This is a genomic window from Tunturibacter gelidoferens, assembly GCF_040358255.1.
Taxonomy (GTDB): domain Bacteria; phylum Acidobacteriota; class Terriglobia; order Terriglobales; family Acidobacteriaceae; genus Edaphobacter; species Edaphobacter gelidiferens.
The window spans coordinates 3,862,337-3,920,007 of record NZ_CP132938.1 but is presented as its reverse complement, the minus strand read 5'-3'; the positions used below and the strand labels follow the sequence as shown (position 1 = coordinate 3,920,007).

The 57,671-nt window shown below is 57.3% G+C and carries 47 protein-coding genes (2 of these 47 running past the window's edge); 28 read left to right on the top strand and 19 right to left on the bottom strand.

What is annotated here, in order from left to right; translation table 11 throughout:
• The 4 genes from RBB81_RS17130 to RBB81_RS17115 form a co-directional block, all read right to left on the bottom strand.
• Positions 1-113 carry the start of a Fur family transcriptional regulator gene (locus RBB81_RS17130; RefSeq protein ID WP_179584066.1) on the bottom strand. The gene continues 334 nt to the left of window position 1, outside the view, so the window shows 113 of its 447 coding nt (coding positions 1-113); it begins with the start codon at positions 111-113; the stop codon falls past the left edge of the window.
• Positions 114-374: 261 nt separating this feature from the next.
• Positions 375-2,648 (bottom strand): TonB-dependent receptor, encoded by a 2,274-nt coding sequence (locus RBB81_RS17125; RefSeq protein ID WP_353071476.1) that lies wholly within the window; start codon positions 2,646-2,648, stop codon positions 375-377.
• Positions 2,649-3,000: 352 nt separating this feature from the next.
• Entirely contained in the window at positions 3,001-3,651 is a 651-nt protein-coding gene (locus RBB81_RS17120) for a VOC family protein (protein ID WP_353071475.1), read from the bottom strand.
• Between the two features lie 335 nt (positions 3,652-3,986).
• Positions 3,987-4,427: a MarR family winged helix-turn-helix transcriptional regulator gene (locus RBB81_RS17115; RefSeq protein WP_353071474.1), complete on the bottom strand. Its 441-nt coding sequence runs from the start codon at positions 4,425-4,427 to the stop codon at positions 3,987-3,989.
• A gap of 86 nt (positions 4,428-4,513) precedes the next feature.
• On the opposite strand from RBB81_RS17115, the gene RBB81_RS17110 reads away from it, so the two are divergent.
• Positions 4,514-5,668 (top strand): FAD-dependent oxidoreductase, encoded by a 1,155-nt coding sequence (locus tag RBB81_RS17110; protein ID WP_353071473.1) that lies wholly within the window; start codon positions 4,514-4,516, stop codon positions 5,666-5,668.
• 124 nt (positions 5,669-5,792) lie between these two features.
• Here RBB81_RS17110 and RBB81_RS17105 read toward each other — a convergent pair whose 3' ends face one another.
• The 3 genes from RBB81_RS17105 to mutS form a co-directional block, all read right to left on the bottom strand.
• Positions 5,793-7,322, bottom strand: a complete 1,530-nt coding sequence (locus tag RBB81_RS17105; RefSeq protein WP_353071472.1) for an ABC transporter substrate-binding protein — start codon at positions 7,320-7,322, stop codon at positions 5,793-5,795.
• A gap of 122 nt (positions 7,323-7,444) precedes the next feature.
• Positions 7,445-8,641 carry an anhydro-N-acetylmuramic acid kinase gene (locus tag RBB81_RS17100; protein ID WP_353071471.1) on the bottom strand — a complete coding sequence of 399 codons (1,197 nt, stop codon included), beginning with the start codon at positions 8,639-8,641 and terminating at the stop codon, positions 7,445-7,447.
• 115 nt (positions 8,642-8,756) lie between these two features.
• Complete coding sequence (mutS, locus tag RBB81_RS17095; RefSeq protein ID WP_353071470.1) at positions 8,757-11,435, bottom strand: DNA mismatch repair protein MutS; 2,679 nt, start codon at positions 11,433-11,435, stop codon at positions 8,757-8,759.
• A gap of 171 nt (positions 11,436-11,606) precedes the next feature.
• On the opposite strand from mutS, the gene pqqA reads away from it, so the two are divergent.
• From pqqA to hemA, 8 genes are all read left to right on the top strand, one after another.
• Complete coding sequence (gene pqqA, locus RBB81_RS17090) at positions 11,607-11,693, top strand: pyrroloquinoline quinone precursor peptide PqqA (RefSeq protein ID WP_183792039.1); 87 nt, start codon at positions 11,607-11,609, stop codon at positions 11,691-11,693.
• Between the two features lie 11 nt (positions 11,694-11,704).
• Positions 11,705-12,619: a pyrroloquinoline quinone biosynthesis protein PqqB gene (gene pqqB / locus RBB81_RS17085; protein ID WP_353071469.1), complete on the top strand. Its 915-nt coding sequence runs from the start codon at positions 11,705-11,707 to the stop codon at positions 12,617-12,619.
• Entirely contained in the window at positions 12,592-13,362 is a 771-nt protein-coding gene (gene pqqC / locus RBB81_RS17080) for a pyrroloquinoline-quinone synthase PqqC (protein WP_353071468.1), read from the top strand. Before pqqB ends, pqqC begins: the two co-directional genes overlap by 28 nt.
• Entirely contained in the window at positions 13,359-13,646 is a 288-nt protein-coding gene (pqqD, locus tag RBB81_RS17075) for a pyrroloquinoline quinone biosynthesis peptide chaperone PqqD (protein ID WP_179584059.1), read from the top strand. The genes pqqC and pqqD overlap by 4 nt, the downstream gene beginning before the upstream one ends.
• 170 nt (positions 13,647-13,816) lie before the next feature.
• Positions 13,817-14,902: a pyrroloquinoline quinone biosynthesis protein PqqE gene (gene pqqE, locus RBB81_RS17070; protein ID WP_353071467.1), complete on the top strand. Its 1,086-nt coding sequence runs from the start codon at positions 13,817-13,819 to the stop codon at positions 14,900-14,902.
• Between the two features lie 141 nt (positions 14,903-15,043).
• Positions 15,044-15,253, top strand: coding sequence for a hypothetical protein (locus tag RBB81_RS17065; RefSeq protein ID WP_179584056.1), 210 nt, complete (start codon positions 15,044-15,046; stop codon positions 15,251-15,253).
• Between the two features lie 233 nt (positions 15,254-15,486).
• Entirely contained in the window at positions 15,487-16,296 is an 810-nt protein-coding gene (gene ccsA, locus RBB81_RS17060) for a cytochrome c biogenesis protein CcsA (RefSeq protein WP_353071466.1), read from the top strand.
• Positions 16,293-17,573 (top strand): glutamyl-tRNA reductase, encoded by a 1,281-nt coding sequence (gene hemA / locus RBB81_RS17055; protein ID WP_353071465.1) that lies wholly within the window; start codon positions 16,293-16,295, stop codon positions 17,571-17,573. Before ccsA ends, hemA begins: the two co-directional genes overlap by 4 nt.
• A gap of 70 nt (positions 17,574-17,643) precedes the next feature.
• On the opposite strand, the gene RBB81_RS17050 is transcribed toward hemA, so the two are convergent.
• Positions 17,644-19,095, bottom strand: coding sequence for a sugar transferase (locus RBB81_RS17050; protein ID WP_353071464.1), 1,452 nt, complete (start codon positions 19,093-19,095; stop codon positions 17,644-17,646).
• A 563-nt stretch (positions 19,096-19,658) separates the two neighbouring features.
• Between RBB81_RS17050 and RBB81_RS17045 the strand changes: the two genes are divergently transcribed.
• The 6 genes from RBB81_RS17045 to RBB81_RS17020 all read left to right on the top strand — a co-directional run bounded on the left by RBB81_RS17045 (position 19,659) and on the right by RBB81_RS17020 (position 28,547).
• Positions 19,659-20,474 (top strand): 2OG-Fe(II) oxygenase, encoded by an 816-nt coding sequence (locus RBB81_RS17045; RefSeq protein WP_179584048.1) that lies wholly within the window; start codon positions 19,659-19,661, stop codon positions 20,472-20,474.
• Positions 20,475-20,806: 332 nt separating this feature from the next.
• On the top strand, positions 20,807-21,910 hold the full coding sequence (locus tag RBB81_RS17040) for a glycosyltransferase (RefSeq protein WP_353071463.1): 1,104 nt from the start codon (positions 20,807-20,809) through the stop codon (positions 21,908-21,910).
• Between the two features lie 341 nt (positions 21,911-22,251).
• Positions 22,252-24,549 carry a GumC family protein gene (locus RBB81_RS17035; protein WP_179584044.1) on the top strand — a complete coding sequence of 766 codons (2,298 nt, stop codon included), beginning with the start codon at positions 22,252-22,254 and terminating at the stop codon, positions 24,547-24,549.
• Positions 24,536-25,555, top strand: a complete 1,020-nt coding sequence (locus RBB81_RS17030; RefSeq protein ID WP_179584042.1) for a polysaccharide biosynthesis/export family protein — start codon at positions 24,536-24,538, stop codon at positions 25,553-25,555. Before RBB81_RS17035 ends, RBB81_RS17030 begins: the two co-directional genes overlap by 14 nt.
• Before the next feature lie 164 nt (positions 25,556-25,719).
• Positions 25,720-27,072 carry an O-antigen ligase family protein gene (locus tag RBB81_RS17025; RefSeq protein WP_183788039.1) on the top strand — a complete coding sequence of 451 codons (1,353 nt, stop codon included), beginning with the start codon at positions 25,720-25,722 and terminating at the stop codon, positions 27,070-27,072.
• A gap of 176 nt (positions 27,073-27,248) precedes the next feature.
• Positions 27,249-28,547: a lipopolysaccharide biosynthesis protein gene (locus RBB81_RS17020; RefSeq protein WP_179584038.1), complete on the top strand. Its 1,299-nt coding sequence runs from the start codon at positions 27,249-27,251 to the stop codon at positions 28,545-28,547.
• A 16-nt stretch (positions 28,548-28,563) separates the two neighbouring features.
• Here the strand turns inward: RBB81_RS17020 and RBB81_RS17015 are convergent, their stop codons facing one another.
• Both RBB81_RS17015 and RBB81_RS17010 read right to left on the bottom strand, forming a co-directional pair.
• The gene (locus RBB81_RS17015) at positions 28,564-29,475 is read right to left on the bottom strand and encodes a hypothetical protein (RefSeq protein WP_353071462.1); all 912 of its coding nucleotides are present in this window, start codon (positions 29,473-29,475) and stop codon (positions 28,564-28,566) included.
• 114 nt (positions 29,476-29,589) lie between these two features.
• The gene (locus tag RBB81_RS17010; RefSeq protein ID WP_353071461.1) at positions 29,590-30,807 is read right to left on the bottom strand and encodes a glycosyltransferase family 4 protein; all 1,218 of its coding nucleotides are present in this window, start codon (positions 30,805-30,807) and stop codon (positions 29,590-29,592) included.
• Between the two features lie 189 nt (positions 30,808-30,996).
• On the opposite strand from RBB81_RS17010, the gene RBB81_RS17005 reads away from it, so the two are divergent.
• The 4 genes from RBB81_RS17005 to RBB81_RS16990 all read left to right on the top strand — a co-directional run bounded on the left by RBB81_RS17005 (position 30,997) and on the right by RBB81_RS16990 (position 38,007).
• Positions 30,997-33,600 carry a glycosyl hydrolase family 28-related protein gene (locus RBB81_RS17005; protein WP_353071460.1) on the top strand — a complete coding sequence of 868 codons (2,604 nt, stop codon included), beginning with the start codon at positions 30,997-30,999 and terminating at the stop codon, positions 33,598-33,600.
• 148 nt (positions 33,601-33,748) lie between these two features.
• Positions 33,749-34,903: a glycosyltransferase family 4 protein gene (locus tag RBB81_RS17000; RefSeq protein WP_353071459.1), complete on the top strand. Its 1,155-nt coding sequence runs from the start codon at positions 33,749-33,751 to the stop codon at positions 34,901-34,903.
• A gap of 294 nt (positions 34,904-35,197) precedes the next feature.
• Positions 35,198-37,030 (top strand): glycoside hydrolase family 55 protein, encoded by a 1,833-nt coding sequence (locus tag RBB81_RS16995; protein WP_353071458.1) that lies wholly within the window; start codon positions 35,198-35,200, stop codon positions 37,028-37,030.
• A 203-nt stretch (positions 37,031-37,233) separates the two neighbouring features.
• Positions 37,234-38,007, top strand: coding sequence for a WecB/TagA/CpsF family glycosyltransferase (locus RBB81_RS16990; protein WP_353071457.1), 774 nt, complete (start codon positions 37,234-37,236; stop codon positions 38,005-38,007).
• Positions 38,008-38,081: 74 nt separating this feature from the next.
• On the opposite strand, the gene RBB81_RS16985 is transcribed toward RBB81_RS16990, so the two are convergent.
• Positions 38,082-39,971, bottom strand: a complete 1,890-nt coding sequence (locus tag RBB81_RS16985; protein ID WP_183788046.1) for a hypothetical protein — start codon at positions 39,969-39,971, stop codon at positions 38,082-38,084.
• Positions 39,972-40,149: 178 nt separating this feature from the next.
• Complete coding sequence (locus RBB81_RS16980) at positions 40,150-42,687, bottom strand: ABC transporter permease (RefSeq protein WP_353071456.1); 2,538 nt, start codon at positions 42,685-42,687, stop codon at positions 40,150-40,152.
• 284 nt (positions 42,688-42,971) lie between these two features.
• On the opposite strand from RBB81_RS16980, the gene hemC reads away from it, so the two are divergent.
• The 4 genes from hemC to RBB81_RS16960 all read left to right on the top strand — a co-directional run bounded on the left by hemC (position 42,972) and on the right by RBB81_RS16960 (position 46,109).
• A complete protein-coding gene (gene hemC / locus RBB81_RS16975; protein ID WP_179584019.1) occupies positions 42,972-43,952 on the top strand; it encodes a hydroxymethylbilane synthase in 981 nt (326 codons plus the stop codon).
• 131 nt (positions 43,953-44,083) lie between these two features.
• Positions 44,084-44,701, top strand: a complete 618-nt coding sequence (locus RBB81_RS16970) for a hypothetical protein (protein WP_179584017.1) — start codon at positions 44,084-44,086, stop codon at positions 44,699-44,701.
• 85 nt (positions 44,702-44,786) lie between these two features.
• Positions 44,787-45,284 (top strand): hypothetical protein, encoded by a 498-nt coding sequence (locus RBB81_RS16965; RefSeq protein WP_353071455.1) that lies wholly within the window; start codon positions 44,787-44,789, stop codon positions 45,282-45,284.
• 69 nt (positions 45,285-45,353) lie between these two features.
• Positions 45,354-46,109, top strand: coding sequence for a hypothetical protein (locus RBB81_RS16960; protein WP_353071454.1), 756 nt, complete (start codon positions 45,354-45,356; stop codon positions 46,107-46,109).
• 619 nt (positions 46,110-46,728) lie between these two features.
• On the opposite strand, the gene RBB81_RS16955 is transcribed toward RBB81_RS16960, so the two are convergent.
• Entirely contained in the window at positions 46,729-48,786 is a 2,058-nt protein-coding gene (locus RBB81_RS16955) for an RICIN domain-containing protein (RefSeq protein WP_353071453.1), read from the bottom strand.
• A gap of 557 nt (positions 48,787-49,343) precedes the next feature.
• The gene (locus RBB81_RS16950; protein WP_246373891.1) at positions 49,344-49,583 is read right to left on the bottom strand and encodes a GYD domain-containing protein; all 240 of its coding nucleotides are present in this window, start codon (positions 49,581-49,583) and stop codon (positions 49,344-49,346) included.
• Between the two features lie 193 nt (positions 49,584-49,776).
• Between RBB81_RS16950 and RBB81_RS16945 the strand changes: the two genes are divergently transcribed.
• The gene (locus RBB81_RS16945; protein ID WP_353071452.1) at positions 49,777-50,547 is read left to right on the top strand and encodes a uroporphyrinogen-III synthase; all 771 of its coding nucleotides are present in this window, start codon (positions 49,777-49,779) and stop codon (positions 50,545-50,547) included.
• On the opposite strand, the gene RBB81_RS16940 is transcribed toward RBB81_RS16945, so the two are convergent.
• From RBB81_RS16940 to RBB81_RS16930, 3 genes are all read right to left on the bottom strand, one after another.
• Positions 50,544-51,467: a class I SAM-dependent methyltransferase gene (locus RBB81_RS16940; protein WP_179584005.1), complete on the bottom strand. Its 924-nt coding sequence runs from the start codon at positions 51,465-51,467 to the stop codon at positions 50,544-50,546. The genes RBB81_RS16945 and RBB81_RS16940 overlap by 4 nt on opposite strands.
• Positions 51,468-51,548: 81 nt before the next feature.
• Complete coding sequence (gene nth, locus RBB81_RS16935; RefSeq protein WP_183788055.1) at positions 51,549-52,355, bottom strand: endonuclease III; 807 nt, start codon at positions 52,353-52,355, stop codon at positions 51,549-51,551.
• A 5-nt stretch (positions 52,356-52,360) separates the two neighbouring features.
• Positions 52,361-53,176, bottom strand: coding sequence for a chlorite dismutase family protein (locus RBB81_RS16930; protein WP_353071451.1), 816 nt, complete (start codon positions 53,174-53,176; stop codon positions 52,361-52,363).
• A gap of 70 nt (positions 53,177-53,246) precedes the next feature.
• On the opposite strand from RBB81_RS16930, the gene RBB81_RS16925 reads away from it, so the two are divergent.
• Positions 53,247-53,873 carry a DedA family protein gene (locus RBB81_RS16925; protein WP_353071450.1) on the top strand — a complete coding sequence of 209 codons (627 nt, stop codon included), beginning with the start codon at positions 53,247-53,249 and terminating at the stop codon, positions 53,871-53,873.
• A gap of 14 nt (positions 53,874-53,887) precedes the next feature.
• On the opposite strand, the gene RBB81_RS16920 is transcribed toward RBB81_RS16925, so the two are convergent.
• A complete protein-coding gene (locus RBB81_RS16920) occupies positions 53,888-54,523 on the bottom strand; it encodes a hypothetical protein (RefSeq protein WP_353071449.1) in 636 nt (211 codons plus the stop codon).
• Between the two features lie 304 nt (positions 54,524-54,827).
• Between RBB81_RS16920 and RBB81_RS16915 the strand changes: the two genes are divergently transcribed.
• Positions 54,828-55,673 carry an ATP-binding response regulator gene (locus tag RBB81_RS16915; protein WP_353071448.1) on the top strand — a complete coding sequence of 282 codons (846 nt, stop codon included), beginning with the start codon at positions 54,828-54,830 and terminating at the stop codon, positions 55,671-55,673.
• A 70-nt stretch (positions 55,674-55,743) separates the two neighbouring features.
• Positions 55,744-56,571, top strand: coding sequence for a protein-L-isoaspartate O-methyltransferase family protein (locus RBB81_RS16910; RefSeq protein ID WP_353071447.1), 828 nt, complete (start codon positions 55,744-55,746; stop codon positions 56,569-56,571).
• Between the two features lie 65 nt (positions 56,572-56,636).
• Here RBB81_RS16910 and RBB81_RS16905 read toward each other — a convergent pair whose 3' ends face one another.
• Positions 56,637-57,218: a KdsC family phosphatase gene (locus tag RBB81_RS16905; protein ID WP_179583991.1), complete on the bottom strand. Its 582-nt coding sequence runs from the start codon at positions 57,216-57,218 to the stop codon at positions 56,637-56,639.
• A gap of 151 nt (positions 57,219-57,369) precedes the next feature.
• Here RBB81_RS16905 and RBB81_RS16900 point away from each other — a divergent pair, with 151 nt between their 5' ends.
• On the top strand, positions 57,370-57,671 hold the start of the coding sequence (locus RBB81_RS16900) for an inositol-3-phosphate synthase (protein WP_179583989.1). The gene runs 1,054 nt beyond the window's last position; the window shows 302 of its 1,356 coding nt (coding positions 1-302); the start codon lies at positions 57,370-57,372; its stop codon lies off the right edge, out of view.

Sequence of the window (57,671 nt, the reverse complement as noted above, 5' to 3'; positions counted from 1 at the left end):
GGCATGGTCTGCATCACCTCGTAGAGAACCTGGCGCTGGTGGGTCGCGGTGAGTCCGTGATCCGCACAAAGTTCACGGAAGGGACGGGTCTCGACGGTGGGAGAGGCTTGCATCAAGAGCTAGTAAACGATAATTATTCTTGTTCGTCAAGGAGTGACGGAGCGTAACGACTCTGCTGCAAGGCTGTAGCTTTGATTTGCGAGGCACGGGGCAGAGTTTCGCGATCAATTTTGGGGGGAGACTGATAGGATCTCCTCCGTTCTCTTCACAGCCCGGCTCGCCAAACCAAATGCCAGGTCCAGGCGCAGGCCGCCACTGTAATCTCTGTTCCTCAACCTCGGTCCACTCTCTAGCAACTCTTCCGGTTTCTACGCCTAAAAGTTTGTGCTAAGACGGAGAGCGAAGCTTCGTCCGGGCGCGATCGCGTTCCCAGAGAAAAGACCCCCGAAGTCAATGACGTTGAGACGGCCATTCAGGTTACTCCCATCGGCCTGAAAGCGAATGATCATTCGGTCGCTCTTGTGGATGTCCGCGCCCAACGTGGCATCGGTGGCGAGCATGGGCGAGATGCGGCCGCGGTCGAAGTTGATGCGGCTGATTACCTGCGGGCCATACTGGGCGAGAGCGTCGGCTTGATCGCCGGTGTAGGCGAAAGGCAGACCCGAGCCGTAGCTTAGGCCTGCGGCGAACCAGAGCCACGGTACGAGCTGATAGCGAAAGCGCGTGCGCAGAGTGTTGCGCTGGTCCTGCGATGCAGGGAAGTGACCCGCGGTTTTCGTGACGGCGGCGGTTACGTCATCGCCAAGGAAGAGGCCACCGGTGACCGGATACCAGACGTTGGCGACCATGTAGGAGTAACTGGCGTAGCCGGAGAGTTTCGCGAGGTGAAGCAGAGAGAGCTTTGCTTCCGCTCCGTAGACAATCGCTTTGTCGAAGGAGATGGGATAGCTGACTCCGGTGTTGAGAAGTTGATCGTCGTCTGCAAAGTCGGTGACGTTACGACGGTAGACGTTCACGTCGAGACTCATGCACTGCGCGAAGGCTTCGCTGAGGCCGCCTTCGTAATAATTCCCGCGGGACGGCTGGACGGGAAGGCGAAGGAAGTTACTGTTGAGTGCGTCAATCTGCGGCGAACTGGAGATGAGGATGTTCTCAAACGACGGAGTCTGGAAGATGCGGTCGTATGAGGCGTGTAACACCATGTTGAGCGACGGAAGGTTACGGCCAACGGAGATGCGAGGGCTGAAGGCGCTCTGGTTGAGCAGGAGTTGATAGTGATCCAAACGTAAGCCGGCGCTGATCGTCCATTTGCCGAGACGTATCAGGTCTTCGACGAATGCGGATTGCTCGAGGTCTGGCCGGTGTTCCATGAAGGCCAGGCTTGAAGGAGTGTTGTCATCGAACTGCGTGGGATCGGTGATGCGATAGCTGAAGTCTTCATGCAGGAAGACGTTGTCGGATTCGACGCCAGCTTTGAACTCGTGATGGCCGTGGTGGAATGAGTAGGTGGCTTTGAAGAAGCCTTCGCGGAAGTTGTTATGCTGAAACGCGATGATCGGGGTGGAGTTCTGATTTGAATTGAGGTTATTCGCGTTATCGCGCACCATTGCGGCGAGGGTGCCGAGGCTGTCGGGGGAGAAGATGTGCTGGTAGCGAACTGTGCCCATCGTCTCGAAGTTGCTGCCGGTCTGCAGCTGGCCGGCTTCTTGCTGAACCAACTCATTGGGAATCTCAAAACGCGAGAGTTCGTGGCGGACGCTCATATTGAGCCGATCGTTTTGGGTCAGGTCGCGTTCGTAGTGGGCGGAGAAGTCTCCGGTGGTTCCACGGTTAGTGTAGTTTTCCGGCACCACAGGATTTAGGTAGTGCGCAGACATGCTGCCGGAGGCGGATGCGCCGAAGGTGTTCTTGCCGTGTACCTCCTGAAGCTGGCCGTAAGCGGCTCCAGTATCGTAGCTGCCTCCGGACAGGACGACCTCCCCGTGCAGACCGTCGCCGGTCTGGCGGCGGGTGTTGAGTTCGACAATGCCGCCCATCTTGCGGCCGTACTCGGCAGGGAATCCAGCGGTGAGGATACTCATGGAGTCTAAGTCGTCGGCGCCAATCTCCGGGCCAAAGCTGGGGGAGCGATTGTCGGTGAGAGGGATGCCGTCGATTACGAACTGCGTCTGGTACTCGGAGCCACGCGGATGAAGTACGGCGTTGCCCTCATAGAGCCACCCGGGCTGCGTATCGACCAGATCCTGCACCGACCTGCCAGGCAGGGATGCCGTACGATCCTGAATCTGCTGCGAGCCTATCTGCATGACAGAGGAGGGACGATACGGATCGATCAGCGGTGCGGAGCTGCTTACCTGCACCGACGTCTTTACCGGCGCGACAGTCAGCTTGATGGTGTGCTCGGAGGGAAGTGCCGATCTTATTTCTACTGTTTCGGTGGTTGCTGTGAAGCCCAGACTCTCTGCGCGTAGGAGATAGATCCCATAGGGTAGGGTCTCAATATCAACCTCGCCGCTTTTACTGGTTGTTAGTGAGTTGAGGTATTGGCTGGAGTTGCTGGAGATCGTGATGGAGGCGCTGAGGCCTAATCCGCCAGGATCGGTTACTTTGAGACGAAGCTCTCCTGTGTTCACTTGAGCGAGGAGCATCGGCCAAGTGCCACCGACCAGAAGCAGCGATACTGACTTAGCCAAAATGAGGCGGACGGGCATAGCGTGGGCGGCGGGCCGACTATTCTAGCCCTTAGAGACTGACTGTGAGAGCCCCAGTCCCTTGTAGTCTGGCCCCTCGATAGATTATCAATCAGCAACTACCGAACTGATTGAATTGTTGCTACGATTTCGTGGCTTTGCGGTCGGTGCTTTATGCAGTAGCTTTGGAGATTTCAAGACTGGAACATCGCGGTTTATCGCCTGACTGCAGCTGAGACAGGGACGCGCCGGCCACGATCCCCGGCATTTGTTGAAGCGTTTGCGCCCCGCATTTCTGAATTGGCGCAGTTCAGTCGGCTTCCGGGCCAGCAAAGAGGATGAGATTCTCATCCGGATCCGAGACAACAAACGTTTTGGCGCCCCAAGGCTCCCTCTTAAGTGTCTGATGGAAAGAGACTCCTGCAGCTTGATAACTCAGAAACAGCTCTTTGATTTCCATCGCGGTGGCAACCGCAATGGAAGCGGACAGCAGATGTTCGCGCTTGCGAATATCGCCAGCGAATACAGGTTCGCAGACCAGCTTCAAGTTGAGTCGTGCGTTGTCGCGGAAGACCTGCCCGTAGTATGGAGGATCGCCATAGACGAATTCGACCGCGAAGCCGAGCTTGCCTCTATAGAAATCACAGGAACTCTTGATGTTCGCAACGAAGAGTTGCGCCTCAATTGAACTGAGAACGGGACGTGACGTCGTCTGTCTGGGTTCATCGGTCATAGCATCTGCTCCTGACTTGAGCGCCTGCCACCCGTCGAACCCCATTTGCCGTGCGACAAGCTCCTGAGCATCCGCGAGCCTGAAGCTTGACTCCAGTATCTGCACGTCCCCGATGTGGCGAAATCGGGGTAGCGCAGCTCTGATTTGGGCCGCGACGGGATAGTACCGTTCACGATGCCAACGCAGATACTGTTTGGCTTGCTTTTTGAGGTTTTCGATATTCGGCATAGGCGCATTGGTGTTCACTTACCGTAGGTGGGCGTTGCCCTTTCGATCTGCACCGATGCGCCCTACGCAGCACTGAAAGGTTGCCTCGATCAGCGCTGCATTGTCAATAGCCGAGACTTGTGGAAGCGCGCGTGGTCACCCGATCGCGGCTCACAGACCCCCAAATATTTGGAAAGCTCACTGAGGTGAGAGGGTATTGCTTGATCGACGCGAGGTTTTCAACCCGGTAAGTTCCTCGAAAAAGACGGCGAGATGCCCCGGTAGAAAAGCACATGGGTGGAATGAACAACTCGTCGCCTCAAAGAAATCGTCCTCTACTTGCAGTCGGTAGACCTTCATTCGTCGATAGCTTCTTCCAGGTTGGCGCGCACGCGCAGCAAAAGCCGATTCAAAGCTGTGATCTCGCTCGGGCTAAAACCTTTCAGGGCGACCCGGCTACCCTCACTCAGGACATCGCGGGCGGGTCCAGCTTTCTTCAGGGCGTGCGGAGTGAGATTGATGAGGCTGCTGCGGCCGTCTTTTGGGTCGGGCGTACGCTCGATGAGACCCTCCCGTTCCATGCGAGTCAGCAGTTGCGCCATCGTTGGCTGTTCTACATGCAGAAGTCGCGCAAGTTCTTTTTGGGAAAGTGGCCCGAGGCTCTTGATTGCGCCGAAGACTGGGACTTGGGCCACGGCTAGGCCGAGTCTCTGGAGTCTAGGCTCCAGCCAGCGCGCACTCAGTCGAGCAATGCGGTTAATATGATGCCCCGGATTGGAAAGAACTCTCTTGTTCATGCCTAGGATCAAGTTTATGAATCGTGATCTATATGTATTGTATCCTATGTATAAAGATAGGGTGCAATGCATTGTGGAGAGTCGAAATGAATAATCCAAAGATAGGAATCGTCGGAGCTGGACCTGGCGGACTGGTAGCGGCCCGCATCCTGTCGCTCCAGGGCAAGGATGTCACCGTATTCGAGCGTGAGAGCTCCTTCTCCGATCGGACGCAGGGAGGCTCACTCGATATTCACGCCGATGCTGGACAGATTGCGCTCAGCAAGGCTGGACTAATGGACGAGTTCCAAAAGATTGCTCGATATGCAGATCAGGAGGCTCGCCTGTACAACAAACAAGGCAAACTGATGCATATCGATACCAACGTTGCGAATAAGGACCGGCCGGAGACGGACCGCGGCCATCTGCGAGGCTTGCTGCTGAAGTCATTGCCCGTCGAAATAGTGCGGTGGGGAACGCATGTAATCGGAGTAACTCCGTTGCCTGACCGGGGCTGTGCCGTGAATTTTGCCGACGGCACGTCGGAGCAATTCGATCTGATAGTGGGTGCCGATGGGACATGGTCCAGGGTGCGGCCCCTGCTGAGCGATGTAACGCCGAAGTATACCGGTGTACTGATCATCGAGTTCGGGATCGACAATGTAGACGAACGGTATCCCGATACTGCCGAGATGGCAGGCCGCGGATTAACGTTTGCGCTGGGAGATTCGAAGGCGCTGGTCGCACATCGCGATGCGAACGCACATCTGGGCGGTTACATCGGACTAAGGGTAGAGGAGAACTGGTTTCAGGCAAACTGGCTGGACAAGCTGGACGACGCTGCCGTGCGCGAATTTATGTGTAAGCAGTTTGCGGGATGGTCGGATGATTTGTTGCTGTGGATTCGCCGCAGTGAAGGCAAGCTGGTACCGCGAGGGATCTATGAATTGCCGGCGGGACATCAGTGGGAGCATCGCGAGGGTGTAACGCTATTGGGAGACGCTGCACATGTAATGAGCCCGTTCGGAGGCGATGGAGCAAACCTGGCAATGATGGATGGAGCAGATCTGGCGGAGGCATTGCTTCAGAGTGACTGGCGAGCGGCAGTTGCCATGTTTGAGCACACCATGTGTGCGCGTGCAGAAATTCCTGCGCGCGGTGCGGGTCAGGCGATTCAGGAAGTATTTTCTCCGCGTGGACTGGAGCACAGTCTGCAGTGGGCGCATATCGTAGAGGGACACCATGCAGCCAATCAGGAGTAGGTGCCTCTGCGAAGGGTGCACGCGTAGACAGTGGAGTATGTAAAGCAAAATAGATCTCTCATCGACGCAGAACGGCATGGCCCAACGTGGGCGTCCCGGACAGGCAACTACGCACGCCGCAGTGCTACTGCACCCACCCGTCCCGTAAAAAATCAAAGTTCCCCGTACCCCGCGGCACAACTCCACCGACCCGCCGCGTGTGAATCACCTCATTATTCGGATACCACTGTGGTATCCCCGGCAGCTCATCCGACAAAATCTTTTGCACCTCCACATAATCGGCTCTTCTGGCCGAGCGATCCGAACTAGCGGCAGCCTCAGTCAGTAGCTCATCAACTCGCGCGTTCGAGTATCGTCCCCGATTTCCTCCCTTCGGCGGAAAGCTGCTCGATGCGTAGGCATACCGAAAGATATCCGGATCTTCGTTGCTCCCGATCCAGCGCAGCGCATACATCTGAAACGCCCCCTTTGTCACGTCCGCATAAAACGTCCCAAACTCCGCCGACCTTATCTCCAGCCGAACCCCCGCTGCCCGCAGCTGCTGTTGCAATACCGTCACCATCAGCCGAGTCGTCTCATCCGTACTTGTCTTCATCGTCAACCGCAGCCGCACCCCATCTTTGCCGGCAGGGAAGCCAGCCTCCTCCAACAGCCTCTGGGCCCGGGCCACATCATGCGGATACTGCGCCAACTCTGCATCATTAGCCGCCGCCCAATGTCCCGCCGGCAGTAAAGTATTCGCCAACCTAGCCTGGCCCCGCCAGATCGCATTGACAATCGGCTGCCGATCCATCGCGCATGCGATCGCCTGTCGCACCCGCTTATCCTTCAACAACGGATCTGTAACATTGAAAGTCACATAAACCACCGGCGACCCCACCCCCGACTCCACCTTCAGGTTCGGCGCACTCTCCAGAGCATGCACCATATCCAGCGTCACCACATTGCTGGCCAGATCCGCCGATCCCTTCTTCAACTCCAGCGCACTCGTAATCGCATCCGGAACTACCTCGAACCGCACTCGCTCAATATCCTGCGCACCCGCCGGAGCAACTGGCAGCCCCGCCCAATACTCATGGTTCCTTGCAACGACCACCTCTTTATCCTGCACCGCGCTCACAAACCGAAACGGCCCGGATCCCACCGGATGCAGGCCAAAATCCCTCCCGCTCCCACGCGGCACCACTCCAAACAATCCATCGCTTACGTTGAACAGCAGCCCCGCATCGGGGCGCTTCAAATGCACCACAACGGTCAGCCGATCTTTCGCTTCAACGTTATCCACCGCACCAAATCCGCCACCCTTCGCGGTAACAAGCGAGCCGTCAATCAAACTCCGAATCGTATAAGCAACATCCTCTGCCTCCAGCGGCCTCCCATCATGAAACCGCACGCCATCGCGCAGATGAAACACCCATGTCAGCGGATCGGGCTGCTCCCAGCTCTTCGCCAGCCACGGCTGCAGCTCATAGTGCTCATCCTTCTTCACAAGCGCGTCAAAGATCAGACCTCCCACTCGCTCCGACTGCGCATCCGCTCCCACCCTCAGATCCAGGTTATTTGGACTACTCTCCAGAATCATCACCACCGAACCTGGCCCCTCCACCCGGCCACGACAACCCGTCAAGATGCCGAATCCAATGAGCGCCAACACGCACAATAGCTTTTGAGTCAGGATTTCACCGCCATATAATCCGTGATAAATCTGTCATCCGCGAAGGACCTGATCCTCGATTTATTCGTCGTTTGGAAATACATCGTATGCACGACAATTCGCTAGACCGTTGTCACTTTCCCCAGCACCGCAGCTCGTTTCGCCCCTGTTGCAGCCGGAATATTTCCCGGCAGATCAAACCAACTCAACCACGCGAGCAGCGCAAAGGCCACAGCCTCTTTCGCCTGCGCCGGGACCCCCAACTCTTCCATCAAGCGCACCTTCACTCCCATCGGTTCTAGTTCTGCGCTTAGCATTCTCATCAAGGAAACATTCTTCGTCCCACCACCCGCAACCACAAACTCCACTCGTGACAAAGGGGCAGCCTGCCCCACATGTCCCCACACAAACTTCCTATAGGCCTGCCCAACAGATGCCGCAGTCAACGCTGTTGCCGTAGTAATTACATCTTCATTGCGGTCTTCCACTCCACCAGCCTTCCGACACATCGCAATAAACCGCGAAACAAACACCTCTCCGAACTGCTCCCGCCCGCAAGACTTCGGCGGGAGGGCAGAGAAGTACTTCTCCTTCAAAACTTCCTGCACAACATTCTGCAACACGCGCCCCGTTCGACCCACCGCACCAGCCCGGTCAAACTCCCTTGCATACAGCCTCTTCATACAGGCGTCGATCACCATATTCCCCGGACCGGTATCGAAAGCCATTAGCCCATCGACACCGGCCTCCGCTGGAATAGCCGTCAAATTCCCAATCCCGCCAAGATTCAGAAGCACCCGGCTCACCTTCGCCGAACGGAACATACAGTAGTCCAGCATCGGCACCAGAGGGGCCCCCTGCCCACCGGCAGCCAGATCCCCCGGCCTGAAATCACTCACCACCGGAACCCGCAGCCGCTCCGCAATCACGGAGGCCTCACCGATCTGCCACGTAGCCCGCAGCGCTTTCCCCAGATACTTTTCCGGCGAGCCTTGGTGGTAGATCGTCTGTCCATGACAACCCACCAGATTAACCGTCACTCCGAACTTCTCCTGCGCGCTCACCACAGCGTCGGCATACAACTCACCCAGCCGCCAGTTCAATCGTGCAAGCTCCGCCACCGAAATCGCGTCGGCGTCCATCGCACCGAGCACAGCCGTTCGCAGAGTCTTTGAATAGGCGAGTCCCAAATGTCCCAGCAGTTTGATGCGCGGCGTCCCACCAGCCATAAGCGCCGGCGAGATCTTACAGATCGCAACGTCCACCCCATCCGCGGAGGTCCCACTCATCACTCCCGCCACCACCATGCTCTTCACCATGCCTCCCCAATCGAATGACACCGGGCAACGCCCGGTCCCGTGCATCTATCGCCACAAAAGGTACACAAATCACGAAGTGACCGCCCGCGGCGCAGGCGGCCCGTCCGGCAGGACATCATCCCTTCAACTCCCTCTGCAACTCCGCCAGCAAATTGAGAGCCTCACGCGGCGTCAACCCATCCACATCCGCCTCAGCCAACCGATCCACAATCCTCTGCGACAGCGGCGTAAACATCGTCATCTGCATCTGCGGAGCCAGCGTTGGAGAAGCCTCCCTCACCTGCTGCGTCTCGGCCCGCTCATGCACCTTCAGCACCTCGCGCGCCCGCGCAATCACACCACTCGGCAACCCCGCCAACCGCGCAACCTCAATCCCATAGCTCTTACTGGCCGGTCCAGCTTCCACCGTATGCAGAAACACAATCCCCCCCGCCGTCTCTTTCACCGTCACCCTCAGATTCGTCAGTCGCGCCAATCGATCTGCAAGCAACGTCAGCTCATGATAGTGCGTAGCAAACAGCGTCCTTGCGCCGATCCGGTCATGCAGGTGCTCTACCGTAGCCCAGGCTAAACTCAACCCATCATACGTAGCCGTCCCACGTCCCATCTCATCCAGCAGCACCAGCGAGCGGTTCGTAGCCGTATTCAAAATCGCAGCCGTCTCTGTCATCTCGACCATAAACGTTGAACGCCCCCGCGCCACGTTATCGCTCGCTCCAATACGCGTATAAATCCGGTCCACCAATCCCAGCCGCATCCCCTCCGCCGGAACAAAGCTCCCCATCTGCGTCATAACCACGAGTAGCGCAGCCATTCGCAGGTAAGTGCTCTTTCCCCCCATATTCGGCCCCGTAATCAGAAGCACTGCCGGTCCAGCATCCGCATCCAGATGAACCGAGTTCGGCACAAACCGCCCTCCACCCGACTCCTCCATCCGTCTCTCCACCACCGGATGCCGCGCCTGCACAAACTCCAGCACACCCGACACCTCAACGTTTGGCCTCACCCATCCACGCAGCGCAGCCAGATGAGCAAAACATCCAAGCAGATCGATCTCCGCGATCTTCCTCGCAGTCTCCCGCATCCGCCCCGCGGCCTCCAGCAACTGCCTCCGCAGCTCCGCAAAGATCCTCTTCTCGATCTCCCCACTCCGCTCCTGCGCGGTCAAAATCTTCGTCTCATACTCCTTCAACTCCGGCGTGGTAAACCGCTCCGCATTCACCAGCGTCTGTTTGCGCTCATAGTCAGCCGGGACCGCCTTGGCATTCGCCTTCGTCACCTCAAGGTAGTAGCCAAACACATTGTTAAACCGCACCTTCAACGATCCAATCCCAGTCCGTTCGCGCTCCCGTTCCTCAATCGCCGCCAGCGCCTGCCGCCCGCTCCGGCTCAACTCCCGCAGCTCATCCAGCTCCGCATCCACACCAACCCGAATCGCCCCACCATCTCCAATCGACACCGGCGGTTCCTCTGCAATCGTCCGCACAATCATCTCGTACAGATCCTCCAGCGGATCGACGCTCTCCCCCAACTCCCTCCACCGCGCAGCGCCAAACGCCTTCACCGCGGCCACCACGCCAGGCAAACACCCAAGCGTCTTCGCCAGCGCCATCACCTCCCGGGGCCCAGCCGAATCCAGCGCAACCCGTCCCAGCAGCCTCTCAAGATCCAGCAATCCATCCATAGACCGCCGCAGCTCCTCCCGCCGCCGCAGATCACCCACCGCCTCACCCACCGCCTCCAGCCGCGCCTCAATCTCCCCCAGCCCACTCGCCGGCCGCAGCAGCGACGCGCGCAACAACCTTTTCCCCATCGGCGTACAACAAGCGTCCATCGTGTAAAACAGCGTAGTCTGCGCCGACTCGCCCGAAAACAGAGGCTCCACCAGCTCCAGATTCCGCACGCTCACCGCATCCAGCTCCAAACAAGTAGACCGTTCATAGAACCGCAGCCCATCCACATGCTCCAACCCGCCCTGCTTGGTCGCGCGCATGTAGTGCAGCAGAGCCCCAGCCGCCACCGTCGCTGCCTCATGACCACCCAGCCCCATCCCATCCAGCGAATGCACCTTGAAGTGATTCCGCACCAGCGGCACCGCGTACTCGGATGTAAACACCCACTCTTCAGCCGCCGTTTTCGTCCGAATCGCATCGAGTCCGGCCGCTGTCTCACTCTCCCCGGCAAGATTTACGCCACCCAGCAACCCCGATCCATACAGCAACTCCACTGGCCGCACCCGCCCCAGCTCATCCACCAGCGCTGCCCATCCGCCGCCACCAGAAAACTCCGTAGCCCGAAACTCCCCCGTAGAAAGATCCAGCAACGCCAACCCGCAAACCTGACCTCCGCTCTGAGCCGTCCCGCCACCCAACACCGCCACACTCGCCAGATAATTACTCTCCTCCGACCCCAACGCCGGATCAAGCGCAGTCCCCGGCGTCAGCACCCGCGTCACTTCACGCCGGACGACGGTCTTCGTCAGCTTCGGGTCTTCCATCTGCTCCAGCAGCGCAACCTTGTACCCCATGCGCAGCAGCTTCTGCAGATACACCTCCGCCGCATGATAAGGAACTCCGCACATCGGCTGCTTCTTCTCGCGATCACGCGCCGTCAGCGTCAGTTGCAGCACACGCGAGACAAGAATCGCATCCTCATAAAACAGCTCATAGAAGTCCCCAATCCTGCAAAACACCAGGCAGTCGGGATACTGTTCCTTCGCCGCAAAATACTGCCGCATCGCCGGCGTAGCCCCAGCCGCCTCTGCCGCAAAATTCGTTACTGTCTCGTTCGCCATCCCATTCATAATCACACAATAAGAACAGGCGCCGAAGGCGCGTCAGCCTCGATGGCAGATCGCGCCGTGCGCGCAGCACGCAGTTGCCTTTCGCACCCGATAGGCAACAAACCCCCGAATACGGTAGACTAGTAACTAGCCGTTTTAGATCTTCCACGAAAGGTTCTTTCCATGACACAGTCGACATGGGCCACGCCCGACTTTGAAGAAGTTTCCCTTAACTGCGAGATCAACTCCTACGCTCCCGTAGAACTCTAAGAACAGTTTCCGTGAGGATCAAAGTCCTGGGGGCCGCCGCAGGTGGCGGCCTTCCTCAATGGAACTGCACCTGCACGAACTGTTCCGCCCTTCGCCAGAATCATCCCCACATCCAGTCCAGAACCCAGTCACAACTAGCTGTCACGGCAGATGATGACGCCTGGTTCCTGATCAACGCCTCCCCCGATCTCCGCCAGCAACTCATCAACAACCCCGAAGTCCACCCAGACCCCGCCAAAGGCCTGCGCAACACTCCCGTCGCCGGCATCATCCTCACCAGCGCCGACCTCGACCACGTACTCGGTCTCCTCCTCATGCGCGAGTTCACCCCCGTCCGCATCTACGCAACGCGCCCAGTCATCAGCATCCTCAAAAAAAACAGCTTCTTCCAGATGCTCGATCGTCTCCCCGGACAAAGCCGCTGGACCGAAATCGAACCGAACGTCAGCTTCAACGCAGGCGGCGGCCTCACCTGCACTCCCATCGCACTCTCAAACAGTCTCCCTACCTACATCAGCGAAGAAGACCGCACCGCGCTCGTCCCAACAGGCGCAACCATCGGAGTCATCCTCGAAGACCCTCAGGGAGCACGTGCCGCCTACCTTCCCGCGCTACCTTCTGTATCCGCGCCCTTGAAGCACCTTCTCTCCACCTGTTCGTCTATCTTCATAGATGGAACCTTCTGGACCGATGACGAACTACAACGAATCCAACCCGGAACACCCTTAGCCCGTTCCATGGGCCATCTTCCAATTAGCGGCCCCGACGGCTCGCTCGAAACTCTCAAGTATCTCAAAGGCACTCGCAAAATCTACACCCACATCAACAACACTAACCCGATCTTGCAGGAAAAAAGTTCGGAGCGTCGCACAGTCGAAGACGCAGGCTGGGAAGTGGCATGGGACGGACTAGAGATAACGCTGTAGATCACACAGACGCGGTTCTGTTGAGCAAAGCTGAGCTACGCCAGCGCCTCCAGCAGGTAGGCGAGGCGATGTATCACCATAATCATCCCTTCCATCTGCGCATGCATGCGGGCGAACTCACACGCGGCCAGATGCAGGCCTGGGTGCTGAATCGCTACTACTACCAGAGCCGCATCCCCATCAAAGACGCCGTCATCCTCTCCAAGTCCGAAGATGTAGCCTTCCGCCGCGCCTGGCGAAAACGCATCATCGACCACGACGGCGACACCGGTGTCGGTGGCATCGAAAAGTGGCTGCAACTAGCAGAGGCCACCGGCCTCGAGCGCAAATACGTCATCAGCACCCACGCGATCCTCCCCGGCGTTCGCTACGCAGTCGACGCCTACATCGATCTCGTCACCAACAGCACTCTGCTCGAAGCCGTCTCTTCGTCACTCACCGAACTATTCGCCGGCCAACTGATCGCTTTACGCATGGATGCTCTCGCGAAACACTACCCCTGGCTGCAAAACGGTCTCGCATACTTCCAAGGCAGGCTCACACAAGCTCCGGAAGACGCCGCCTTCGCCTTCGACTACTCAGCCGAACACGCCGACACCCCGTATCTCCAGTCATTGGTAGTCCGCTCGCTCGAGCGAAAGTGTGCTCTGCTGTGGGCCCAACTCGACGCCCTTCAATACTGCTACGTCGAACCCGGAGCGCTCCCTCCACAGCCCGGCGTCTTCCGTCCAGAGGCATCATGAGCGAACCCATCTCAGACTCGAGAATCCCGCGTCTCGCAGTAGGTTGTCGCGTTCGAACCGTCTCACCTGACGAAGCGATGCTTCTAGTTCCCGAAGGCGCGCTACGACTCAAAGGCGCAGCCAGCGAGATCATCGGCCTCATCGATGGACAACGCTCTGTCGAAGCAATCACAATCGAACTCCAACAGAAGCACGCCACAACCGACTCATCACAAATCACCGCCGAGGTTAAACAGTTTCTCGACAAACTCCACGCACGCAGCGTCCTTCTCTACAAGGACTAGAAGGCCTTCCGGCCGGGACCGCTACGCGCGGAGCGGTCACTTCGTGACATGTGGACCGGCTTCGCCTCCTGATCGCGACCAACGGGAGCGCCACCCAAAGGGGTATACAAGTCACGAAGTGACCGCCACCCGCGCAGGGCAAAAGCATACAATTTTCTTGTAAGCCGAATATGTCGACACTTCCCGGTCCACTCTCTCTCGTAGCCGAACTCACCCATCGCTGCCCCCTGCACTGCGTCTACTGCTCAAACCCCCTCCAAATGCAATCAGCAAAAGATGAGCTATCAACCGAAGACTGGGCAAGAGTCTTCCACCAAGCCGCAGCTCTAGGCGTCCTCCATCTCCATCTCACCGGTGGCGAACCCCTCGCACGATCAGACATCGCAAAACTCGTCGCCGCAGGGAGGGAAGCGAACCTCTACGTTAACATGATCACCTCAGGCTTGGGCCTCACCGCTGACCGCATGATCGAGCTCAAAGACGCCGGCCTCGAACACATCCAGCTAAGCCTTCAGGACGCTGACGAAGAAAAGGCCAACGAATTCGCAGGCGCACGAGCCCACGCCCACAAACTCAAACTCGCCACCCTCATCCGCCAACAAGACATAGCCTTCACCGTCAACGTAGTAGTCCACCGCGAAAATCTAGACCGTCTCGAAGACATCCTCGCCCTCGCCGAGTCCCTCGAACCGCAAAGAATCGAAGTCGCCCACGTCCAGTACTACGGCTGGGCCCTAAAAAACCGCGACCGACTCATGCCCACCCCCAGCCAGGTAGAGCGTTCTGTCCAACTCATCCAGGAAGCCCAATCCCGCCTCGCCGGCCGAATCCAGCTGCAAGCCGTATTTCCCGACTACTACGCACGCTACCCCAAGCCCTGCGTCGGAGGTTGGGGCCGCCAGATGATGCTCATCGACCCCGCTGGTCTCGCCCTCCCATGCCACGCCGCCGCCATCATCCCCGGCCTGGAGTTCGACTCAGTCCGCACCCACTCCCTCGAATGGCTCTGGCAACAATCTCCGGCCTTCAACCGCTTCCGCGGCCAAAGCTGGATGAAGGAACCCTGTGCAGACTGCGACCGCAGAGAGATCGACTTCGGTGGCTGCCGTTGCCAGGCCTTCCAGCTAACCGGCGACCCTGCAAACACGGACCCCGCCTGCAGCCTCAGCGATCTGCACGCAGACCTGGTCGCCATCACCCAGACCCCACCACCGCCTCCATCCCAATGGGTCTACCGCATCCTCGCCAACTCGTGAATCTATAACCTGAAGGAAACAAACCACATCTTCCTCCTCTCGGCCAAGCCGTGTCAGTGCGCAACAACGTACATCGTTTGAGGGATGTCCTATCGAACTCTCATCCCCGTAGTCTCGTCCTCGTTCCAAAAGGACAAGATCATGGCCAGAATGACAATGCCGGTGGGGATCACCCTCAACCTCATCTCTTCAAACCGAACCAAAACCGAAAAGAATCCCGAAAAAGGTCTCCGCACCGACTCGAGCGCGGCCGCTGGAATTGTCTTCGGCCTTCTCTGTTCCGTCATTGCATGGCTCTTTCTCGCGTACGGGATATATCGCATCCACGCGATGTCTATCGCAATTCGATAGCCGGCGACCCGCACCACCATCACCGACCAGATCGGCCGATTGACCTCAACAACGCTAGGTCTCCCCACGATCCTCAGCGTAATCCAATCGGCACCCCTCCCTTCTGCGTCACAAGCAGCTTGAGTCTCGATGAGACCACGCGAAACCGTTCGCGCCCACACAGAATCAAACTCATAAGCGATATACTTAATGTTTGCGGAAAACTCCGCGAAGCACCACACGGTACGTCACCTATGTCCCTCCTCTGGCTCAGAGTCGCGGTTTTACTCTACGGCGTCGCCGCGCTCGCGGTACTGCCGGCAGCCCTTTATGATCGCCCCCGCTGGCGCCACATCGCCATCCCTGCCACCGTAGCCGCCGTCTTCTTCCACTTCGTCTCGCTGGCAGAGATGCTCAACGCCGCCCACCACCGTCTCCCAGTCGACACCCACGAAACTCAATCCTTCCTCGGCCTCCTGCTCGCTCTGGCGTTCCTGCTCGTCTATGCCCGATACCGCACCGTCTCCCTCGGCATCTTCCTCCTGCCCATCTGCTTTCTCTTCGGCCTTGTCCCGGCCTTCCATCCAGGCCAGGAGAGCACCGCCTTCCCAATCCTCCACACCGGCTGGATCTTTCTCCATGTAGCTCTTCTTCTCGCTGCCTACGCCGCCCTTGTCCTCTCCCTGCTGGCCTCGCTCTTCTATCTGGTTCAAGAGCGCCGCCTCAAGCAGAAGTCCCCCACCGTCTCCTGGCTGCCTCCGCTTGAAACCACCGATCAGATCGCCCACAAAGCCCTCATCTTCGGCCTACCCTGTATGACCGCCGGTCTTCTCATCGGCTCACTCATAGCCCAGGCCACCGTCGGGGCCACTTACTTCCGCGATCCCAAGATCCTTCTCGCCTTCGCCATGTGGCTCGTTTATATCGCGATGATCCATATTCGCCGCATCTCCGGCCTTCGCGGGCGCCGCGCCGTCTATCTCTCCAGCTTCGTCTTCCTGATCGTGCTCGCGGTCTGGGCGGCTAACCAGTTCTCGGCAGTCCACAGGTTTACCGCCCCATGAACCAATCCAAGCCCACATCCACACAGGGGCGTCTTATCCTCCTCGGCATCAACCACAACACCGCGCCCATCGAAGTTCGCGAGCGCCTCGCCATCCCCGCCGAGCGCCTGGCCGACGCAACCCGCACCCTTCTCCATCAGCCCGGCGTCCGTGAAGGCCTCATCCTCTCCACCTGCAACCGGGTAGAGCTCCTCACCCTTCAGGACGACGCCGAATCCTCCCCACCTCAGGCCAAAACTGACCTCCTCCGCTTCCTTCACGAGTACTTTGCCGTCCCCCCGCACGACATCCAGCCTCACCTCTACGAGTTTCGCGAGCGCGAAGCAGTCCGCCATCTCTTCCGCGTCGCCAGCTCGCTCGACAGCATGGTCGTCGGCGAACCCCAAATCCTTGGGCAGGTGAAAGAGGCCTACACCGTCGCCCGCGACGCCGGCGCCGTCTCGACCCACCTCGAAGCCCTGATGCAACGCACCTTCACCGTCGCAAAAAAGGTCCGTACCGAAACACAGATAGGTTCAAGCTCTGTCTCCATCGCCTCGGTAGCAGTCGATCTCGCTCGGAAGATCTTTGGCTCTCTCTACGGAAAGACCGTACTCCTCGTTGGCGCAGGAAAAATGTCCGAGCTGGCCGCCCGTCACCTCATCCAGCAAGGCGCGTCATCCATCCTCGTCACCAACCGCACCCAGTCTCGCGCTGAAAAAATAGCCTCCGACTTCAGCAGCCTCACCGTTCACACCGAAGCCATTCCCTTCGAGTCACTCTACGAGCAGGCCGACCGCGCCGACATCGTCATCACCTCCACTGGCGCTCCTCAAAAGATCTTCGGACGCTCTCACGGCCAGCACTTCCTCCATCGCCGCCGCAACCGTCCCATGTTCTTCATCGACATCGCTGTCCCCCGCGACGTCGACCCGCGCATGAACGAGGTCGAAGGATGCTTCGTCTACGATATCGACGATCTCCAGCAGGTAGCCGCGGCCAACCTCGCTGACCGCAGCCGAGAAGCCGCCGCAGCCGAGAGTATCGTCAGCAGGGAAGTAGACAAATATCAGGAGCGTCTCCAGTCCCGCGACGCCATCCCCGCCATCAAAGCCCTTCAGCAGCAGGCCGAACATCTCCGTCAGGCCGAACTAGCCCGGTCACAATCCAAGCTCGCCGACCTTACCGCGCAACAACGTGACGCGGTCGAAGCCCTCACCCGCTCGCTCACAGCCAAGCTTCTCCACCCGCAACTCACCGCACTCCGCGAATCCACACGCAAAAAAGATTCCGAGTAGACTTAAGGCGCCTTGCCTCGTCTCTACTCGGAATCCGCGACTACCAATGTGGCTCGCCGCAAAAGTGTGACTACACCGCGCCTGAGCCACGAAAAACTGCGGGAATCGTCTGAAACAGGATCTTGATATCAAGCCACACCGACCATTGATCGATGTAACGCATATCCAAAGCCATCCACTCGTCGAAGCTGATTGAGCTTCGCCCCATTACCTGCCACAAGCAAGTAATTCCGGGTTTGACGCTGAATCGTCTCCTGTGCCAGTCCTTCGAGAACCCTTCATAATCTCTCACTGGAAGTGGCCGCGGACCGACAAGACTCATGTCTCCAAGAAATACATTGATGAGTTGAGGAATCTCATCGAGACTCGACTTGCGCAGAAACTTACCCAACGGCGTAATACGAGGATCGTTCTTCAACTTGAAGGTCGGGCCGTTGGTCTCATTCAAATGCTCCACCTGAGCCATGAGCTTCTCGGCATCCACCACCATTGTTCTAAACTTTAAAATCTCAAAAGGTCGCTTGCCGTAACCAATTCTGGTCTGACGAAAGAAGACGGGTCCCTTCGAAGTCAACCGGATCAACGCCGCAACAGCGAGAAAGACCGGAGCCAGCGCCAGCAACAGCACCGCTGATACCACGGCATCGGTAAGCCGCTTTATCATGAAGCCCCATGCGTTCCACGACTCATCATGCAGAGTGATCGTGCCTACCCCTCGCTGCAGATACGCAGTTCGTTTCGTCTGTTCCTGGTCGAAAAACGTTCCAATGCTTCGCACTGCGATCCCGTGGTCGCGACACGAGGCGACGATCTCCGCTATCTGCTGATAGAACGACGCCAGTGGCAAAGCCACGATCACCTCGTCAACCGGAAGAGTTCGCAGCAGAGCCGGGATCGAATCCAACCCTCCCAGTAAAGCTCCTGTGTTGGACGCGACCGTCTCTTCAGACCACCATTGATCGTCAACGAAACCCTGAAGGTGGTAACCCCACTCCGGGTGAAGTGCTACATCCTGCGCAAACCCATGGGCCCGCCGATTCGTACCGACCACCAAAACATGGCGAAGGTTATAGCCCTTCGAACGGAACACTCGCGCTAGGGCTCGCCCGATAAGCCGCGTGGATACGAAGATGGCGAAGCTGATCAAGCCAAAGACCGCGCTGATCAAACCAATCTCTGCGATGCTGTGTCTCGAGTGCGAACACACCAACCATAGCCAGGCGCAGGAGGATAGCGCGCAAAGCATGCTCGCTATGCAAACATCCATGACCTCTCGAAAAAACCCATCCACTCTGCGAGATCGATAAAACTTATTCGACCGGAGAATTCCGTGCCATACTACCGCCAACACCAGGGTCGCAAGGAAGACCTGTATCGGATGACGGGTCTCCAGGGAGTCAAGAAATCCAAAAAAACGGTGGCCGGACGTAAAGGCATACGCACCGCCCAAACTGCCGAACAATAGACAAATGTCGCCAAATTCCACCAACTCTAGAAAGATCTTCCTGTTGGGTGGTGTCATAGGTCTAGCCCCTTTTCATTAACGCTGTAACGGAAGTTATGATGCGAAGCCGACAAGGGAAAAGCTGATTACCACACGTCACTAGGGTAACCAAAGGAACAGAACTCGACAATGAAGCGGACGGTCCGAGAAGGCCTTCTCATATTCGTCGGTAGCTCGCCTATCTCAACCTGCATAAGCAATTCTGGGGCCGGACTGAGAGAGAGGAAGCCAATCTGCCAAATAAAGGAACAACTCTGATAGAAGTGCCCCGCAAGCATCTCTTTCAGAGTGCGATGGCCGGGTTTGAGAGTTGCACTGCAGGGCTTTGCAGGTTTGGACTTGAAAATGCTAACAACCCGGGTAGCAGGCAGTCCGTTTGTCTGGACAAGGGAAGAAATCTCCCGGGAGAAAAGTAAATTGCTCATGACAAAGAAGTGATATTGCTAAAAAATTGCTACTTCCTTGGGAACTTTCGTTCCATTCGTACCTCGGCGGGTGCGCTTTGACCGGCTTCAACCGCGGTACAGAACTATAATGTTTATTGATAAAGCAGCTTCTTGCGTTCCGTGCGACGGAGAACTATGCAAAACGAAACGGGTATCCGTGATGTGTCCAGGCTGCTTGACCAGCTCTCTCTCTCGGAGAGTTCATCCAGCTTAGCCAATCGGTATCAGAATAACCGGCCATTTCCTTATCTCACGATCGATAACTTGTTCGATTCGGAGCAGCTCACGGCAGTGCTTGAAGAGATGTCCCACACCAAAAAATCGGATTGGGTACATCACAATACCCAAAACCTGGAAAAACTCGGGCAGAAGTCCGCAGCGGGGCTTGGACCAGCGGGATTTCAGCTGGTAGCTCTGCTTCACTCAGCTCCGTTCCTCTATCTCCTCTCCGAGATCACGGGAATCTGGAATCTCCTGCCTGACCCCTATATGCATGGGGCCGGCTACAGCATTATCCCGCCAAAGGGAAAGTTCGATGTTCACATCGACTCCAACGCCGACATTACCAGCGGGCTGATTCGCCGTCTGGCGCTTATCATCTATCTCAACCATGACTGGACCCCGGACTATGGCGGCCAACTCGAACTGTGGAACGAAGATGCCAGCCGTAAAGAGGCAGAGATTGAGCCCATCTTCAACAGAACGCTGCTCATGAAGATCTCCGAGACCTCCTACCACGGCATCAACCCAGTAGTAGAACCCAGCGGAAGATCACGTTACTCCTTCATGATCTACTACAACACCGCCGGGAGCATTCTCGGCAAAGAGATGGGTGTGCACAGCTCTCTGTACGCTCCGGATTGCTATCGACCGAAGCCCACGGTACGTAGTCTGGTTCGGAAGTGGACTCCTCCTGTCTTCTACGACTTCGTTCGTCAGAGGATACGGTAGCTCTCGCTTCGATCAAGTGGGATATCAAGCTCTGCGTTCTTGTCGGACGAAGTAAGTTCTTTGTTTTAAATCTTCAAGTTCTGACGAGTTTCACTTACGGCTGACAAGCAACGTCTCTCATCTGCATCTCACTCACTGTGCGTACGCTTGGCGATGTCGATGAGAGTATCTTCCTATCTCACTTGCATCATCTCTCCCCAGTGCGAAAGCGAAGCGACTACGTTACAGTGAAAATACAAAGAGATTTTTGAGGCCTGATGCGGATTCTGTTTCTACACAATAGATACATCTATCGAGGGGGAGAAGATGAATCTCGAGAGCAGGAGATCGCGATGCTTCGGTCGCGCGGAGAGGAAGTTAGCGATTACACGCTCGATAATGCCGAAATAAAACCCGAGAACTTAATCACTGTCGGTCTGCGTTCCGTCTGGAACACTAGAGAAGCCGATCGAGTGAAAGACCTGATTCGATCGACAAAGCCGGATCTCATGAAGGTGGATAATTTTTTTCCTCTCCTTTCACCGTCCGTCTTCGACGCCGCGAAGGCAATGGGTGTCCCAACCGCTCTTTCCGTCCGAAACTACCGGCTCATCTGCCCTTCCGCCAATCTTTTTCGCGACGGGCACGTATGTACTACATGCGTTGGCAGCAAAATTGCACTTGCAGCCATACAGCATCGTTGTTATCGGCAGAGCTATCTGCAGTCGGCTGCCGTCGTCGCCAGCAACGCGTACGCTCATCTCCGCGGCGTTTGGACAAACTCTGTCGATCGCTACATCGCGGTCAGCAGCTTCGTGAAGCAGCAGCTGGTCGCAGGTGGATTTCCTGAAGAGAGAATTATTGTGAAGCCGAACTTCATCTCGGATAGTGGCATTGGCGACGGTTCCGGCGGCTACGGTTTATATGTAGGCCGGCTGACTGAGGAGAAGGGTCTTCGCTCGCTTCTGAATGCGTGGCCCGACGTCCCGCCATCCGTCTCTTTGAAGATCATCGGCGACGGCCCCCTTGAGTCCCTCCTCCGTCAGGCATCGGAGGCTGATCCGAGGATCGAATACCTCGGACGGAAGTCGCTCGCAGAAGTATGCGAATATCTCGCCAAAGCAGCTTTCCTCGTCTTCCCGTCGGAGTGGTATGAGCCGTTCGGCCGCACCATCGTCGAGGCATATTGCAAAGGGACGCCAGTGATTGCCGCCTTGACCCCGCCGATGAAGGCGATGGTTGACGAAGGTGTAACTGGTCTCCTATACAACCGCACTGATAAGAAGGGTCTCGCCTCCGCGGTAAGCATCCTTATGGCAGACTCAGAGCGTCTGAATCTAATGCGGGAGCGGGCTCGAGCCAAGTACCTTGCTATCTACACTGAAGATCAAAATTATCGACAGCTTATGGATATCTTTCACCAATGTATTGACACCCATCATTCGCAGCTGGCGTAACAACGAAAATAGGTACCTTCCTGAGGTAGAGTCAGTCTTACAGCATGACCAACGTATCGATGAGTAACAAGATCTTCGACAAGAATGTAGTTTGAAAATTTGTTACACCATTTGAACAGATCGACGTCCGAAAGAAAGCTCCCTTGGGAGCAGTTACGTTACAGAGGTTCGAGGAGATCCATAAGTCCTGTGGTAGTATTCAAGAATAAATCTCTTATCTGCGCTGTAAGATTTTCAGCCCTCGAGTCTCAAGAGGGTGTTGCTCTTGAGCTAGCACAATTCATAGCATTCCCCCGATCAGTCAATTCCGTCCGAGGCGAATGCAAAAAAGGATTATTGCTATGAGTGCACTTCAGCCACATCCTTCTCTCTCCAAACATCAGCCTGCAGCATTAGGTACATTGTCCGAAGACGCTCTCTTCGGATCGAGCCCCTCCGAGTACGAGACGCTTTCCGGCGTACTCCGGGTTCTGCGCCGGCGATGGAAGACTGTCGTTCTCGTGGCGCTCGGTATCTTTCTTCTGGGCCTGCTGGTCTGCCTCTTGATGACGCCGAAGTATGCTTCCACGGCCATCATCGAAATCAACAAAGAAGATAACAGTGCCAATGTCTCGACCGACACGGGAGCTGCGTCGCCTACCGCCGATGAACTGAAGGCCGAGATAGAAACCGACATCAGCGTGCTCGAGAGTGATGGCATCGCGCTGGCCGTCATACGCGATCTCAATCTCACCCACATTCGTCCCTTCGACAAGGCTATCGTCGCCTCTGAGAAGGACAAGCCTCTCGATCAGGCGCCGCTCACCCGCGAAAAGTTGATCAAACGCTTCGCGAAGAGTCTCACGGTTGAGTCACCGCCGGACACGCGGCTCATCACAGTTACCTTCCAGAATCCGGACCCCGTCGTAGCCGCCAACGTCGCAAACGCTATCTCGCAGAAGTTCATCGAAAGCGCGATGGATCGCCGCCACAACTCGACGATTCAATCGTCGTTTTGGCTCCGCAAGCAGCTCGATGATCTGAAGAAACAGGTCGAAGAATCCGAACAGAAGTTGGCTGATTACCAGAGACAATCCGGCCTGGCGGGCGTTCAACTCTCCGGTGGTGGTCCCGGCGATAATGCGGCCAGTGTTGGTGTGTCACCTCATAGCACCGTCACCGATCGACTCTTCGGCCTCAACCAGGAGCTCACCACCGCAGAATCCAATCGCATCTCTGCGGAGACCGTCTTCCACCTCGTCCAGTCGCAGGATCCTGAGGTTGTACTTGGCCTTGGCTCGATGAGCGTCTCAGGCGGTGGTGGAGGCGCGCTGACAGCAGACGGCGGAATTCAACTCGTCCGCTCCCTCAGGACCCAGGAGGCTGAGCTCGCTCAGGAGTACGCAGGGGCAGCGGTCAAGTACGGCGCCAATAATCCGCGTCTCGCGCAAACCCAGCAGCAGCTCGATGCCGTTCGCCAGCAGATGCACGCCGAACTGGCCCGCATCAGCAAGCGCGCAGAGAACTCCTACCTCTACGCAAAGCAGAACGAAGACACCATCCGGCAACAGTTCGTCAAGCAGCAGTCCGCCGCAAATGAGATGGCTGACTCCACCGTCCATCTCCAGGTCCTGGCCCAGGAAGCGAACTCCAATCGAACTCTCTACGAGAACCTCTTCTCGAAGCTGCAGACTGCAAGCCTGGCCTCTGGCGTTCGCGCCACCCGCATCGATATCGCCGATCAGGCCCGGCCCGCCGGCACTCCGGCCGTACCGAACTATCTGAAGTATCTATCTCTGATCGCCGGCATAGGAATGTTCTTCGGTATCTCTTCCGCCTTTCTGCGCGAGAGTCTTGATGAGACAGTACGCAGACCGCGTGATCTGCAGGGGGTCGCTGGCCTTCGCATGCTTGGCTATGTCCCCAGAATGCAGACCAAGAGTCTGCTGACCGCGTCAGGTGGAGATAGCAAGCTGATCGACGCTCCAAAGGCTCCTTTCTCCGAGGCCTTTCGCGTCATTCGAACCTCCATCCTGCGTGCCCTCCCATCCATCGGCTCCAGGACGCTGCTCGTCACAAGCGCCGCAGGCCGCGACGGCAAGACAACGGCGGTCTACAACCTTGGAGTGGCCTTCGCGCAGCAGGGCGCACGTGTTCTGCTGCTTGATTGCGATCTTCGCAACCCGGATCTGCACCGCCTCTTCGGATGCGCGATCTCTCCCGGTGTAAGCGACCTCGAAGACCCAGTCACCAAAGCGGAAGTTCTCGGCGTCGTACGGCACACCTCGCTCCCCAACCTCTTCATGCTCCCCGCCGGACGCCCCCCCGAGTTCCCCGCGGAGTTCTTCGAATCGCAAACCTTCGACGCTCTCCTGCGAGTCTGCGCCGCCGACTATGACTACGTTCTGATCGACAGTCCCCCAATCCTGTCGGTCACAGACACCGCCATCATCGCCAGCAAGGTTGGCGGCACCATCGCAGTAGTACGCTCACGCAGCACAACCCAGTCCGTGCTCTCCAGCCTGATCGACAGCCTCCATCACGCCAACACGCCTGTCCTGGGTGTTGTGTTGAACGATGTTCGCAATCCGACAGCTGACGGATTTCACGGCTACAGCTACTCCAGACAAGAGGAAGGTCAGGTTCATGCGACTATCTAGTCTTTATGGAAAAATGGTTCTTGCACCGGTATTTCTAGGCGCTCTCGCGTTCTCATCGCCTACCGCCCACGCTCAGCTTGCCCCACAAAAGGTAGGAGGGACCAGCACCTTCGACGGTCCCGGAGCCGGCGACACGGAACCGACCACCAGAAGAAGATTGACAACCCTGACGGTGGTTCCCGAGGACTTCTCCGGGCTGCAGCTCGCGCCGGGCTTTCTTCTCAGCATGGAAGTGTATGACGCTCCCGAGCTATCCACCGACGTTCGCATCGACACCCATGGAGACATCACCCTCCCCATGATCGGATCAATCCACGTGGCAGGTCAGACCATGACCGAAGCTGCCGCCGCGATCGAGACGCGTCTTAAAGACGGCAAGATCCTCAACAATCCGCAGGTCAATCTGAACGTCAGCCAATACGCAGGCTCGAACGTCAGTGTTCTGGGCGAAGTACACAATCCCGGACGAATCGAGTTGCTCGCACCGCACAGCCTCGAGGACATCATCGCCCTCGCCGGCGGCGAAACCCAATTGGCTGGAAACGCCATCGAGATCCGTCACCCCGAAGGCGTCAATCCGCAGAAAGAGATGGTCCACTACTCGCGGAGCTCTGACGACATGACCCTGGTGGATACAAAGGTTCGCCCCGGGGACACGGTCACGGTGCGGCGCGCCGGTGTTGTCTACGTCCTTGGCGGTGTCAACAGGCCAGGAGGTTACATCATGCAGGAGGGAGGCGAACTCAATCTCACCCAGGCTCTCTCCCTCGCCTACGGAACGACCATCAACGCCGCGGTTGGCTCCATGCGGCTGATCCGCAAGATGCCGGACGGCCAGGTTCAGGAGACTGCCCTCGCATACAGAGACATCGAGAAGGGAAAGATCCCCCCACCCCGGCTGCAGGCGGAAGACCTGATCTATGTGCCGATCAGCAAGACGAAGACAGTTTTGACAAGCGGACTCTTCGCAAGTACGTCGCAGGCCGCCCTCTACGTCTATCACTAGGACTCTCTTGCCGAGTTCAGCCGCCATTTTGCTTCGCAACCAGCTGACGCCGGCATATCGTTATCTCAGCTCTGCGACTGTATATCGAGCCGAAAACCCGATCACTCGTTTCTAATGCAGACTGACACTGGCGCTACCGGTTTTCGAACAGGATGGAAGTCTCTATGACGGCAGATCAACCCTACCCATTGCAAAGGCAGAACCCCCTTCTGTACTGGGCGACGTTGATCTACCTCGTCGGCGTACCGAACTTCATTCATTTCGACGTAACCGGCCGAACGCACGCGCAAGGGCTGTTCAACCTGACATCTCTCAGCGCAATGCTGATCACCTTCCTGTCGAGTTACGTTCTCGTTGTCGTCGTAATCCTGGGGCGTCGCCCGCTACTGTGCCGCAAAGTGAACATTGGCAACTGGCTCTGGATCGTCCTCGTCCTCCAGATGCTTTTGTCCACAGCCCTTCAGCCCGTCAGTCGCCTCACACCACCCGCCTACAGCGATATCCTCATCAGTCTGTACCGCATGTACGAGTGGGTTCTTGCCTTCGCTCTTGTCCTCGCGCTCTACACCCGCACTCCCGCAGATCGTAGAACGGAACTGATGGCTCACCTGATCGGCCGTGTCGCCTGGATATGGATCGCAATGACCTACATCGTCCTTCCGTTCATGCCGTCACAAGTCTACGGCGGCGCCGGCGAAGGAGAGATGACCAGTGCGCACGCACAGCTCGGCGGCGAATTTCTGTCTCCGTCCTACCTCGCCACACTCTCTGTTGCGGCTTTCTTCTACGCTCTTTTCTTCTTCCCTCGCGGCCTCATCAGATTTTGCGGGTGCGTCCTCGCCTTTGTGACCCTAGTCCTGGCTCGTACGCGCATCGAGCAGCTTAGCTTCCTGATCCTGATTCTTCTCTACGCCATCTTTTTCTCAGGTAAGTTCGTTTTACGAATCGGCACGATCATCTCCACGGCGGTTCTGGGAGCACTCGGTATTCTGTTTCGAAGCACAATCATCGAGTATGTCTCTCGAGGCCAAAACGCCAACTCACTGGCCACGCTGAACGACAGAACTCGCGTCTGGCAATCAGCCATCGAAGCAATCCGTGACAGGCCAGTCCTCGGATACGGCTACGTCGTGGGCGCCAAAAACGCGCTCCGCGATCATTGGATCTACACCCACTGGATTCCGCCACACGCACATAATGAGTATCTCCACGCCTTTGTGAGTGGTGGGATTCTCGCGGCTATTCTGGCCCTCTGTATCTACGGCCTCGCCCTCTGGACAGGTTTCAGAACCGCATACCGCGGTCTCCATCAGGTCTTCTTCCTGTTCTTGATGATCCTCTTCACGGTCAGATCTCTCGGAGGTCCAAACCTCACCTACATTTACACCAGACCAGGTGCCATTTTTCTGCTCACATTCATAGGGCTCGTGGGTGGCGTAGATAAACTATCACCACGGAAGCTCAAGAAAAAGTCGCGACCTCTCAGTCACTCCATACCTCAGGAAGTGGGCGCATAGAAGCTTTCCTGTGCCGGTGATATCGTTAACCCAATTCATGGATTCAACAAGAGCATTCGGCTGTTGCCTTTGGATATCTCCTGATGACCAGGGCGCCCCGGCGTTGTTTTCGCAAGCTATAAACGTACGCAGAGGATCCATTGCGCACTGAAACTTCTGAAATCAAGCAGACTTTCTTGTCTCGATCCCTCGCCCGGATCGGCGGCGGCCGGACGCCTGCTGCACTCTTCGACCAGGGGCTGGTCAGCGGTGCAAACTTTATCACCAACGTTCTTCTCGCCCGCGCCTTCGGGGTTCGCGACTACGGTGTCTTTGCCCTCGGATGGGTAGCCGTATTGTTTGCTAACAGCCTCCAGTACGCAATGATTGTGACACCCATGATGAGCGTCGGGCCGAAACAGGAGCCGGAAGACCGCCCCGCGTACTATGGCTCGGTTCTTATACAGGAGCTTGCCTTCAGTCTGCTGGTGGCATTCGTCATGTTTCTCTGCGTATGGGGCTCCACAAAATTCTTTCCGCAATGGGGCGTGGGAGGTTTGGCGCTTCCGCTTAGCGGTGCAACGATCGCCTACCTGCTTCAGGAGTTCCTCCGCCGCTACTTCTTCTGCACCCGTCAAAGCAAGCGGGCTCTCGTCACCGATATCGTGAGCTACCTCACTCAGGTGCCAATCATCTTCTGGATCTCGCGCCACCACGGCGCAAAGCTGTCCACCATGCTCTGGATCATCGCCGCAACCTCATTCGCAGGATTCGTCACGTGCCTCCGCTGGTACGAGTCCGTCACCTTCAGTCGTCACGCTCTTCGAACCGTCTTTCTCAGGCACTGGCGCATGTCTCGATGGCTCGCACCTTCGGCCTTTATGCAGTGGGGAGCGGGCAATCTCTTTCAGATGGCGGCTCCGATCTACTACGGTGCGGCAGCCTCGGCAATTCTGCGCGCCGCACAGAACATCGTCGGCGTCGCCCACGTCTGGTTTCTCGGCTTGGATAATGTCGTACCCTCCGAGGCAGCCCGGCAGATGCGCCTTGGCGGTGTCGACGGCATGTTGCGTTACATCAAGCGGATCTCCCTCCAGTGGGGCGCCGTAACCCTGGCCTTCACAGGCATCGTGGCATGCTTTCCTACCTTCTGGCTGAAGCTCGCTTATGGAACGAAGTACTCCTCCGACGGCTTTGTGCTCCGTCTATACGCATTCATGTACTTGATCATCTTCGTCTCGGGCCCCTTGCGCTACGGTCTGCAGGCGCTCGAGTACACCGCCCCCATCTTCTGGACCTATCCGGTACTGATCGCATTCTCCGCAGCATTAGCCGGACCCCTCGCTCGACAACTTGGGTTGAACGGAGTCATGTTGGGCATGTGTGCGAGTCAGGTGATCTTTCAGGGACTCGTCGGGGTCGCGTTTTGGTTTAGAGTTCGAAAGCTCCGTCGCGAAGCCGCGTTAGAGAATACCGGAACGCTCCATCCAAGCTGAAGTCGACTCGACACGACTAGCGCGGGTGGAGCGACGACTCCTCCGCTTCAAGAACGGCAATATCTTCAGCCGTATACGTACTTCGAATCTGCTCGTCATTACGAGCAAGCAGAACATTGCTGTGGTAAAGCCCGCTGCCCTGCGTTCCGGGAACGAACGGAAATCTCAGCGGACGATTCCATATCTGGCGTGTCTTCATGCCCGCACGCAGCGCGTTCACATGCAGCCACACGTCGTCCGCCTTCGGGCAAAGCTGCATAAACTCGGCGCCGGCCAGTTTGAGTCTCTTCAACAACGACATCGGATAGATGCACCCGGATACTCCCGTACCAAAGTGAAGGAAGCCCGCCTCCGACGATCTGCATGATTCCCACGTCTGATAGGGCGTGATGGCTCCATTCCCAAGCCCGATCCGGTGAGCTCGATAGCAGTTCACTCCCTCCGGATTCTCGCGATGCGCTCGAACCAGACCCTCCAGCCACCATCTGCTGTACAGCAAGTCGTCATCCGCGGTCACCAGCGGTACATCGAACGTATCGGTAGACAAAAGGTAAGGATAATATTTGGTGTGCGGACCGAAGTTCTCGGTGAGATAGATCTCCAGTCCTCTCTCCACCAGCCTCTTCAGTCCGGCAGATCGATTCGCAAATCCTTCGGCACTATCCACCCACAAAATCAGCCTCGAAGGCAGAACAGAGCCTGCTGCGATTGATTCCAGCGCCAGGTGAACCGTACTCAGCCGCTCGCCGTAGGTGGTGACGGACACCACCGGCCCGCCCGCTGCCACTACACGCTCTTTCGAGTGTTCGTTGCGAGAAGTCAGTCGCCTCAGTTGAAACTTCGTAACCTTCGTCTCATTTCTCAAAAAGAAAAGCCACGCCTCAACGACGCGACTCGACACGTCACTCTTCGCCGCGCGTAGATTCAACGAGCGCCTCCTGAAAGATAGTGAAGTAAACACAAGCTCCAGAGAACCTGCCCATCCGGCGCACATGGAACAGTCGCGAGGTTATTCCGTTTACCCGCATCGATCTTGTGCAACTCAACCTTCACGTTGTCTCCCCACAAGCTCCGTATACAACTGTTCAGCTGCAGCCGCGCGCGAGGTCCACGTGTTCGTCCTAGCGAACTCCCAGCTCGCTCGAGACATCGCATTCTTTTCCTCGACACTCAGAGACGCGAATCGATCGATCGCAGCAGCAAGACCGCAGACAACTTCAGCCGGAGTCGTCACGGGTACCTTGATGCCGGCCTCCTCAGGCACAACGTCGCGCGCTCCATGCAGGTCCAGCGTAATCACCGGAAGACCAAGCGCCATCGCCTCCAGCAACTGCACTCCGGAGGTCTCACGAAGGCTCGTAAACAAAAGCACGTCATGTTCCAAGTAAGCCGCTCGAACCTCTTCCCACGTTAGTCGTCGTCCAGCCCAGTGCACCCGGTCACTCAACCCCCGCTCAGCGATCATCTGTCTCACCGTCGCCTCTGCGAGTCCGTTGCCAACGATCGTAAGCGTCCAGTCATGTTGGACCTTTGCCAGTGCATCGAGCGCCATCGGAAGCGCCTTTCTCGGCAAAATCCTTCCTACCCAGATCAGGCGGACCGGACCAGCATCCGGGTTGAAATTCCTTGGCCCTTGCGCGAGATAGTCCGTCCCGACTCCGTTGTCGAACTGAAGCCTCACTTCCGATCGCCCCATCTTTTTTATAAGTCGCAAGGTATCTTCATTCGCTGCAAGCACCGTGCTCATCTTCCCGAGCCATCGTCTATGCAACGGAGAGTAGGGAAGTGCCTTCGTCAACAGCGTGCGGCTCTCCTCCGACCGCCTGCTCGATCCGAAGTATCCCAGCATACTTGCGGGTGCCGTCTGACCTCCACCCACCGGTCCGAACACAGTCGGAATGCCTAACCGCCAAAGCTGCGTCGGCACATGAATACTCGTGTACGTCACGTGATGCACCAGATCGAAGCGGCGTTGACGATTCAAAGACCTCGCAACTCCAACCGCGAACATCTGCCAGAGGGCATAGTGCATCCCGGTTCCAGGTTTGAACAGCTTCGTTGGAACTGTGACATAACCAAAGGCAACATTCGCATTCGGGTGATCCCGTCGGTAAGCTTCAATCTCTTCGCGCCCTTCACCACGAGTCAGAACCGTCACGTTGATTCCACGTTCTGCCAGATGCTTCGCCCAGTTCCAGCCGTTGCCAGGTTCAGAGCCGGAGTTCGGCATGCACGCATAAGCCGACAGCAGAACATTCATTCGAAGCAGACCTCTCTATCAACTTAGATGTCTTTTTACGTTGTTTGTATAATCGAGGAACCTGCTCGATAGGAGGCAATTGCATCTACAGGAACAGTTTACCGAGAACTGCATCGTTGTTGTTAAAAATGAGAAGGCAACAGTTCCTCAACCTTCCATCCTGATCGTACTTTTACTCGAGGAGACGCGATGAAGAGGCCCCTGGCATTGTTCCTGCTGCTCTTTCTCACAGGCATGTGCGCACAGGCCGCAACTTATACCGCCACTGCAACACACCTCACCATGCATGCCGGCGACCCTCTCCCTCCCCTGATCTTCAAGTTGTCGTCTTACTCCGGACCCTACGCTGCTCTCTTCAAAGGCCAGCCGAAACTAAGCACCTCCGCGACCTCGAGTTCTCCCCCAGGTAACTACCCCATCAAAATCGCCGCTGGCTCCATGACGACCGTCAATCGAGCGGACAGTCTTACGTTTGTCGACGGAACCCTTGCGATAATCCCCGCCGATGGAATCGGAGCGCGCCTCACAAACAACATCGTCTACCCTCCAGGCTTCACCAGCGCCGCCGCATTTCCCATCATCGACGTCACACACAACCCGATCGCGAATCTCGTAGGCGATGGCGTCACCGACAATACCGCGGGCCTCCAGAAGTTATTTGCATTTGGCAGGGGAGCGGCACAGAGCAAGGTCACCACCTCCGTAAGCGGCAACACCTATACCGTGACTCAGGTCGGAGAATCGGTCTTCACCGGACTCGCGCCAGGCTCTCCTATCCGGATAGCAGGCGTGATCTACACCATCGCGGCCGTGCTTGATCCACAACATCTCACCCTCACAACAAATCCCGGCACACTCTCCAACGTCGCCGCTCGACTCCCACCCGACGTAGTCAGCACCAGCGGAACGACGGTAACAGCGACCAGCGGTCCAACCTTCGCAGCATTGAAGCCAAACGCGAGCCTTCAAATCGGCAGCGCCTTCTACAAGGTCGCCTCTGTCACAGACGCAACGCACCTCGAACTCACCACAACCCCACCCTCGCTCAAAAATGTGGATATGTACTACGGCGCAGCCGCAGGCGGCCAGCTGGGGGCACTTCCGATGTTCCTCTACTTCCCCCCGGGTGTGTATCTCGCAAGCGACACCATCATTCCCTACGGCAACTACTGGTCGATCTACGGAGCGGGTGCTCAAACCTCAATCATCAAACTGGCGCCAAACTCCTCCGCCTTCAATACAGGCACATCGCCGGCGCAGTTCTTCAGTCCGCTCAGCGTCAACAAGAACGACAACTTCCACATCTTTATTCAAAACATGGGCTTCGAGTCCGGCGTCGGAAATCCCAATGTTGAAATATTCACAACTCAGGTAAACAACATCGGCGCCATCAGAAACGTTCAGGTCTGGTCCGACGATTCGAACTGCGTCAACGCTCTCAACATTCGCCGCGCCTACCCCGGTCCCGGAATGATGCGCAACGTGGCCGTCTATGGATGTCAGAACGGTATCTACAGCAATCAGCAGGAGTACAACTTCACCTTCGAAGACATCACTCTTGAAGGACAGACTGTCGCAGGAATCGGCAGCATGAACATGAAGTTCAGCATCCGTCACCTCCTCAGTGACAACACGGTCCCCGCACTTCAAGCTGAGCTCTTTCACGCCAACACCACCATCATGGATTCGGAACTCTTCGGAGACAACTCCACCGGCATCGGTCTGCAGAATGGCAAAGAGAACGGCCAGCAGGGTTGTCACCTCTACACTCGAAACGTAAAAGTCGTTGGCTACGCAACCTCAGAGGCAGACTACTGCGTCACTCCCTCCAAAACCTACAAGGGCGACTTGGCAGAGACTTGGTCGGGCGAAGCTCAGACCGTGTTCGATCAGACCGCCCCTCCGGCATCTCTTCATCTTCCAGAATCCGAGACGCCTCAGCCCAATGACCCCGATCCACGCACATGGACGATGCTGGGGACCTCTCCTGCAACCTGGGCAGCCATTATCTCCGGATCGAAATCTCCGACCGTCTACGCGCCTCCAGGCCAATATGGAGGCAATGGCGCATACGCAATCACAGTTCCTGACACGGTCAATCATCTCCAGTTTTTTAACGCCATGCCGACCCCGGGGCGCACCTACACCATCAATCTCACAATCGCAGGTTCTTCGAAGACTCCCTTGATCATCGAAGGCTGCCCCAACAACGCCTGCGTCATCACTCACACAGGATCAAGAACTCTGGTCCTGATCGACGACAACACCTACAACTATTCGACTGCGGCAGGTGCCGGCAATCTTTACATCGATGACGTTATCCTCGGCTCCAACAATAATCCGGAAAATACGGTCACGTTCTATCCTGGCCAGCATATCTGGGCGCGGCAGCTCGATGAAGAGCCTGCTCGCGCGGACAAGATAACCTGTAATGGCTGCACACTTTGGATTCTCGGCTACAAAACCGAACACAACGGCACCGACATCGTAGCTACTAACGCCCAGATCGAGCTCTTCGGATTTTTTTACTACAAGCTCTCCCTCGCCGCCCCCGATTCAACAACCATGCAGATCACCGATTCGAGCCTCTTCGCCACCGGCTATGAAAACATCAACATCGCCGGTTACGGAGCGCCGAACTGGGTCATCGAAACTCGAAACGGCACAACCTCACATCTCGTCGCTCCCGGTGTCAACAGCCCTCAACACCTCCACGTCTTCTATTCCTACGGTGGGAAAAAAGCATCAACCACTCCCGTCCGAAAGTTCCACAACACAATCCAGAACTTCTAACTCCCCACCCACCATCGACATCGACATCACAAATCAGGTAGTGCAGTCGAGAGGCTTCGACAGGGCTCAAGCAACTATTTGCCTTTACTTCGCTTCAGAGCATGTCAAGCCAAAGCCACGCCACGAACTACGTCTAGGAGGCTAAGGATTGCGCATCATCCACATGATTCCAGGAACCGCTGACCCGAATTCGGCCAATGGAGTTAACAAAGTCGTGCACTGGCTTGCAACCAACATGGTTGCCCAGGGTCACGAGTGCGAGGTCTGGATCTTACTTCCAACTGAGGAGCATTCCAATCACGCACGCACCTACAAGCTCGTTCCTTTTCCTGGGAGCAGATCGCAACTCGGGCTCACCAAAGATCTCCACGCCGCCCTGTCGGATCTGCCTGAAGGCACATGGGTGCAGTTGCACTCTGTTTTTGTTCCGCAACTCACATCCGCCGCAAAGCTACTGCACAAAAGAAAGATACAATTCGGCATCACGCCGCACGGAGGTTATCTCTCCGACCGCAGCGGTCGATCCATCGCCGGCCGAATCCGGAAGCGACTCTATCTCTCCGCGTGGGAAGGCTGGACTCTACGAAACGCCTCCCTGATACACGCCATAGGCCAGACCGAAGTGGACGATCTCAAATCTAGATTCTCTTCGCTCCATCAGATCGCTCTCATTCCGAATGGCTTCGAACTGCCCAACCATGAGACTGCCAGCCAGCCCGGCCTCGAGAGCCGTTCTGACACCGAGATCATCAAGCCCACCATCACTTACTGCGGAAGAATGGTGATCTTCCAAAAGGGCTTGGACATCCTTCTAGAAGGATTCGCAGCATACCGGAAATTAGGAGGCACGCTCAACTTGACCATGGTTGGCGATGGCCCTGACCGACCTCAGCTAGAGGCGCTCGCGAAAGAACATGGCATCGTCGAATCCATCACCTGGACAGGGCAAATCTTCGGAGCGCCTCTTCGCAACATTCTTAGCGGCTCGACGTTCTTCGTTCACTCCTCCCGCTTCGACGTAATCCCCACGGCATGCCTTGAGGCCGCTTCATGCGGCGTTCCACTGATCGTCTCCGAAGAGACCAACCTCGCCGACTTCGTCCGGCACTCCAGCTCCGGACTGGTCCTTACTCCAAATACTCCCACTCGACTAGCCGAGCTCTTAGCAGAAGCAGAGAGACTTGGAGTCACTGAACGCACCCGCATGGGCGCCTCGGCGAAATTGATGATCGATCGAGATTTCACCTGGAGCGAGATCTCTCGCCATCTAGTCCTCGCAATCGAGCACGCAACTCACCCGTAGCGCGAGAAGGACGCTGCTTCATAAAAGTCAAAACAAATCTCAAGCCCAAAATTCAGCTCTTCAAAAAATATTGTTGCCACGCAACTTGGTCTCATCGAAGAAGTTCAGCCGTAATCTTCATAGGATGTACACCTTAGTACCATTGTGATGGCTGGGGAAGTATGCAACTATTTGCGTATGAGAAAATGCCCTCCCCCTCCCCAATTTCTCCATGAGATCTCTGCGTCCAGCGGAGGCCATCGAACGCCCTCAACCTTTCGCGCTGCGATAAGCGCCATCAGCCTGCTATGCATTGTGATTTTGGCGGGTTGCTCCGGACAGACCATCCCCGTCGAGGAAGGCGGCACCGCCGCGGTGCAGCCTGCCTTGTCAGGCGCAAACCTGAACAAGGGCCCTCTATCGTTTCCCACAGGCTTTATGACCTCGGTTAAAACATACGGTGCCGTCGGTGACGGCGTAACCGATGACACCGCGGCCATTCAGAAGGCTCTCTCCGACGGACGATCCAACGCTTCCGGCGACTACTACGGAGTGCCAAAGGCGTTGTACTTCCCGCCAGGAACCTACCTCGTTAGCAACACTCTTCAGTGGGTCGGATGCTGTGTCACACTGCAGGGATCGGGTTCGTCGAGCAGCATCATTCGCCTCGCCCCCGACTCCGGCGGCTTCAACAACACGTCAGCTCCAAAGCCGATGATCCTTACGCCGCTCGGAAACCAGTCCTTCCGTCAGAACGTTTGGGATCTTGGTCTCACGATCGGCTCCGGTAACCCAGGCGCCACCGCCATTACCTATGTCTCCAACAACATCGGCTCGATCCACAACGTCTTCGTCAAGAGCGAAGACGGAAAGGGGCATGCTGGTATCGATCTCACGCAGCACTACGCCGGCCCTCTGATGATCCGCAACACGGAGATACAGGGCTTCGACGTAGGCATCGATCTTCAAAACGCCGAGTACAGTGCCACCATGGAAGGCATCACCCTCACGAGCCAAAACATCGCCGGTATTCGCAACAGCAATCAACTGATCAATATTCGCGGTCTCACCAGCACCAACAAAGTTCCAGCCATCACCAACTCCGGAGGGTTCGTCGTTCTGCTCGACGGCACCCTCTCCGGCGGCGTGGCAACAGTTCCCGCAATCGAGACCGACAACACGATGTTCGTGCGAAATGTATCCTCAAGCGGATACGAAGCGACCTTGCAGGACACGAGCACCTCCACCCCAACTCTCCACAAAGGTACCCTCACGCATCTCGTAGTCGGCACGCCCTCAACGCTCACAGGAACCGCATCCTCAACCAACGGTCTCGATCTGGCCGTTCAAGAGACGCCCTCCTTCACTAGTACAAGCCTGTCCGATTGGGCCGTCTTCACTCCTAAGTGGTACGGGGATACCTCCGGTCTTCAGACCGTTCTCAACAGCGGCAAGCACACCGTTTACTTCCCATTTGCCGCATACTTTTCCTACAACGAAGCCGACGTCACCGTGCCCGATACTGTCGATCGAATCGTCGGCTTCTCCTCCGTCGTCAACACAGGCGCCGGAACAAACGGCGGCGGCATTCGCTTCGTCGTCACCAGCAACAGCACTCAGCCGCTCATCATCGAGCAGTTCGGCTACGGAATCAAGATCGATCATCGCGGTAGCCGCCCCGTCGTTCTCAAGGACGCATTCATCACTAACTACGCGAGCTACCCCGGCGCCGGGAAGCTCTTTCTTGAGGACATCGGCATCAACAGCTTCAACATCCAGAAGGGGCAGCAGGCCTTTGTGCGACAACTCGACAACGAGATCTTAGCAACCAAGATCTCGAATCTGGGCGGCTCCCTCTGGATTCTAGGCCTCAAGACCGAGAAGGCAGGCACAGTCATCAACACTGCCAGCGGTGGTCAGACAGAGCTTCTCGGAGGCCTTATCTATCCAGCCGTACCTGTGTCCTCTAGCCAACCCGCGTTCATCTCAACAGACGCCCAGACATCCTACATCTACAAAGAATCCGTCTACTGCTTAGGTTGCGGATACTCCATCCAGGTGCAGGAGACGCGCTCCGGCGTTACACAGGAAATCACCTCACCGAACAACAAATCATTTCGAATGCCGCTCTTCGTTGGTTACAAATAGGAAAGGCACAAAGGAGTGCTGTCGAACCGCGCAACCGGTCGACAGCCTCCGTCTACTTTCGTATACTCAAGCCATCAGCAACGCCAATCACGCAGTCAGACTCAGGTAGTCCGATCAAGCGCTCGGTCCCATTGCGAGCACGCGACTCCCGACCAACCGGCAACACAACAGATGCAGCACGAGTTCATAGTCAAGGAGCGATCATGATCTCTGCCGATCCGCCGAGAGTCAATATCCTTGGTGTCGGAATCAGTGCACTCTCCATGGAAAGCGCACTGGAGTGCAGCGAGGCCCTGCTAAACCGCGGTGAAAGCGGATACATCTGCGTCACTGGCGTCCATGGCATCATCGAAGCGCAATCGGACGAAGCCTTCCGAACCATCCTCAACCAGTCTTTCTTATCAACCCCCGATGGCGTGCCCACCGTATGGCTCGGCCACCTGCACGGCTTCAAACACATGACCCGCGTCTACGGTCCGGACTTCATGCTCAACATGTGCGCGCTCTCCGTGCAGCGCGGCTATCGCCACTTCTTTTACGGAGGCAGGCCCGGCATCGCCGAGGAACTGCGGACAGAACTCACGCGCCGCTATCCCGGCCTTCAGATCGTAGGCACCTACACCCCGCCCTTCCGTCCCCTCAACGTCGAAGAGGAAGAAGATCTGCGAGCCCGCCTTGCAGCATCGCAGGCTGACATACTCTGGTGTGGCCTCAGCACGCCCAAGCAGGAGCGCTTCATGGCTTCCTACAACGGTCGCCTGCCGGTAAAGCTTATGGTCGGCGTCGGCGCGGCGTTCGATCTCCTCAGTGGCAACCTCGCCGAAGCTCCCGATTGGATGAAGCGATCCGGCCTGCAGTGGCTCTACCGCCTCATCAAAGAGCCCAAACGCCTGTGGCGCCGCTACCTGTTAAACAACCCACGCTTTATCTGGCTCAGCTTCTTACAACTCTCCCGCCTCAGACGCTTCTCCGTATAGGCACAGCAAAATAGAGCGGTCTTAGATCAAACTGGCAAACACCCGTAAAGACATTGCTTCACAAGAAGACGATTCTATTTAGTCAACTCGATCGTCAGTATCTGACCAGCAACGATCGAATCCGAGACCTCGGCATATCCAACTTTGGCCTTCATCCCTTCAATATCTGAGCATGGCTTTAGATCGCCTTCTGTCTCGTAGTTCGCCAGAGTAAACACCACCTTGTAGTAGTTATTGTTGTACAGTGAGACGGACTTCCCCTCCTTCTCAATCTTCAGAGCGATGACATTCGGATACGAGCATTGCACGTTGCGTATGATCCCCTGAATCATATGGCGAGGCCCTTTCGAGTCACCATCCGGATACTTCGGCGCCTCTTCCATCGTACCCATCATCTTGCCGTCGACCTTTCTAAACACAACCGTCTTCGAATTGTCCGGCTGCGCTCCAGAGGGCCGCGCTGTCTGCGTAACAGTTACTTGCGTAGATGCTTCGTTGTTCCGTTGCTGAGCGCGATCCATCTGCGACTGAAACTGTTCCAGTTGCTTCACGCGGTTCTCTAGCATCGCGACCTCCTCCGGAGTCTTTGCCACCCCCTTCGCGGCCTTCAGCACATTGGTCGCGCTCAAGTACTGCTGTTGCTGACTCAAGACAGCCGCCGCGTTGATTCGATAGTTGAGGTTCTCGGGTTCGAGTTGAATCGCCTGTGCATTCAACATATGGGCTTCGCTCAAATGCTGGTTGCGCGAGGCGCAAAACATGGCCAGGGTATCGTAAGCAGGCGCAAAAGTCGGGTTCAGTTTGATCGAAGCACGCAGGCTCGATTCGATCGCTTCATCATGCTCCCGACCACCCGTCTGCAGGGACATAGCAGCAAAGTAGTAGTGAGCTAGATAGCTGTGAGAATCAAGCTGCACCGCTTCGCCATACCACTTCTTCGCGCTCGCGATGTCTCCTTCGCGATACTTCAAAAAACCCATCGTTTCGTGGGCGAGGGCATTGTTCGGATCGCCGCTAAGGCTGGTCTCCAGCAGTGCCTCGGCCTCCTTGATGCGGTCGTTGTAGACCAGAACATCAGCACGGACCGCATCGATTTCGGGTTTAGGAACAATCCGCACCTGAAATGCGGACTCATCGACGAGTACACCGGAATTTCTCTTGAACATCGAGAAGCTGCCTTGCTGCACGTAAGAATTCAGTGCCTTCTGCAACACGCTCAAGTCGCCAAAGGCATGCTGCGCCGCTGTCACAGGATCTTCGTTCTGTGAGAGAAACTTGGCGTAGTCTCTCACGTGGTCAGTGTGTTTCTCGTAATCGCTCACTTCGAGATAGTGCGTCAGAGCCCAGGATTCGGCATAGAAGACTGACCCTTTCTGCTCGTCGTGATAGTACGGGGAGGTGTAATCGACCTTGAGCAGAGTCGTCAGCGGCAACAGGCGGTTCTGACGCAGGAAGAGAATATCGTCCGAACTTGGCTGGCCGAGTAGAACTTCTTTTTCGTGTATATCTGTATTTTGGTAAAACTCCGCGAGCCCCTCGTTCAACCAAAGCGGCATCCACGTCGCCTTTCTCATGATGTAGTGGGTGTACTCGTGATACACCACTGCAAACGGATGCTCGCTCTCGCCGTCAAGGCGAAGCAATATGTAGTTTTTGTCCGGCGCTCGCATAAAAAGTCCAGCCAGATCCAGTTGTCCTTTGCTCAAGTACGCCGCAGGCTCAAGCGCTTGAAAATCCTTCTTGCTCTTTAAAGCAAGCACAACGATTGGAGAGCCCGCATCCGAGGGTGCGTTGGGAAGCATAGTCTGAAATACTGATCGCATCTGCTCAAACTGGCTTGCGATGCGAATCGCCTGTTTGTTATTGCTGTTGGTCAGAACGGTAAAGTGGGGGCTCTTTACCTCCAGCCAGTGATCGCTCGAATCTCCGCCAAAGACAGTTAAAGTCGTACACAAGAGAAACAAAACAGACGCGCGTTTGTACATGATGCCAATGAGACTAAACGAACGGACACTTTGAAGATAGTCAAAAAACGACGGCTAGTTAGTGGTTGTTCGCAACCCACACCCAGGTCCACCAGAGTGATACCGTACGTCACCAATACCCTCTATCAACGATGCTCTGGGGCGACAAGCACGCAAATCATTCCGTACGCAACGCCGTCATTGGTTCGATATTCGCAGCCCGGCGAGCAGGGATGAACCCAGCCACCGCGGCCGATCCCAGCAGCACCACCATTGCAATCAGCAAACTCACCGGATCATACGAGCGCACACCGTACAGTTGATCGGCCATCGCCCTTGCTCCAAAGATCGCAACAGGAATTCCAATCGCCAGTCCCAGTCCTGCCTGCAGAAACGCGCTTCGCATCACCATGCGCACCACGTTCCCCCGGTCCGCTCCCAGCGCCATACGCAGTCCTATCTCGCTCGTTCTTCGCGCCACCTGATACGAAGTGATTCCATACAACCCAACCGCAGCAAGCACCACCGCAAGCCCACCAAACAACATCGTCAGCCTCGCAATCAACCGCTCCTGCGTAAAGTTGTCCGCCACCTGGTAGTCCAGCGAATGCAGATCAAGCACCGTCAGATCTGGGTTGATCTTCGCAAGAGTTCGTCTCACCGTCGCGTCAAGATTTTGCGGCTCGCTTCGAAAAAAGAAAGTCACCGAGTTGATATAGCGCCCTCGCCCCTCAGCCATTGTTTCATTCGGATCCGTCAGCCCCGGCATCGTCTGCGTCAGCGGACGAAAGTACATCGTTCTCACCTCGTCGCGGGGATTCTGATACTTGGCATCCGCCACAATCCCCACAATCTCGAACAACGACGAGAACTTCTGCTCGTAGACTCCGAAGTGCTTTCCCATCGGATCTTCCTTTGGAAAGAACTTCCTCACGAACGCCTGATTCACCACGGCAACCTGCTGCGACGTCGCCGTATCCTGATCCGTAAATCCGCGTCCACGCACCACAGGCTGTCCCACCGTCTCAAAGAAGTGGTTGCTCACCCGGTCCCACGTTGAATTATTGTGATCGTTCGGTCCCGGTGCTGGTCGCCCATCAAAAAATACACCCTCGCCCCAGTTATTCCCCTCTAGGGTGCTGTAGAGCGCCAGTCCAACACTCTGGACTCCCGGCAGCGATCCAAACTCCTGCTCCAGCGCCTGATAAAACGCAGGCAGCTTCTCAGGCGTATATCCCGCACCCGCTGGGTCGATATGTAACACATAGCGGTTCTGCGTTTTAATACCAAAGTTCTGGTGCTCTATGTTCCGCAGGCTCTTCGTCAACAGACCTGCACCCACCAGCAGCACCAGCGACAGCGCTGCCTGAAACACAATCAGCGATCTCTGCGGCAGCGATGCCCGATCTCGCGTAGACCGATTCGACCCACGCAGCGCCTCCGCCGGGTCCGAGTGCGAGGTGATCCACGCCGGCACCACGCCAAACACCACTCCCGTCAGCAACGACAACAAAAATGCAAATCCCAGCACCGCCAGCGAAGGACTCGCCGCAATCGGCAGATTCGGAGAATCGGGAAACGCAAGCGCCAGAATCATCCGCGTCCCCGCATAAGCCACGCCCAGCCCAGCCAGACCGCCCGCACACCCCAGCAGCAAACTCTCCGTCAACGTCTGCCGAATCAATCTGCTCCTCGCCGCACCCAGCGCAACCCGCACCGAAGTATCAGCCCTCCGCGTCGTTCCCCGCGCCAGCAGCAGGTTCGCCACATTCGCGCACGCCACCAGCAGCACCAGTCCGGAGATCGTCATCAGCAGATAAAGTCCTTTGCCCGTCTCCTTCTGCAGATTCTGAATACCCGCGCCGCCCGGCACAATCACCACATGCTGTTTCGGAATAACCGCCGATCCGCCATTTCGAGAATAATTAGGTTGCGCCGCAAGAAACTGTCTCAAGCTGCCGGACATCTTGTCCTGCAACGCGCTGACGCTGACACCCGGCTTGAGCCTACCCACCGCATACAGCCAGTTGCTGTCCGGCACATGCAGAAGCGTATTCTTCCCCTCGATCGAAGGCTCCATGGCCAGTGGAATCCACAGCCCCGGCGGATTGCTCCTGATTCGGTCGCCAAAAAATCCCGGCGGTGCGATTCCCACCACTGTAGCGGGCTGCCCCTGTAGATAAAATGTCGACCCCACCACCTTCGGATCGCTCCCGTAGTCCGACTGCCATGCCTGATAGCTCATCACCACCGCCGGAGCCGCACCCGGCGTATCATCCGCATCCGTCAACACTCGCCCTGCAAACGGACCAATCCCGAACGTCGTAAAAAAATTGCCTGAAACATACTGCGCCCGCTCAGACTTAGCCGGCTCCGAACCTCGCCGCGTCGTCTTCTGTTCACCGCCCGACTGCATCGCAGCAAGGCGTTCGAACTCCGGCGTCGTCTCCTGAAGATGCTTGTACAACTCGTAAGAAAAGAGATCGAAATCCCCGTTGTCATTAATAAAGCCGCCGTTGACGCAGCAATCGTCCAGGTCCCCCACACGAAACAGCGTCTTCGGATCCGCTACCGGCAAAGACTTCATCAGGATCGCGTGCACCAGCGTAAAGATGGCCGTATTCGCACCAATTCCCAGGGCAATTGTGAGCACCACCGTAATCACGAACCCCGGCGATTTGTAGAACTGACGCAACGCAACCCAGACATCCTGCATGAAAATCCCTCCAGCTCTCAAGGCTGTCAGGCACTTACGCTGGCAGCGTCGACTTAGTTCCGAAGATTCTTTCTGTTATCCACAAACAAGTCGTTGCGTCAGCGACGTTCCGTGACTCAAAACGCTTTTCACCCGACGAATATTTGTCGCCGCCCAAACCATGTCACTCCGACCGAACCCCGAGCGGAGTCGAAGGGGAAGGGAGGAGCCCGCTTCTCCTCAACCCAGAACAAACCGCCGTAAACGAACCAGCCCACCCATCATCCCGTATCCTAGTTAAGACTATGAGTTCCGAGCACAATAATCCCCGCAATCCCATCCGCATCGGCAGCCGAGGCTCTCAACTCGCTCTCTGGCAGGCCAACCACATCCTCTACGCCCTCCGCGACGCCGGCTACCACGTCGAGCTCGAGATCATCCGCACCACCGGCGACCGCATGCAGCAGCCTGGCTTCGTCCCGCCGCCCAACCTCGACGGCAAAGGCATCTTCATTAAAGAAATCGAGGAGGCCCTCGAAGAAGGCCGCATCGACCTCGCCGTCCACAGCTTGAAAGACCTCCCGACAAAATTAGCCCCTCAGTTCACCCTCGCCGCCATCCCCAAACGCGCCGACGCCCGCGACGTCTGGGTCTGCGAACCCTACTGGGCCCTTCACACCCTCCCCACCGGAGGCCGCATCGGCACCACCAGCCCTCGCCGCCGCGCACAAATCCTCGCCCTCCGCCCCGATGTCACCTTCGTCGAAGTCCGCGGCAACATCGACACCCGCCTCCGCAAGCTCGAGCAGGGCCAGTGCGACGCCCTCGTCCTCGCCGCCGCCGGCCTCGATCGCCTCAAGCGCACCGAATCCGTCCATCAGCGCTTCTCCCCCTGCGAACTCTGTCCCGCACCCGGCCAGGGAGCCCTCGCACTCGAAACCCGCAGCCCCGAACACGCGATCGACGAAGACCGCGACACCTACATCCGCAACGCCATCGCCTTCCTCGAGCATCCCTACACCCGCTTCGCCATCGACGCCGAGCGCACCACACTCGACGCCCTCGGCGGCGGCTGCTCCCTCCCCATCGGTGCCCACTGCTTCCACGAAGAAGGGAAGTGGAAGATGGTCGCCCAGGTCGTCTCCCCCGACGGCGAATCTATGGTCCAGGTCGAAACCGAAGCCACCAACGACGCCAACCCCATCGCCTTGGGCAACTGCGTCGCCGACGACCTCAAATCCAAAGGTGCCCTCGACCTCCTCAACCCAGTATTCTCCGCCGACTGACCGGCCCGCCAGCCACGAAGAAAAATACGACCAAACCAGTAATTTTGCCAATTCCTACTTGTGCAAGCTCCGGCGTAGACTCGCGATGAGATCAGGCCCCCCATCGAAAATCGCAGCTATTGGAGAGTGCTATGTCAAACACTTCAAGGATCTTCAACTCGAAAATCTTCAGGATCGCCATCAAGTGCCTGGTTGTCGCCGGCATCGCACTGCTGGCGCCCCATTCCGGATTCACCCGCGACAAGTACGAAACCCTCGAGGCTCAGGCCTTTGGCACCGGCACGCAGATGGGTCAGAACATCGGCATCACCCTGAACATCTACGAGTTCTCGACGCCCGCCGACAGAGTCAACTTGGTTCAGGCCTTCGAGAAGGGGCAAAATCAAGGACTGGTCAATGCACTTTCGAAGATGAAGGCCGTAGGCCACATCGAGATCACCGGCACGCTAGGCTATGACTGCGCCTATATCAAGATGACGCCAACGCCGACCGGTCGCAAGATCGTCTTTGTCACCAATCGCCAGATCCGCTTTGGCGAAGCCTTCTTCGACACCCAATCGCAGTCCTTTAATCTCACAGCCGGTGTCTTCGAACTCAACGCCCAGGACAAGAGCAAGAGCACGGGGATGCTCTATCCTCAGGCCCAGTTGATCCTGGATAAAGAAGGCCAGTTGCAGTTGGACTTGAGTCAGAACCCCTGGAGACTCTCTGACGTCCTCGATTGGGCCGGAACGGCCGGCGTCAACTAGCGCAGCAATTTTAAATCTGTTGCTGCACAACGACCATCGACAGCGTCTGTTCATGGCGCTGAGTAATCCACGTGTGAGGCGAATCATGACCACGAATCGACGCTTTGAGTTCAACCGTACTTCGCTATTATTACCAATCCTTGTGTTGTCCACCTACGCGACGGCCCAGTCAAAGAGCAGCGACTACGCCTGCTCAAAGGACGTCTCCGCACAAATGTGCACTGCGGAGAATACCTGCGGCTCCGCATCCAGTCCATGTGTCGTCGACGTGAAACGCACCGCGAATGCGGCCTCATCCACTCCCAACATTCCGAACGCCAAGGGCAATTCGCTCTTCTGCATAAAACCCGGAACAACCGTCCAATGGAAGAGCACAGGCAAGGACATAGGATTCGTCGTCGATTTTGGTCCTGGGTCTCCATTCGAGCCGCCCGGAGCCATCCTCGGCGGCTCTGACCGCTCTGTCACCGTCGTGGCTAAAAGACCTGGGTGTTACAAATACTCCGCCGGAGCCTGCCGGTCCGGTGCCATCTATGGGATGTGCGGCCAAACCAACGTCCAACTCATCGTCACAGCGAACTAAACTCCCAACCCAGAGGCCGTGCCCCCGGACACCCTTATCAGCAGCACGCTGTGGCTCACGGAAGCGACTATGAAACCAGAGGGAATCGAAAAGCCCGAAAAAGAAAACCCCGAAAAGCTAAGGCCGCGATTCTTTCTCATGGCCGCGCTCCTTGCAGTTTTTTTTGTCGGTCTGTGGGCGCTGATGTTTTGGGCAGTCTTTCGCTTCGCCCCGACTGAGATTCACTGGAACGATATATACCTCAGCTGGATTGAAAAGGGTGGTCCGCGCCTCATCATTCCTCACGCCATCGCCTTCTTCATTTTGCCGATAGCCTTGCTTCTTTTTGTCGTTTACAGAAAGTTGCACGCATTCGAGAAGTCCCGGACGCGCCCGCTCTACTGGCTCTATCTCACCATCGCTGCATTGACCTGCCTCCTGCTCAGCCTGCTCTGTTGGTACTTGATCTTTCGCGGTACCTTCGGAAGCCACTTCGCCTCCCACCACTTTTATTACAACGTTCTCGTGCGCATCATTCTCTGTACCGCGCTCATCCTCTTGGGCATCGTCATCTATCTGTTCAAGAAATACTTGAAAATCCTCTTCGGCCTGTGCGAAATCGTTATCGCAATCCTCACCAACATCGGTCTTTTAACGGGCTCTGATCTCACCCACATGCCCCCGCTCAATCTGCAACCACTGGGACTCTTCGCATTCGGCGCATTCACCTTCCTTCTCAGCAAGGGTGTCGGCGACGCAGTAGAAGGAGTACAGGAACGCATAGACAAGACCCTCGCTCCGCCGCAGCCTGGCGAGCCTGTAGCCGTCGAGCCTCACGCTCCTTGAAACACATCCACGCGAATCCGATTCAGCAACACTCACCGGCTGGCAAACCCACACCCACCTCATCGCATCTACCTCTGCATAGCCGGTGACTGATCGCGTCGTCTTCAGCCCGTCTCTCCGTACGCCGAGAGTGTCCGAAACCTCGACGCCGTCAAAGCCACCGGCACAGTCGGCATCGTCGGAGTCTTCATCCGGCAGGACTCCAAGGCCGAAGACGCCCTCGAGAAGAAGGGCCAGATCGCCTTCGACATGGGCAAATTCTGGTTCAAAGGACAGAAGATGGGCACTGGCCAATCCAACGTCAAGGCCTACAACCGTCGCCTCATGGACCTCATCCACCACGACAAAGCCAACCCCTCGTTCATCATCTCGCACGAACTTCCATTAGCCGAAGCCCCCAATGCCTACAAGCACTTCGACAACCGCGACGAAGGCTGGACCAAAGTATCCTCCACCCCCACGACGCATAAATCCGAGAACGCGAAAAGCGCGAGCCTTCCGTCGGTCAGCAAGATCCTCATCGCCGACCAACGGGAGGCCCGTGCCTCTGGACCCGAAACGAAACGGTATTCCAGTCACGAAGTGACCGCCTCCCGCGCAGGGAGCCCGTCCGGCAGGACTACTTCAGCAACCAAGTCTGGTTCGACACGCCGCCCGCAGTCTCAAGATCCACGTACGGTCCCACGGTCTTGGTGCCGTTGATAACATCAAACACCAGCCCGGTCGCCTTATTCGTGATCACGTACCCGCCCCCTGAAGCCGCAGTCAAAGACCACAGCTGGCTCGCGTCGCTGGCGGGCAGTTCCTGTTCAAGAGAGATCCCGCTACTGCTCGAACTGCCGGGGTCGGTCAGAAACATCGCGCTGCTCACATTCTGCATTCTGTAATATCCCTGCCCGTCGTAGGAGAGGAACCACTTCTGATCGGACCCCACATCGATCACCGCCTGGCACATCGCGGTGCCGGCTACCTTCGAACCCGACGGATCTTCAAGCGCTAGCCCACTGTTGCTGTTCACCAGCGTGTAATCTCCATCAGCGACCAATGCAGGCGTCTTCCGAATCAAGCCGAAGATCCCCACGCTGTTGGTCGTTGCCACATACACCTTGCCGTTGACGACCGTCGGGGTAATGAACTTATTGCCCGCTCCGAAGTGGTCCCGTCCTGCGGCTGCCTGGCTACTGTTATAAAACTCAGTGCTCAAATTGCCCGCGTCATACGCATGCAACAACGCAGGGTTTCGGTTATCCACCGCCCACACAATCGCGTTCGTCGTTCCATACGCCGAGATGCTGGGCGTCGTCCCGGGATAAGGAAACCCGGTCGCTGTGGTCTGAACCGTACTCCCCAGCCGCGCCGCGGCAATTGGAAACGACATCAAATTATGTCCTTGCGGCCCGTAGTAAACCCGCTCGTTGAAGTATGCAGGACTCGACCATACCCCGCCCGCCAAAGCTCCCGTCAGCTGCTGGTAGATCGTGCCATCATTGGTCGCGTCGTAGTGCCCCATATTATCTCGATCGGCCACATACAAATTGCCGTCTTTCCCCGCCGCTACCGCAAGGTGCCGCACCTTGCCCGTCGCGTCCTTCTGGTCCGGCAGCAGCATCAATCCGCCCGAGCCAAGGTCCACGTCCTGCCCAGACTCCGAGCCGGTGTTATACATCGTCCAGTAGTCGAGCGGCATCAGCGTCGCCGCGTGCAGCTTCAACATCGAGTTGCCGTAATCTCCCTTCCCCGGCATACCCGCGGAGTTCAGCGTCGTATCGAACGTGCCGTTGCCCAGAGAGATATAAACATTGCCCAACGTATCCGCAGCCGGCCCCGCGCCCGCATTCCACGGCGCCGCCTCCGAGCCGTTCGGCGCAAAGTTGAACACCGCCGTCTGCGCCAGCGTGCGTTCGTTGTAGCTGATGATCCAGCCCGCGTAGGGCTCCGCATCACAGTGCGAACCCCAGGTCGTATACAGCGTTCCACTCAACACCAGCAGTGCAGGACGATCCTTGTACTGCTTCGGGTCGAACACCACCTTGCCCCCCGAACTTGCACGGCCCACCCCCGGATACGTAGCCGAAACCGTCACCGGACTGCCTTTCTGCTCCGCTCCCGACGACATATCCAGCGAGTGCACCCGATGGTAGTAATTTCCCGAACTGTCCTTGCTCATCGCCACCACAAAGATGGTCCCATGCCCTCCGACCCCACGGTCGATCACCGGCGTCGCCGTGATCCCGATCTCTGGCACCACCTGGCTGCAGCTGCGATCATCCGATGTCGTCTCCCCCGCGCCCAGCATGCTCTTGCGCCAGTAAATCTTTCCTGTATCTCCATCGATCGCATAGAGACTGTCATGCTCGGTCGCCACATACAGAATGTTGTGCGTACCCTGTCCGGCGACCGCTACCGCCGACGCATACAGCGGCTGCGCATCCACCTTGCCGTCCACCACCACGTTCGCAAGCAGCCCGAAGCTCGCCGAATTCACCACCGCAGGCGTCAGCAGAGACTCGCGAAGATTCTGACCCGTTCTCGCCACATCGTTGTGCCACGTCAACACATCGGTCTGCGCCATCAACGGTAGCGTGCCTGCAAACACTGCGGCACACACCACGAAGATGGACCGTCGCCAAAAAGAACCTCTACGAATGAGGAAGTATCGATGCAAAAGAAAGTACACGGGCTGCCTCCTTGATAAGTCTGATAGCAGATAAGTTCAGTAGCACCTCGCAGAATCACGTTTAGCCCCGTCTTTGGCTCGGGCCAAAGCGGATGTGTTCCGCAGCACTACACAGGTTGTCCAGAGCAGCAAAGAGAGGCACAACCTCGCAACACGTCGAGATCGCAGCTCACGAACAAGGGCAGCAGGAAAGTACCAACAGCGTAGCAGCAGAATGCGCGGAAGGCCAGAAATGTGACCTGAAATGTCACAAAGATTTCGTAGGAATTTGCTCTGGTACTTCGAAAATTATCCCCGCCCTCTTCTGTAAGCATCACGGATACATAACCGAGACATACTGAAGTAATTTCTTGCCGCGTCCGCCAGGAATCCCCACGCGGTTCCGGATGTAACGCGCACCCATCCCGCGCGCTCGCCCTCGAGCTCAATTGCCACACCCGAACCGTTGGCTCGCGGCAAATCAATTTGCTTCCGAACCCAGCTCTCCGCAGCACTCGAATAACTTCCACTTCGACCGAAGATTCGGCGTCGCCCTGATCAACCTTCTGATGACATCGCTAGAGACTACCCAGGATCGCCCGATACTCATCCTCTGTAAAAGCCCGTGAGGTCTGCGTGGTGATTCCTCCCTTAGAAATCTGCGTGAGGAGCGCCTTCGCCATCGCCTCGTCGTTAGGGGCTTCAGAGATGATGACCATGTCATGGGTTCCTGTAGTCATATAGAAGTGAAGTATCTTCACTCCATCCGCCGCAAACCCTTTTCTCGCGGCGTCCAATCTACTGGGACTCTCCTTCATATGTTGTGTCCCCTGCGCCGTCCATCGGCAAAGTGAAACGTAAGTTGGCATAGATCACCTCGTAGCCGGGCATCCTAGCCTCGCAACTCCAACAAGTCAAAGCCCGCCCACCGCATCGCTCGAGCAGCGTGAAAGCCGCCCAGCACCACTTCTCCTCTAAGTCTTCCTCTATCGCCATCTACAATTGCAACACATGCCACTCGCCGGCAAACGCATCCTCATCACCCGAACCCGCCACCAGGCCTCCGACCTCGCCGCTCAACTCGAAGCCCTGGGTGCAACTCCTATCACCATCCCCACCATAGAAATCGTCCCACCTGCCTCATTCGCCGCCCTCGACGCCGCTCTCACCTGTCTTCGCACCTACGACTGGCTTATCTTCACCAGCGCCAACGCCGTCGAAGCCTTTCACCGCCGAGCCCAGTTCCTTCACCTCACGCAACTGCCGAAACACATCGCCGTCATCGGCCCCGCCACCCTTCGCGCCGCCAACGCCATCGGCCTCACAGTTGACCTCGTCCCCCCACACTACATCGCCGAATCTCTGGCCGAAGCTCTCCTCCCCGAAGCCCCCGGCAAGACCTTCCTCCTCCCCCGCGCCGCCGAAGCCCGCGACCTGCTCCCCGAAACCCTCACCGCCGCCGGAGCCACCGTCACCATCGCCGAAGCCTACCGCAACCAGACGCCCCCAGACTCCATCCCCGCCCTGCGCCACCTTTTCAGCACTCCCGAGAACTACCCCGACGCCATCACCTTCACCAGCGCCTCCACAGCCACGAACCTCTTCGCTCTCCTCGAAGCCGCCAACCTCACCCTCCCACCCAACATCACCCTCGCCTCCATCGGCCCCATCACCAGCCGAACCCTCCGCGACCTCGGCTACTCCCCAACTGCAGAAGCCACCGAACCTACCATCCCCGCCCTCATACAGTCCCTAAGCTCCTGCTTTGAATCAACCGTCTAAGCGCGCACCCACGCAGCAAACGTCTCGCCCAGGTAAACCGGAATGCACATACTCCCCAACGAGTTCTCCTGCACCATGCGATGACCCAGACTGCTCCCCGGTATCCCATGCTGAGAGAGACGGTATAGCACATACTCAACCGTAAACGAAGCCGGTCGCCGATCGAAGGCGATCCATCGCAGTCCAGCTGCATCTCCGCACCGCTTCAACGTAGTTCGGTCGAAGTAGTTCAGGTGCTCGGCCAGAAGCAGCGGCCATCGACCACCCAGCACGCGAGCCTGCAGGCTGCTGATGTCAGGAACGTTCGCAAACAGATACCCCCCAGGCTTCAACAGCGACGCGCACTCGGTAAGGAACGCCAGCGGATCGGTCACATGCTCCAGCACATCGAAAAGCGTCAGAGCATCGAAAGATTGAGGTTGCAGCTTCGCCTGCTGCAGCGTCGCGCAATGAACATCGCCGCGGCCATCCAGCAACTTCTTCGCATAGTTGGCAAGCGTCTCCGAAGGCTCAACTCCAGTGACCGTCCATCCAGCCTCGGCTGCAACCTTCAGGAACGAGCCAGAGGCACAGCCCACGTCCACCAGCCTGCCGCCTGCGATGTGTCGTTGCACCATCTTCAGGTGCCGCTGCGCTGTCTTTAGACGCCCCTGCGCCTCCTTTTCATACACCGTAGGATTCATCTCGCGATACAGCGTATGAAGCTCCTCGTCGGCTGGACGAAACTCTGAGAAGACAAACCCGCATCCCCTGCAGCGCAGCACCTTGCCGTGGCCAACGTCGGTCCGCGAAGAGCCAAGCGCGTCATGAGCGAGTGCACCGCCCGTTGCCTCCAGATGAACTTCTATGTCGCTGCCGGCACACAACGGGCATCGCTGCAGTGACGAGCCGGTAGTTACAGTTCCTTGTTCCAACGTCACTCTCTCTCCCACAATAAAACTCCTCATCGCACCGATCGCAAACACTCAACATTGATCAAACTTCGAAAAAACTCCTCACGCCTAGTGCGAGCTCCACGTCTTATCCCGCGAGTTACACAGCCTCTCAAGCGTACAGTCCACACACTTCGGCTTGCGAGCCACACAAATCTGCCGCCCATGATGAATCAGCTCATGCGAAAATGCGATCCAACGATCCTGCGGAATAATCTTCATCAGATCCCGCTCCACCTTTTCCGGCGCCGTCGACCCAGGTGTAGTTCCAGCCAACTCCAGCCGTCGCGACAATCTCATAACATGCGTATCCACAACGACGCCAACCGCAATGTTAAACCACGAGCCCAACACCACATTCCCAGTCTTCCGAGCCACCCCCGGAAGCGTAAGAATCTCCTCCATCGTCTGAGGCACCTTACCCCCAAACTTCTCGACAACCACCCGCGCCGCCCCCTGAATCGACTTCGCCTTATTGCGGAAAAATCCGGTCGTCCGAATCAACTCTTCAAGCTCGGGCAGGGAAGCGGCAGCCATCGCCTTCGGAGTAGGAAACGCCTTGAACAACGCCGGAGTCACCAGATTCACCCGAACATCCGTGCACTGCGCCGACAGAATCGTAGCCACCGTCAGCTCCCACGCACCTCTATGATTCAGCGCACACACCACGCCGGGGTATGTCTTCCGCAGAGCATCCAGAATCGCCGCCACCCGCTCCGGCGCCAACGGATTCCGCGTCTTCCCATCCTTCTTCTTTGCCGCAACAGGCTCGGACTTCGCAATCGCGCGAGCCTTCGCACCAACCACAGCTTCACTCTTCGCACCACGAGGTTGCTTTGCCGGCGTTCCCGTCCGAACCACAATCGTCTTTGCCATTCGCTCTAGCCCAGACGATCCAGCATCTCAGCCGCTGGAACCCGCACACAACTGAAGATCGGTGTGTCCTCAAGCGTATACAAGCTGATCTCCGTCTCCCGAAGCTGCTGCACCAGATCCAGAAAGTCCTCGGGAAAGTTCGTCTCGAACGCCACCACAAACTCCTGGTCGTCGATCCCAAACGAGTACGTAGTATTCAACTTCACACGCGGATACATCAACCCAATCCGAATATGCTCATCCATCAGCCGCTTCCGCTCCGCAGCCGACAGCAGATACCACGGCCTCGTCTTCCAGAACGGATAAATAAAGATGTACTTCTGCCCACCCGGACGAATCGCTCCACGCCCTTCGCCTTCGCTCTCATCCGGCCGATCGATCTGGTACTGCGACCGCTTCGTCATCGCCAGAAAATTATGCGGCGAGTTCAAATATCCACCCAGCGGCGTCCGCATCAACTCACTCCGCATCTGGTTCAGCTCGTCCACACCATACCCAATCGACCACACGCACATATCCACATCGCCGCGCGTCCCAATCGTCGAGTACGTCAACGACACGAACTCTCCCGGCTTATTCCACTTCGCCAGCACCTCGGCAAACGCAGCCTTATGCGCCGCCTTCTCCTCCGCCGGCAATCTCCGCCACTCCGGCATCACCTTGTAGAAGCTGAAGCACACAATCTGCCGCTTCACCGGCGGCTTCGACGGATCGTGTGGCGCTGCCCCATAGCTGCTCGCCGGTCTGCCAGTCTGCTTCGGTTCAGTACCTTTAGTTTCAGTAGCGATCGAGGTTCCTGCTTCGGTAACGGTATTCGACATGGCGCAAATCTCCTGACTCTTCCATGCTAGCTCATCCCAACTAAACCCTCACCTCGTATACTGCAACTACATGTCAGAGAAGATCATTGCACTCCTCGTCGGAGCCATCGCCAGCGGCGGCTACGCCAGTGTCGTCCTCCTCATGGCGATCCAATCCGCCTGCATCCCGATACCCTCCGAAGTCATCATGCCGCTCGCAGGCTACGCTCTCGCGCACACGCAGCTGCAGCTCATCATCCTCGCCACCATCGCATCGCTAGCCTCAAACCTCGGTTCTATCCCAGCCTATTGGGTTGGAGCAAAAGGCGGACGCCCCATGGTCGAACGCTACGGAAGCATGATGCTCCTCAGCCGTCGCGACCTCGATCTCGTCGACCACTTCTTCTCCAAATACGGCTCCATCACCGTGCTCATCGGACGCATGCTCCCCATCGTCCGCACCTTCATCGCCTTTCCCGCGGGCGTTGCGAAGATGAACCAGCTCCGCTTCCACATCTACACCTTCATCGGCTCCTGGCCCTGGTGCTACGCCCTCGCCTACATCGGCATGAAGTTAGGCGCAACCTGGAACACCAACCCCCGCTTCAAAGAGATCTTCCACCGCTTCCACCTCGCCGTCGAACTCGTTATCGTCGTGGGCTTCATCTGGTTCGTAGTCTCCCACTGGAAGAACCGCATCCGCACCGAAGCCGCCTGACCTGTCGTCGCAGCTCATTGCTCGACGACTGGTCTGTTGGAATGGTGTTGATACGGTTCAATCTCCAAAGTATCAATCGGCCTGCCGTCTGCTTCACCCGCATTGAGGCGTAAAACCCACATCCCCTTCGAGCCCAGTTGAACGATACGATTCGCGATCTCTTGTGTGGTCGCGGAAGGAATCTCCGCAAAGGTAAACTGTTCCTCGTTGTTCGACGACGGGTGGCTCAGATTGTAGCCAGTCATTGGATTGGTGGCATCTCTTAGCCACATGTTCAAATGAAGCCCTAAGTCAAACATCGTGCTACCAGGCAATGTCTTGAAATTTGTGAGACGTAACGCCAATAGATCGCGTTGCTGATCGGTCAAGGTCACAGGGACGATCACAAGCACATCCCCTTCCTGTTTCAACTCGTAGCCGGTCTCCCGAATAGCCTCCCGCAAAGCAGACGCTGCATCCGCACCTATCAGATCGAACTGCCGCTTCGTATGAAATATGATCTCTTGGCGCGCATCGAGCACAAGTCCGATTGGGATTCGCGCCTGACGTCCCGCAGACTCGATCAGATCGAGCGCCGTGCCTTGACACCTGAAGGTGACCACCCTGTTCGGATTGTCAACGAGCTTAGGGGCAAACTCTGGCTGCGTCATGCACTTCGAAGCGATTGCGCTTTGGCCTTGCGAGCAGCCCGAGCCGAGCAGAAATAACGCAGTTGCAACCAAGGGGCGTAGCATATCGACAACCTCTAAAAATTAGACACCAAAGCTTATCGCGTTGAGCCAGAATGGATCTCCCTTTAAGAACCGCATCCGCACCGAAGCCGCATAGCCATTGTGGAGCTGATGTCCGCGACTCGGCTGCGGTTTAGCCGAAAATGAAGAATATCGCTAAACCTGCCACGACTCAGCCAACGGGATGATCTAGAGTTAAACGCGACCGCCCTCGGAGCCAACCATGAGTCGCGTCCTGATCCTTGGAAGTGATACCCAAGTCGCCCGAAACATCGGCGATGCCCTCAACACCGCCAGTATCCCCAACGAGTATGCCTCTGGTCGCGCCGACGCTCTGCGCCGCCTTCGCATGCGATCCTTTGGCGTCGTCATCACCTGCGCCGAGAGCTCGGTCGAAGAAGACTTGGCGCTGCTCGAAGAGATGCGCCACATCCGCCCCGGCGTAAAGTGCATCGTTCTCGCCCGCGACAGTACTCCTGACGACGTCATCGCTGCCCTGCGAGCCCGTGTATTCGCCTGTTTTACGCCTCCCTTCGACGAGCGCGCGATCGCAAGCCTGGCCGGCGATACAGCCTCCGACAATCACTGGGAGCACGACATACAGGTTCTCTCCGCCCGCCCCGGCTGGGTCTCCGTCCGCGTCAGTTGTCGCCTCATCACCGCCGAGCGCCTCCTGATCTTCGCGAAAGAGCTCACCAACCATCTGCCCAGCGACGTACAGACCGACATGATGCATGCGCTGCGGGAGATTCTGCTCAACGCCATGGAGCATGGAGCCGCCTTCAATCCAGAACAGGTTGTAGAGGTCACCGCCGTTCGTACAGCACGGACGCTGGTCTTCCACGTACGCGACCCCGGCGCAGGCTTCCGCCAGGAGTCTCTCACCCACTCCGCCGTCGCAAATCCCGCTCAGGATCCCACCGCACATATCCGTCAGCGTGAAGAGGAGGGAATGCGCCCCGGCGGCTACGGCCTGCTCGTCGCAAACGGCACCGTAGACGAGCTGATCTACAGCGAGATCGGCAACGAAGTCCTGCTCATCAAATACGTCGATACTCCTTCCACCTAGGACTCCCACCACAAGAGCCGTCGCCCCAAACCTCATCGCAGGTCTAGGATGAAAGTGTTGGAGAACGGCCATGGAACACATTCCGGCACACAGATGTTCTTTCGCCAATCTAATCACTGCCAGTGCCGGCCTTCCTCCAAACAGCGAACTCGCCTATGCCTTCGCCTCTACCCCCCGGGAGAACTTCGTAGGACCGCCTCCGTGGCATGTATTCACAGGTGCCGACTTCGTCCGGACCACCTCCGACGATCCAGCATGTCTCTATCAGGATGTCGTCGTCTCGCTCGGCGCCAAAGGCCCGCTCAACAACGGACAGCCCACCCTGCACGCCCTCTGCATCGCGGCCCTGAATCCAACGAAGGGCGAGCATGTCGTCCACATCGGCGCCGGCACCGGTTACTACACCACTCTGCTCGCGAAGCTGGTAGGAGAAACAGGAGCCGTAGACGCCTACGAGATTGAGCCAACCCTCGCTCAGCGCGCCACCGACAACCTCGCCGAGCTTCCCCACGTCAAAGTGCACCTCCGCTCCGGAGCAGAGGCGCCGCTCCCCCAATGTGATCTCCTCTACGTAAGCGCTGGAGCAACCCACCCACTCGCCGTTTGGCTTGACGCCCTGCGCCCCCTGGGGCGGCTCATCGTTCCCCTCACGCCCTCGGAGGGATACGGAGCCATGCTCCACGTCACCAAACGCGAAGACGGCACCTACGCGGCTCATTTTCTGACCCAGGTACAGTTTGTCTCCTGTATCGGAGCAAGGGATGAGGCAACCGCGCAAAAGCTCACCAAACTCTTCCGCAAGAGCAGCTGGACCAGGGTCAGGTCGCTGCATCGTGATGACGAGCCCGATGACACCTGCTGGTGTTCCGGCCCCGGCTGGTGGCTCTCAATGAGATGAGTTGAGCAGGACTGTCTACACCCGAGCCACCACGCAAGCCGCAGCCGGCAAATTGCGCCCGAGTGCTACGCCAGCGCCAGCGGCACGGCCTCTTCCCACCGCCCCTGTGCTTTCAGGATCAGTTCCACCACTTCGCGCGCAGTGCCGCGTCCCGCAAGTCTCCGAGTAGTAAAGTGACAGACCGCTTGCAACTCCGGTGCGCCGTCAGCCACACACACCGCCAATCCGGCTCGCCGCGCCAGAGGAATATCAGGTAGATCGTCGCCCATGTAGGCGACCTCTTCTTCGGTCACGCCCGCTTTTTGCATGCACTCCTCAAAAGCCTCTGTCTTCTTCGCCTGCCCGAGATAAACAAAGGTGACTCGAAGTTCTTCAGCGCGCTTCGCAACAGCTGGCGACGCTCGACCGGTGATGAAACCTGTCTGAATTCCCATCGTGTGCGCGAGCGAAAGTCCCTGCCCATCCTGGGCGTTGAACACCTTCATCTCGGAGACGACCGCGGTGCCCGAACCACCAGCGGAAGTCGACGAAATAAGACAGACGCCACCATCGGTCAGCGTGCCATCCACGTCCATCAAGAAGAGTTTGATCTTGCGGGCGCGTGCCAGAACTTCGGGCGAAGCGAGGGTAACGCTGATGTCGGTCATAGGGCGATTCTAAAACAGCGGCCTGCCGTCGGAAGCTGCACTCCATCCGTCGAACGCTCGCCTCCGCATTTGCCGCCACCGTCCTCGCTAAGCGATACTAAAGAGTCCGCGTTACACGGAACAATCGCACGATAGAAGGGTACCGCCAAGAATGTCTACACCCCCAGCCGCTAAGCCAGCATCCGCTGCGCAAGACGCGGCAACCATCAAGCCTGCCACTGGAAAACTAGGCGTCATGATTCCCGGCATGGGAGCCGTCGCCACCACCCTGATCGCCGGCGTCGAAGCCGTTCGCCGCGGTCTCGCCAAGCCCATCGGCTCCGTCTCCCAGATGGGCCACATTCGCCTCGGCAAACGCACCGACAATCGCAGCCCCCTCATCAAAGACTTCGCTCCCATCGCCGACCTCAACGACATCGTCTTCACCGGCTGGGATATCTTCGGTGGTAACCT

Coding starts and splice junctions, on each gene's coding strand:
- RBB81_RS16980 (WP_353071456.1), bottom strand. CDS start 42,687: ATGCAGGATGTCTGGGTTGCGTTGCGTCAGTTCTACAAATCGCCGGGG.
- RBB81_RS16920 (WP_353071449.1), bottom strand. CDS start 54,523: ATGACGCAGCCAGAGTTTGCCCCTAAGCTCGTTGACAATCCGAACAGG.
- RBB81_RS17120 (WP_353071475.1), bottom strand. CDS start 3,651: ATGCCGAATATCGAAAACCTCAAAAAGCAAGCCAAACAGTATCTGCGT.
- RBB81_RS17040 (WP_353071463.1), top strand. CDS start 20,807: ATGCTTCGGTCGCGCGGAGAGGAAGTTAGCGATTACACGCTCGATAAT.
- RBB81_RS17045 (WP_179584048.1), top strand. CDS start 19,659: ATGCAAAACGAAACGGGTATCCGTGATGTGTCCAGGCTGCTTGACCAG.
- pqqC (WP_353071468.1), top strand. CDS start 12,592: ATGGGACGGACTAGAGATAACGCTGTAGATCACACAGACGCGGTTCTG.
- RBB81_RS16965 (WP_353071455.1), top strand. CDS start 44,787: ATGACCACGAATCGACGCTTTGAGTTCAACCGTACTTCGCTATTATTA.
- ccsA (WP_353071466.1), top strand. CDS start 15,487: ATGTCCCTCCTCTGGCTCAGAGTCGCGGTTTTACTCTACGGCGTCGCC.
- RBB81_RS17065 (WP_179584056.1), top strand. CDS start 15,044: ATGGCCAGAATGACAATGCCGGTGGGGATCACCCTCAACCTCATCTCT.
- RBB81_RS16925 (WP_353071450.1), top strand. CDS start 53,247: ATGTCAGAGAAGATCATTGCACTCCTCGTCGGAGCCATCGCCAGCGGC.
- RBB81_RS16945 (WP_353071452.1), top strand. CDS start 49,777: ATGCCACTCGCCGGCAAACGCATCCTCATCACCCGAACCCGCCACCAG.
- pqqE (WP_353071467.1), top strand. CDS start 13,817: ATGTCGACACTTCCCGGTCCACTCTCTCTCGTAGCCGAACTCACCCAT.
- RBB81_RS17125 (WP_353071476.1), bottom strand. CDS start 2,648: ATGCTCCTCGCTCAAGTGAACACAGGAGAGCTTCGTCTCAAAGTAACC.
- RBB81_RS17050 (WP_353071464.1), bottom strand. CDS start 19,095: ATGACACCACCCAACAGGAAGATCTTTCTAGAGTTGGTGGAATTTGGC.
- mutS (WP_353071470.1), bottom strand. CDS start 11,435: ATGGCGAACGAGACAGTAACGAATTTTGCGGCAGAGGCGGCTGGGGCT.
- RBB81_RS16905 (WP_179583991.1), bottom strand. CDS start 57,218: ATGACCGACATCAGCGTTACCCTCGCTTCGCCCGAAGTTCTGGCACGC.
- pqqD (WP_179584059.1), top strand. CDS start 13,359: ATGAGCGAACCCATCTCAGACTCGAGAATCCCGCGTCTCGCAGTAGGT.
- RBB81_RS17035 (WP_179584044.1), top strand. CDS start 22,252: ATGAGTGCACTTCAGCCACATCCTTCTCTCTCCAAACATCAGCCTGCA.
- hemC (WP_179584019.1), top strand. CDS start 42,972: ATGAGTTCCGAGCACAATAATCCCCGCAATCCCATCCGCATCGGCAGC.
- RBB81_RS16930 (WP_353071451.1), bottom strand. CDS start 53,176: ATGTCGAATACCGTTACCGAAGCAGGAACCTCGATCGCTACTGAAACT.
- RBB81_RS16950 (WP_246373891.1), bottom strand. CDS start 49,583: ATGAAGGAGAGTCCCAGTAGATTGGACGCCGCGAGAAAAGGGTTTGCG.
- RBB81_RS16960 (WP_353071454.1), top strand. CDS start 45,354: ATGAAACCAGAGGGAATCGAAAAGCCCGAAAAAGAAAACCCCGAAAAG.
- pqqA (WP_183792039.1), top strand. CDS start 11,607: ATGACACAGTCGACATGGGCCACGCCCGACTTTGAAGAAGTTTCCCTT.
- RBB81_RS16910 (WP_353071447.1), top strand. CDS start 55,744: ATGGAACACATTCCGGCACACAGATGTTCTTTCGCCAATCTAATCACT.
- RBB81_RS17025 (WP_183788039.1), top strand. CDS start 25,720: ATGACGGCAGATCAACCCTACCCATTGCAAAGGCAGAACCCCCTTCTG.
- RBB81_RS17110 (WP_353071473.1), top strand. CDS start 4,514: ATGAATAATCCAAAGATAGGAATCGTCGGAGCTGGACCTGGCGGACTG.
- RBB81_RS17010 (WP_353071461.1), bottom strand. CDS start 30,807: ATGAATGTTCTGCTGTCGGCTTATGCGTGCATGCCGAACTCCGGCTCT.
- hemA (WP_353071465.1), top strand. CDS start 16,293: ATGAACCAATCCAAGCCCACATCCACACAGGGGCGTCTTATCCTCCTC.
- RBB81_RS16970 (WP_179584017.1), top strand. CDS start 44,084: ATGTCAAACACTTCAAGGATCTTCAACTCGAAAATCTTCAGGATCGCC.
- RBB81_RS17115 (WP_353071474.1), bottom strand. CDS start 4,427: ATGAACAAGAGAGTTCTTTCCAATCCGGGGCATCATATTAACCGCATT.
- RBB81_RS16990 (WP_353071457.1), top strand. CDS start 37,234: ATGATCTCTGCCGATCCGCCGAGAGTCAATATCCTTGGTGTCGGAATC.
- RBB81_RS17030 (WP_179584042.1), top strand. CDS start 24,536: ATGCGACTATCTAGTCTTTATGGAAAAATGGTTCTTGCACCGGTATTT.
- RBB81_RS16915 (WP_353071448.1), top strand. CDS start 54,828: ATGAGTCGCGTCCTGATCCTTGGAAGTGATACCCAAGTCGCCCGAAAC.
- nth (WP_183788055.1), bottom strand. CDS start 52,355: ATGGCAAAGACGATTGTGGTTCGGACGGGAACGCCGGCAAAGCAACCT.
- RBB81_RS17100 (WP_353071471.1), bottom strand. CDS start 8,641: ATGGTGAAGAGCATGGTGGTGGCGGGAGTGATGAGTGGGACCTCCGCG.
- RBB81_RS17005 (WP_353071460.1), top strand. CDS start 30,997: ATGAAGAGGCCCCTGGCATTGTTCCTGCTGCTCTTTCTCACAGGCATG.